General features: G+C 35.9%; 62 protein-coding genes and 2 pseudogenes (1 of these 64 running past the window's edge). 23 read left to right on the top strand and 41 right to left on the bottom strand.

The window, feature by feature from the left end; all coding sequences use genetic code 11:
• Positions 1 to 325 precede the first annotated feature (325 nt).
• Both DN389_RS05230 and DN389_RS05235 read left to right on the top strand, forming a co-directional pair.
• Complete coding sequence (locus DN389_RS05230; protein ID WP_000384160.1) at positions 326 to 1,006, top strand: MgtC/SapB family protein; 681 nt, start codon at positions 326 to 328, stop codon at positions 1,004 to 1,006.
• Positions 1,007 to 1,100: 94 nt separating this feature from the next.
• Entirely contained in the window at positions 1,101 to 2,096 is a 996-nt protein-coding gene (locus tag DN389_RS05235; protein WP_087986054.1) for a potassium channel family protein, read from the top strand.
• On the opposite strand, the gene DN389_RS05240 is transcribed toward DN389_RS05235, so the two are convergent.
• Positions 2,083 to 2,496 carry a YugN-like family protein gene (locus tag DN389_RS05240; protein WP_137014476.1) on the bottom strand — a complete coding sequence of 138 codons (414 nt, stop codon included), beginning with the start codon at positions 2,494 to 2,496 and terminating at the stop codon, positions 2,083 to 2,085. The two genes, DN389_RS05235 and DN389_RS05240, sit on opposite strands and share 14 nt — an antisense overlap.
• A gap of 141 nt (positions 2,497 to 2,637) precedes the next feature.
• A complete protein-coding gene (locus DN389_RS05245) occupies positions 2,638 to 3,990 on the bottom strand; it encodes a glucose-6-phosphate isomerase (RefSeq protein ID WP_149236879.1) in 1,353 nt (450 codons plus the stop codon).
• Positions 3,991 to 4,264: 274 nt separating this feature from the next.
• On the opposite strand from DN389_RS05245, the gene DN389_RS05255 reads away from it, so the two are divergent.
• The gene (locus DN389_RS05255) at positions 4,265 to 4,498 is read left to right on the top strand and encodes a DUF378 domain-containing protein (RefSeq protein ID WP_000105789.1); all 234 of its coding nucleotides are present in this window, start codon (positions 4,265 to 4,267) and stop codon (positions 4,496 to 4,498) included.
• Positions 4,499 to 4,610: 112 nt separating this feature from the next.
• Here DN389_RS05255 and yugI read toward each other — a convergent pair whose 3' ends face one another.
• The 3 genes from yugI to DN389_RS05270 form a co-directional block, all read right to left on the bottom strand.
• Positions 4,611 to 4,955 carry a S1 domain-containing post-transcriptional regulator GSP13 gene (gene yugI / locus DN389_RS05260; protein WP_000003761.1) on the bottom strand — a complete coding sequence of 115 codons (345 nt, stop codon included), beginning with the start codon at positions 4,953 to 4,955 and terminating at the stop codon, positions 4,611 to 4,613.
• 252 nt (positions 4,956 to 5,207) lie between these two features.
• Complete coding sequence (locus DN389_RS05265) at positions 5,208 to 6,398, bottom strand: aminotransferase (RefSeq protein WP_000808543.1); 1,191 nt, start codon at positions 6,396 to 6,398, stop codon at positions 5,208 to 5,210.
• Positions 6,395 to 6,892: an Lrp/AsnC family transcriptional regulator gene (locus DN389_RS05270; protein WP_149236880.1), complete on the bottom strand. Its 498-nt coding sequence runs from the start codon at positions 6,890 to 6,892 to the stop codon at positions 6,395 to 6,397. Before DN389_RS05270 ends, DN389_RS05265 begins: the two co-directional genes overlap by 4 nt.
• Before the next feature lie 264 nt (positions 6,893 to 7,156).
• On the opposite strand from DN389_RS05270, the gene DN389_RS05275 reads away from it, so the two are divergent.
• Together DN389_RS05275 and DN389_RS05280 are read left to right on the top strand one after the other, a co-directional pair.
• Entirely contained in the window at positions 7,157 to 8,149 is a 993-nt protein-coding gene (locus DN389_RS05275) for a 2-hydroxyacid dehydrogenase (RefSeq protein ID WP_098802120.1), read from the top strand.
• Positions 8,150 to 8,258: 109 nt separating this feature from the next.
• Positions 8,259 to 9,098, top strand: coding sequence for an alpha/beta fold hydrolase (locus DN389_RS05280; protein WP_001015207.1), 840 nt, complete (start codon positions 8,259 to 8,261; stop codon positions 9,096 to 9,098).
• A 29-nt stretch (positions 9,099 to 9,127) separates the two neighbouring features.
• On the opposite strand, the gene DN389_RS05285 is transcribed toward DN389_RS05280, so the two are convergent.
• Positions 9,128 to 9,379 carry a YugE family protein gene (locus tag DN389_RS05285; protein ID WP_000537643.1) on the bottom strand — a complete coding sequence of 84 codons (252 nt, stop codon included), beginning with the start codon at positions 9,377 to 9,379 and terminating at the stop codon, positions 9,128 to 9,130.
• A 116-nt stretch (positions 9,380 to 9,495) separates the two neighbouring features.
• Here DN389_RS05285 and DN389_RS05290 point away from each other — a divergent pair, with 116 nt between their 5' ends.
• Positions 9,496 to 10,647, top strand: coding sequence for a MalY/PatB family protein (locus DN389_RS05290; RefSeq protein ID WP_098189435.1), 1,152 nt, complete (start codon positions 9,496 to 9,498; stop codon positions 10,645 to 10,647).
• A 97-nt stretch (positions 10,648 to 10,744) separates the two neighbouring features.
• Here DN389_RS05290 and sodC read toward each other — a convergent pair whose 3' ends face one another.
• Together sodC and DN389_RS28360 are read right to left on the bottom strand one after the other, a co-directional pair.
• Positions 10,745 to 11,284, bottom strand: coding sequence for a superoxide dismutase [Cu-Zn] (gene sodC, locus DN389_RS05295; protein ID WP_000746533.1), 540 nt, complete (start codon positions 11,282 to 11,284; stop codon positions 10,745 to 10,747).
• Positions 11,285 to 11,352: 68 nt separating this feature from the next.
• Positions 11,353 to 11,529, bottom strand: a complete 177-nt coding sequence (locus tag DN389_RS28360; RefSeq protein WP_000982764.1) for a hypothetical protein — start codon at positions 11,527 to 11,529, stop codon at positions 11,353 to 11,355.
• 171 nt (positions 11,530 to 11,700) lie between these two features.
• Between DN389_RS28360 and kapB the strand changes: the two genes are divergently transcribed.
• Entirely contained in the window at positions 11,701 to 12,084 is a 384-nt protein-coding gene (kapB, locus tag DN389_RS05300) for a kinase-associated lipoprotein KapB (RefSeq protein ID WP_001209345.1), read from the top strand.
• 41 nt (positions 12,085 to 12,125) lie between these two features.
• Here the strand turns inward: kapB and kapD are convergent, their stop codons facing one another.
• Positions 12,126 to 12,749, bottom strand: coding sequence for a 3'-5' exonuclease KapD (gene kapD / locus DN389_RS05305; protein ID WP_000344317.1), 624 nt, complete (start codon positions 12,747 to 12,749; stop codon positions 12,126 to 12,128).
• A 289-nt stretch (positions 12,750 to 13,038) separates the two neighbouring features.
• On the opposite strand from kapD, the gene DN389_RS05310 reads away from it, so the two are divergent.
• Complete coding sequence (locus tag DN389_RS05310; RefSeq protein ID WP_149236881.1) at positions 13,039 to 14,364, top strand: ArsB/NhaD family transporter; 1,326 nt, start codon at positions 13,039 to 13,041, stop codon at positions 14,362 to 14,364.
• A 74-nt stretch (positions 14,365 to 14,438) separates the two neighbouring features.
• Here the strand turns inward: DN389_RS05310 and DN389_RS05315 are convergent, their stop codons facing one another.
• A complete protein-coding gene (locus DN389_RS05315; RefSeq protein WP_000390066.1) occupies positions 14,439 to 14,906 on the bottom strand; it encodes a hypothetical protein in 468 nt (155 codons plus the stop codon).
• 118 nt (positions 14,907 to 15,024) lie between these two features.
• On the opposite strand from DN389_RS05315, the gene DN389_RS05320 reads away from it, so the two are divergent.
• The gene (locus tag DN389_RS05320; RefSeq protein WP_149236882.1) at positions 15,025 to 15,738 is read left to right on the top strand and encodes a DNA alkylation repair protein; all 714 of its coding nucleotides are present in this window, start codon (positions 15,025 to 15,027) and stop codon (positions 15,736 to 15,738) included.
• A 346-nt stretch (positions 15,739 to 16,084) separates the two neighbouring features.
• The gene (locus tag DN389_RS05330; RefSeq protein ID WP_060488162.1) at positions 16,085 to 17,461 is read left to right on the top strand and encodes a glycine--tRNA ligase; all 1,377 of its coding nucleotides are present in this window, start codon (positions 16,085 to 16,087) and stop codon (positions 17,459 to 17,461) included.
• Positions 17,462 to 17,497: 36 nt separating this feature from the next.
• On the opposite strand, the gene DN389_RS05335 is transcribed toward DN389_RS05330, so the two are convergent.
• Entirely contained in the window at positions 17,498 to 17,881 is a 384-nt protein-coding gene (locus DN389_RS05335; RefSeq protein WP_000520763.1) for a hotdog fold thioesterase, read from the bottom strand.
• A gap of 95 nt (positions 17,882 to 17,976) precedes the next feature.
• Between DN389_RS05335 and DN389_RS05340 the strand changes: the two genes are divergently transcribed.
• The 5 genes from DN389_RS05340 to DN389_RS05360 all read left to right on the top strand — a co-directional run bounded on the left by DN389_RS05340 (position 17,977) and on the right by DN389_RS05360 (position 23,591).
• Positions 17,977 to 18,720 (top strand): DUF3298 and DUF4163 domain-containing protein, encoded by a 744-nt coding sequence (locus tag DN389_RS05340; RefSeq protein WP_098189431.1) that lies wholly within the window; start codon positions 17,977 to 17,979, stop codon positions 18,718 to 18,720.
• 50 nt (positions 18,721 to 18,770) lie between these two features.
• Positions 18,771 to 19,361, top strand: a complete 591-nt coding sequence (locus tag DN389_RS05345; protein WP_001252152.1) for a biotin transporter BioY — start codon at positions 18,771 to 18,773, stop codon at positions 19,359 to 19,361.
• A 220-nt stretch (positions 19,362 to 19,581) separates the two neighbouring features.
• Positions 19,582 to 21,138: a murein biosynthesis integral membrane protein MurJ gene (gene murJ / locus DN389_RS05350; protein WP_098189430.1), complete on the top strand. Its 1,557-nt coding sequence runs from the start codon at positions 19,582 to 19,584 to the stop codon at positions 21,136 to 21,138.
• Complete coding sequence (locus tag DN389_RS05355; protein ID WP_088123641.1) at positions 21,131 to 22,198, top strand: glycosyltransferase; 1,068 nt, start codon at positions 21,131 to 21,133, stop codon at positions 22,196 to 22,198. The genes murJ and DN389_RS05355 overlap by 8 nt, the downstream gene beginning before the upstream one ends.
• A gap of 16 nt (positions 22,199 to 22,214) precedes the next feature.
• Positions 22,215 to 23,591 carry an O-antigen ligase family protein gene (locus DN389_RS05360; protein WP_149236883.1) on the top strand — a complete coding sequence of 459 codons (1,377 nt, stop codon included), beginning with the start codon at positions 22,215 to 22,217 and terminating at the stop codon, positions 23,589 to 23,591.
• Positions 23,592 to 23,724: 133 nt separating this feature from the next.
• Here DN389_RS05360 and DN389_RS05365 read toward each other — a convergent pair whose 3' ends face one another.
• From DN389_RS05365 to DN389_RS05410, 10 genes are all read right to left on the bottom strand, one after another.
• Positions 23,725 to 26,403 carry a YfhO family protein gene (locus tag DN389_RS05365; RefSeq protein WP_088123643.1) on the bottom strand — a complete coding sequence of 893 codons (2,679 nt, stop codon included), beginning with the start codon at positions 26,401 to 26,403 and terminating at the stop codon, positions 23,725 to 23,727.
• Between the two features lie 90 nt (positions 26,404 to 26,493).
• Complete coding sequence (locus tag DN389_RS05370) at positions 26,494 to 26,916, bottom strand: GtrA family protein (RefSeq protein WP_001060120.1); 423 nt, start codon at positions 26,914 to 26,916, stop codon at positions 26,494 to 26,496.
• A gap of 12 nt (positions 26,917 to 26,928) precedes the next feature.
• Positions 26,929 to 27,936, bottom strand: coding sequence for a glycosyltransferase family 2 protein (locus DN389_RS05375; protein ID WP_088123644.1), 1,008 nt, complete (start codon positions 27,934 to 27,936; stop codon positions 26,929 to 26,931).
• A 140-nt stretch (positions 27,937 to 28,076) separates the two neighbouring features.
• Entirely contained in the window at positions 28,077 to 28,967 is an 891-nt protein-coding gene (gene galU, locus DN389_RS05380; RefSeq protein WP_088123645.1) for a UTP--glucose-1-phosphate uridylyltransferase GalU, read from the bottom strand.
• A 391-nt stretch (positions 28,968 to 29,358) separates the two neighbouring features.
• Positions 29,359 to 29,751, bottom strand: a complete 393-nt coding sequence (locus DN389_RS05385; protein WP_000155508.1) for a DUF2304 domain-containing protein — start codon at positions 29,749 to 29,751, stop codon at positions 29,359 to 29,361.
• A complete protein-coding gene (locus DN389_RS05390; protein WP_149236884.1) occupies positions 29,748 to 30,464 on the bottom strand; it encodes a glycosyltransferase family 2 protein in 717 nt (238 codons plus the stop codon). The genes DN389_RS05385 and DN389_RS05390 overlap by 4 nt, the downstream gene beginning before the upstream one ends.
• A 27-nt stretch (positions 30,465 to 30,491) precedes the next feature.
• On the bottom strand, positions 30,492 to 32,414 hold the full coding sequence (locus tag DN389_RS05395) for a DUF2142 domain-containing protein (protein ID WP_088123646.1): 1,923 nt from the start codon (positions 32,412 to 32,414) through the stop codon (positions 30,492 to 30,494).
• An 18-nt stretch (positions 32,415 to 32,432) separates the two neighbouring features.
• Positions 32,433 to 32,771: an EamA family transporter gene (locus DN389_RS05400; RefSeq protein WP_001032266.1), complete on the bottom strand. Its 339-nt coding sequence runs from the start codon at positions 32,769 to 32,771 to the stop codon at positions 32,433 to 32,435.
• Entirely contained in the window at positions 32,764 to 33,105 is a 342-nt protein-coding gene (locus tag DN389_RS05405) for a hypothetical protein (RefSeq protein WP_000648431.1), read from the bottom strand. The genes DN389_RS05400 and DN389_RS05405 overlap by 8 nt, the downstream gene beginning before the upstream one ends.
• A 261-nt stretch (positions 33,106 to 33,366) precedes the next feature.
• The gene (locus DN389_RS05410) at positions 33,367 to 35,094 is read right to left on the bottom strand and encodes a phospho-sugar mutase (protein WP_075312419.1); all 1,728 of its coding nucleotides are present in this window, start codon (positions 35,092 to 35,094) and stop codon (positions 33,367 to 33,369) included.
• Between the two features lie 186 nt (positions 35,095 to 35,280).
• Between DN389_RS05410 and cdaS the strand changes: the two genes are divergently transcribed.
• Together cdaS and DN389_RS05420 are read left to right on the top strand one after the other, a co-directional pair.
• Entirely contained in the window at positions 35,281 to 35,889 is a 609-nt protein-coding gene (gene cdaS / locus DN389_RS05415; RefSeq protein ID WP_001158729.1) for a sporulation-specific diadenylate cyclase CdaS, read from the top strand.
• A gap of 90 nt (positions 35,890 to 35,979) precedes the next feature.
• Positions 35,980 to 36,339, top strand: a complete 360-nt coding sequence (locus DN389_RS05420; protein ID WP_003295594.1) for a hypothetical protein — start codon at positions 35,980 to 35,982, stop codon at positions 36,337 to 36,339.
• Between the two features lie 239 nt (positions 36,340 to 36,578).
• On the opposite strand, the gene pepA is transcribed toward DN389_RS05420, so the two are convergent.
• The 5 genes from pepA to DN389_RS05445 form a co-directional block, all read right to left on the bottom strand.
• Positions 36,579 to 38,066 carry a cytosol aminopeptidase gene (pepA, locus tag DN389_RS05425; protein WP_088080743.1) on the bottom strand — a complete coding sequence of 496 codons (1,488 nt, stop codon included), beginning with the start codon at positions 38,064 to 38,066 and terminating at the stop codon, positions 36,579 to 36,581.
• Between the two features lie 307 nt (positions 38,067 to 38,373).
• On the bottom strand, positions 38,374 to 39,000 hold the full coding sequence (locus DN389_RS05430; RefSeq protein WP_149236885.1) for a 3D domain-containing protein: 627 nt from the start codon (positions 38,998 to 39,000) through the stop codon (positions 38,374 to 38,376).
• A gap of 86 nt (positions 39,001 to 39,086) precedes the next feature.
• Positions 39,087 to 39,404: a YuiB family protein gene (locus tag DN389_RS05435; RefSeq protein ID WP_000027007.1), complete on the bottom strand. Its 318-nt coding sequence runs from the start codon at positions 39,402 to 39,404 to the stop codon at positions 39,087 to 39,089.
• A complete protein-coding gene (locus tag DN389_RS05440) occupies positions 39,401 to 39,907 on the bottom strand; it encodes an NUDIX hydrolase (RefSeq protein WP_149236886.1) in 507 nt (168 codons plus the stop codon). Before DN389_RS05440 ends, DN389_RS05435 begins: the two co-directional genes overlap by 4 nt.
• A gap of 124 nt (positions 39,908 to 40,031) precedes the next feature.
• Positions 40,032 to 41,240 carry an NAD(P)/FAD-dependent oxidoreductase gene (locus tag DN389_RS05445; protein WP_000856607.1) on the bottom strand — a complete coding sequence of 403 codons (1,209 nt, stop codon included), beginning with the start codon at positions 41,238 to 41,240 and terminating at the stop codon, positions 40,032 to 40,034.
• A gap of 462 nt (positions 41,241 to 41,702) precedes the next feature.
• Here DN389_RS05445 and DN389_RS05450 point away from each other — a divergent pair, with 462 nt between their 5' ends.
• The 3 genes from DN389_RS05450 (at position 41,703) to DN389_RS05460 (ending at position 44,777) form a co-directional block, all read left to right on the top strand.
• On the top strand, positions 41,703 to 42,692 hold the full coding sequence (locus tag DN389_RS05450; protein WP_046953594.1) for an NAD(P)/FAD-dependent oxidoreductase: 990 nt from the start codon (positions 41,703 to 41,705) through the stop codon (positions 42,690 to 42,692).
• A 125-nt stretch (positions 42,693 to 42,817) separates the two neighbouring features.
• Positions 42,818 to 43,294: a GyrI-like domain-containing protein gene (locus DN389_RS05455; protein ID WP_098189427.1), complete on the top strand. Its 477-nt coding sequence runs from the start codon at positions 42,818 to 42,820 to the stop codon at positions 43,292 to 43,294.
• Between the two features lie 235 nt (positions 43,295 to 43,529).
• Positions 43,530 to 44,777 carry an MFS transporter gene (locus DN389_RS05460; RefSeq protein WP_149236887.1) on the top strand — a complete coding sequence of 416 codons (1,248 nt, stop codon included), beginning with the start codon at positions 43,530 to 43,532 and terminating at the stop codon, positions 44,775 to 44,777.
• A gap of 584 nt (positions 44,778 to 45,361) precedes the next feature.
• Here DN389_RS05460 and DN389_RS05470 read toward each other — a convergent pair.
• On the bottom strand, positions 45,362 to 46,231 hold the full coding sequence (locus tag DN389_RS05470; RefSeq protein WP_098802125.1) for a LysR family transcriptional regulator: 870 nt from the start codon (positions 46,229 to 46,231) through the stop codon (positions 45,362 to 45,364).
• Between the two features lie 91 nt (positions 46,232 to 46,322).
• On the opposite strand from DN389_RS05470, the gene DN389_RS05475 reads away from it, so the two are divergent.
• Entirely contained in the window at positions 46,323 to 47,510 is a 1,188-nt protein-coding gene (locus tag DN389_RS05475; protein WP_098802126.1) for an MFS transporter, read from the top strand.
• Between the two features lie 434 nt (positions 47,511 to 47,944).
• Here DN389_RS05475 and DN389_RS05480 read toward each other — a convergent pair.
• Positions 47,945 to 48,826: pseudogene (locus tag DN389_RS05480) on the bottom strand (helix-turn-helix domain-containing protein).
• A gap of 79 nt (positions 48,827 to 48,905) precedes the next feature.
• On the opposite strand from DN389_RS05480, the gene DN389_RS05485 reads away from it, so the two are divergent.
• Complete coding sequence (locus DN389_RS05485) at positions 48,906 to 49,367, top strand: 2-thiouracil desulfurase family protein (RefSeq protein ID WP_098802127.1); 462 nt, start codon at positions 48,906 to 48,908, stop codon at positions 49,365 to 49,367.
• 27 nt (positions 49,368 to 49,394) lie between these two features.
• Here DN389_RS05485 and DN389_RS05490 read toward each other — a convergent pair whose 3' ends face one another.
• Positions 49,395 to 49,748 carry a YxeA family protein gene (locus DN389_RS05490; protein WP_149236888.1) on the bottom strand — a complete coding sequence of 118 codons (354 nt, stop codon included), beginning with the start codon at positions 49,746 to 49,748 and terminating at the stop codon, positions 49,395 to 49,397.
• Between the two features lie 105 nt (positions 49,749 to 49,853).
• Positions 49,854 to 49,958, bottom strand: coding sequence for a methyltransferase (locus DN389_RS05495; protein ID WP_149236889.1), 105 nt, complete (start codon positions 49,956 to 49,958; stop codon positions 49,854 to 49,856).
• Between the two features lie 170 nt (positions 49,959 to 50,128).
• Between DN389_RS05495 and DN389_RS05505 the strand changes: the two genes are divergently transcribed.
• Complete coding sequence (locus DN389_RS05505) at positions 50,129 to 50,692, top strand: GNAT family N-acetyltransferase (protein WP_088123652.1); 564 nt, start codon at positions 50,129 to 50,131, stop codon at positions 50,690 to 50,692.
• A gap of 146 nt (positions 50,693 to 50,838) precedes the next feature.
• Here the strand turns inward: DN389_RS05505 and DN389_RS05510 are convergent.
• The 11 genes and pseudogenes from DN389_RS05510 to DN389_RS05565 form a co-directional block, all read right to left on the bottom strand.
• Positions 50,839 to 50,931: pseudogene (locus DN389_RS05510) on the bottom strand (iron-sulfur cluster assembly accessory protein); the annotation flags it as partial.
• 212 nt (positions 50,932 to 51,143) lie between these two features.
• Positions 51,144 to 51,416 carry a hypothetical protein gene (locus DN389_RS05515; protein ID WP_098706462.1) on the bottom strand — a complete coding sequence of 91 codons (273 nt, stop codon included), beginning with the start codon at positions 51,414 to 51,416 and terminating at the stop codon, positions 51,144 to 51,146.
• A gap of 276 nt (positions 51,417 to 51,692) precedes the next feature.
• On the bottom strand, positions 51,693 to 52,244 hold the full coding sequence (locus tag DN389_RS05520) for a CopG family transcriptional regulator (RefSeq protein ID WP_149236890.1): 552 nt from the start codon (positions 52,242 to 52,244) through the stop codon (positions 51,693 to 51,695).
• 124 nt (positions 52,245 to 52,368) lie between these two features.
• Complete coding sequence (locus DN389_RS05525; protein WP_149236891.1) at positions 52,369 to 52,806, bottom strand: hypothetical protein; 438 nt, start codon at positions 52,804 to 52,806, stop codon at positions 52,369 to 52,371.
• A 207-nt stretch (positions 52,807 to 53,013) separates the two neighbouring features.
• Positions 53,014 to 53,430: a hypothetical protein gene (locus DN389_RS05535; RefSeq protein ID WP_098706465.1), complete on the bottom strand. Its 417-nt coding sequence runs from the start codon at positions 53,428 to 53,430 to the stop codon at positions 53,014 to 53,016.
• 68 nt (positions 53,431 to 53,498) lie between these two features.
• Positions 53,499 to 54,599, bottom strand: coding sequence for an SU10 major capsid protein (locus DN389_RS05540; protein ID WP_098706466.1), 1,101 nt, complete (start codon positions 54,597 to 54,599; stop codon positions 53,499 to 53,501).
• Between the two features lie 103 nt (positions 54,600 to 54,702).
• Positions 54,703 to 55,299, bottom strand: a complete 597-nt coding sequence (locus tag DN389_RS05545) for a hypothetical protein (RefSeq protein ID WP_149236892.1) — start codon at positions 55,297 to 55,299, stop codon at positions 54,703 to 54,705.
• Positions 55,277 to 55,732: a hypothetical protein gene (locus tag DN389_RS05550; protein WP_255450657.1), complete on the bottom strand. Its 456-nt coding sequence runs from the start codon at positions 55,730 to 55,732 to the stop codon at positions 55,277 to 55,279. Before DN389_RS05550 ends, DN389_RS05545 begins: the two co-directional genes overlap by 23 nt.
• 16 nt (positions 55,733 to 55,748) lie before the next feature.
• Complete coding sequence (locus DN389_RS05555) at positions 55,749 to 56,024, bottom strand: transcriptional regulator (RefSeq protein WP_098706469.1); 276 nt, start codon at positions 56,022 to 56,024, stop codon at positions 55,749 to 55,751.
• Positions 56,025 to 56,427: 403 nt separating this feature from the next.
• Complete coding sequence (locus DN389_RS05560) at positions 56,428 to 56,649, bottom strand: DUF4148 domain-containing protein (RefSeq protein ID WP_255450658.1); 222 nt, start codon at positions 56,647 to 56,649, stop codon at positions 56,428 to 56,430.
• 74 nt (positions 56,650 to 56,723) lie between these two features.
• On the bottom strand, positions 56,724 to 57,671 hold the 3' portion of the coding sequence (locus DN389_RS05565; RefSeq protein ID WP_179955883.1) for a phage antirepressor KilAC domain-containing protein. The gene runs 174 nt beyond the window's last position; only the last 948 of its 1,122 coding nucleotides appear in the window; its start codon lies beyond the right edge, outside the window; the stop codon is at positions 56,724 to 56,726.

Here is a 57,671-nt window from a genome sequence, read left to right on the forward strand (position 1 = left end):
GGTCGCTCATTTGCGACTTCCTTATGTTAACATCTTCGTTTTTCGATGTCAACTAAGTTTTTCAATTTCTTTTTTGTCGTTTTCTGCGTTTCCGCATCAGCGACGGTTATTAATATATCATGGTGAAAATCGAAATGCAACACCTTTTATAAACTTTTTTTAGATCACCCTAATTTCTTTGTTAATATCATATACTTAAACGAAATATCTCTTTCATGTATAAATAATTCCTACATATATTCTATATAAAGTCACTCTATCAAAAGCGTTTCTTTCTATAATAAATGTTTTATTCATATACCATATCATACAAGGAGGAATATATATGGACTATGCCGATTTATTAATCAAACTAGGTCTCTCGGCTATTTTAGGGTTCGCTATCGGTTTAGAGCGCGAATTAAAACGAAAACCACTTGGTTTAAAAACTTGTTTAGTTATTTCTATCATTAGTTGCCTCCTCACGATTGTTTCTATTAAAGCGGCTTACAATTTACCACATACCGATCATATGAATATGGATCCACTTCGACTTGCCGCTCAAATTGTATCAGGAATCGGTTTTTTAGGTGCCGGTGTTATTTTACGAAGAGGAAACGATAGCATTGCAGGACTAACGACTGCTGCTATGATTTGGGGTGCTTCTGGTATTGGTATTGCTGTTGGGGCTGGATTCTATATCGAAGCGATTTTCGGAATGTGTTTCCTTATGATTAGCGTTGAACTTATACCATTAGCAATGAAATTTGTAGGACCGAGATCATTTCGTCAACGTGATATCGCAGTAAAACTTGTCGTGCGAAATATGGACAATATCCCAATTGTAATTGAAGAAATAAAAGAAATGGATATAAAAGTTAAGAATATGAAGCTCAAAACATTGGAGAATGGCTCTCACTATTTACATTTGAAATTATCTATCGATCAAAAAAGGCATACCGCTGATGTTTACTACGCCCTCCAGCATCTTGAAAGTGTCCAACAAACTGAATTAGAAAGTATGTAATGTAAAACAAACTCTCTTTTAAATTAGAGAGTTTTTCTTTTTTCTATAATGGTAACAATGAATGTAGTCCTGCAAAGTAAGGAGGAATAAGAGTTTGAAATCCCGTCCAAATTTAGTAGATACATTTCGTGATTCCATTATTTTTCGTTTAGTTTGCTTTATTGTTTTACTTACTGCTTTTTCTGGCTTCCTTATACATAGATTAGAGCCATCGCACTTCACCACATGGTTTGATGGAGTTTGGTGGTCAATCGTTACCATTTTCACCGTTGGCTATGGTGACTTTGCCCCGCATACACTAATAGGCAAACTTATCGGTATGGGTATTATTTTATTTGGAACCGGTTTTTGTTCTTATTATATGGTTCTGTTCGCCACTGATATGATTAATAAACAATATATGAAAATTAAAGGAGAAGAAGCCGCTACCTCTAACGGTCATATGATTATCGTGGGTTGGAATGAACGGGCAAAACATGTTGTAAAACAAATGCACATCTTACAACCGAACCTTGATATCGTTTTAATTGATGAAACACTTTCTTTACTTCCAAAACCATTTCATCATTTAGAATTTATAAAGGGTTGCCCGCATCACGATCAAACTTTATTAAAAGCTAATATTACAACGGCTCACACTATATTAATAACAGCTGATAAAGAAAAAAATGAAAGCTTAGCAGATACACAGTCCATTTTAAATATTTTAACTGCAAAAGGTCTCAATCCAAACATTCACTGCATCGCTGAACTTCTTACTTCTGAACAAATACAAAATGCAACTAGAGCTGGTGTATCAGAAATTATAGAAGGAAATAAATTAACGAGCTACGTATTTACCGCTTCTCTTTTATTCCCTTCCATTTCAGGCGTACTATTCTCACTTTACGATGAAATCTCTGATAACAAATTACAACTGATGGAGCTTTATCCTTCCTGCACTGGACAAACTTTTGCAAATTGTAGCTATACTCTTTTAAAGCAAAATATTCTCTTACTAGGTATAAAACGCGACGAACAATATATGATTAATCCAGTCCATTCCTTTGTTCTCATTGAAAGCGACATACTCATTGTTATTCACCATTAAGAAAATGTTTTTCTAGTTCTTGCATGAGCACTTTCCCAATATTGATATATTTTCTTTTCACATCTCCATCTGGATCTTTCGGCTCAGCAAATTGATCCATTCCACTCGTTCCAGCCGTTAAAGTATTTACGTGATCATCTAGTTCGTCTTGATATACGTGCGAAAGAATATACGGCGTTTCCAGACGGACTATTACACCAGGCACATCTAATTCGCCATTCACTGCTGTAAATGGCACTCGTAAAAATTGATAGCCATCTTCTTCATCGATTTTGTAATCAAAGCATCCTTTATCGTAATCCCAATTGCCACCAATGTTATACCCAAGTGGCTTCATTATCTCTTCTAACTTATATAACGCATATGTACGTCCTTCTAAATTTGATTGAATCGGAATCAAGCCCATCCCTCCTAGACTTTTTCTTTAGCATACCCACTCTAGTTTGAATATACCGATGGACTTTTCGATAAAATAATAAAAAGCGACCGATGGACTTTTCGATAAAATAATAAAAAGCGACCGGATTCCGGTCGCTTTTTATTATTTTAAACGCTCTTCTAATTCTGCTTTTAACTCTTCAAATCCTGGTTTACCAAGTAAAGCAAACATGTTTTTCTTGTATGCTTCTACTCCTGGTTGGTCAAATGGATTTACGCCTAATAAGTAGCCGCTCATCGCACATGCTTTTTCGAAGAAGTATACAAGGTAACCGAATGTGTACTCATTTAATTCAGAGATATTTACGATTAAGTTCGGTACGCCACCATCGCTATGCGCAAGTAATGTACCTTCATATGCTTTCGTGTTTACGAAGTCTACAGTTTCACCAGCAAGGTAGTTTAATCCATCTAAATCGTTTTCTTCTGATTCGATTGTTAGTTCATGTGTAGATTTACCTACTTTCAGAACTGTTTCGAATAAGTCACGACGACCTTCTTGAACGTATTGACCTAATGAGTGTAAGTCAGTTGAGAAGTTTGCTGAAGATGGGAAAATACCTTTTTGATCTTTTCCTTCACTTTCGCCAAATAACTGTTTCCACCATTCAGAGAAGTATTGAAGTGCTGGCTCATAGTTAACAAGCATTTCAATTGTTTTTCCTTTATTGTATAAAGCGTTACGAACTACTGCGTATTGGTAAGCTGGGTTTTCTTCTAGTTCTGATGTACCGAAGTCACCATAACCAGCAGCTGCACCTTTCATCATCTCTTCAATATTTAAGCCACTAACTGCGATTGGTAATAAACCAACTGGCGTTAATACAGAGAAACGGCCTCCAACATCATCTGGAATAACGAATGTTTCGTAACCTTCATTATCAGCTAATGTTTTTAATGCACCACGTGCTTTATCTGTCGTTGCATAAATACGTTTACGAGCTTCTTCTTTTCCATACTTTTCTTCTAATAACTTACGGAAAATACGGAATGCTAGTGCCGGCTCTGTTGTTGTACCTGATTTGGAAATAACGTTAATAGAGAAGTCTTTACCTTCTAATACGTCCATTAAATCTTTCATGTAAGTGGAGCTAATGTTTTGTCCAACAAATAGCACTTGTGGAGTTTTACGTTGTTCTTTAGATAGCGTGTTGTAGAAAGAATGGTTTAACATTTCGATTGCTGCACGTGCTCCTAGGTAAGAACCACCGATACCTACAACAAGTAAAATGTCAGAGTCATTTTTAATTTTTTCTGCGCATTTTTGAATGCGAGCAAATTCTTCTTTGTCATATTGAAGCGGAAGGTCTACCCACCCAAGAAAATCGTTCCCAGCTCCAGTTTTTTCGTGGATTGCATGATGTGTTACTTTCACTGCATCACGTAAATAAGTTATTTCATGTTCACCGATGAAGGATAACGCTTTAGAATAGTCGAACGTTACATGTGTACTCATCTTTTTCCCTCCAATAATGTATATGTATTTCTGTATTCACTTTAGCGAAACTGAAGTTGTAAATCAAGCGATTCAACCATTGTAAACGTAACCAATATATATTTTTTAGAAAAAGTTCATTTTTTGCATAAAAATTCGCATTTTTCGGTATAGATGTATATACATCCTTTTTCTTATATTTTTTATGTATAAAAACAACATAACTACGCCATTCTATAAAGGAGTTAATTAACTCATCGCTTGCTCATGCTTCACAATTAAGGGGGGCTTTTTCATGAGTACTCTGCAACGTATCGCATTAGTCTTTACTGTAATTGGCGCTGTGAACTGGGGACTAATCGGGTTCTTCCAGTTTGACTTAGTGGCAGCCATTTTCGGTGGACAAAATTCAGCTCTTTCCCGTATTATTTACGGCATCGTTGGTATTTCTGGGCTTATCAATCTTGGTTTACTCTTTAAACCATCAGAAAATCTTGGGACTCACCCAGAAACGAACGAAATTCGCTAGTCAGTATGTCCTTACTTCACCTCCGACATACGAATATGATTGCATGCAATCATATTTGCAAATATATATCATAAGATAAGGTAAAAGAGGAACGCTCATATGCGCTCCTCTTTTACTTTGTTAACTCGGACTCTTCAATCCATTCGGTTAGCTTTTCTCGCAGCGTATTAAATCCGTTCTCAGATGGATTCGGTATAAGAATCCGCCCTTGTTTTCTTCTCGCCGCTTTTAACGATAAACTCATTTTTCTGTGTTCTTCATCAATTGAAAGTACTTTTACTTCTACTGTATCGCCGATTTTTAAAAAGTCATGAATATCCTTTACATATCCATTTGTAATTTCAGATATATGCACAAGCCCTTGTGTTTCTGCATCTAACGCTACAAATGCTCCGTAATCTTGAATCCCAGTCACTTTCCCTGTTACAACCACTCCAGTTGTATATTGTTCTGACATATGAAACACTCCCATACGTTTACCATTTTCTCTACAATTGTAGATAGCAAAGCAGATGATTTATTGTTAAATATCCGATTAGTTAGTACGTACCCTAAGTAAAGCTACTCAGGATATGCATACCTTATATTAGTAAATTATACCACTATGACAGAACTCATTCAAAATTAATGAAAAATTTCCTAGAGTACGTATAATTTTCTAATATTGGGATAGAATACTAACACATGGCTTTCTAGTATTCCCCCCCTTTTATGGACAAAACGTATTATGTTTTGTCCTTTTTTTATTTTCTATAAACCGTTCCATTCTCTTCATTGCTTCCATAAGTTGTTCAAGCGATGTTGCATACGAGCAACGAATAAATCCTTCACCACTTTCGCCAAATACACTTCCAGGTACAACAGCCACCTTTTCTTCTAATAATAACTGTTCTGCAAATTCTGCCGAAGATAGTCCAGTTGAAGAAATAGAAGGAAAGACATAAAATGCTCCGCCCGGCACATGACACGTTAAACCCATTTCATTAAACGATGTCGTCATAAAATTACGGCGTTTCTTATAACTATCTCTCATCCGAATTACTTCATCATTCCCCGCGCGTAACGCTTCAAGTGCCGCGAACTGAGACATTGTCGGTGCACACATCATGGAATATTGATGAATTTTGAGCATTAATTCCGAAAATTGAACAGGAGCTGCAATCATACCGAGACGCCATCCTGTCATCGCAAACCCTTTTGAAAATCCTGAAATTAAAATTGTATGCTCGCGCATATTTTTAATACTCGCGAAACTTGTATATACTTCGTCGTATACAAGCTCTGCATAAATTTCATCAGATAATACGATTAAATTGTACTTTTCAACAATCACTGCTATTTCTTCAAGCTCGGATTTATTTAACATTGCACCTGTTGGGTTATTTGGTGAACAAAGCAAAATTGCCTTTGTTTTCGCTGTAATAGCTGCTTCAATTTGTTCTGGTTGTACTTTAAACTCGTTTTCTAAAGTCGTTGCCACAGGAACCGGGACTCCTCCAGCTAATGTCACAAGCGGTGCATAAGAAACGAAACTTGGTTCAATAATGAGTACTTCATCATCAGGATTTATAATGGCGCGCATCGCTACATCTAACGCCTGACTCGCTCCAACTGTAACAATGATTTCATCGTTCGGATCATAAGATACTACAAATTGTTTTTTTAGATACTTTGCTATTTCTTGACGCAGTTCCAATAATCCTGCATTTGCTGTATATGACGTATATCCTTGTTCTAAAGAACGGATGCATGCTTGCCTTACATTCCAAGGTGTAACAAAGTCAGGCTCTCCTACTCCAAGAGAAATAACACCTTTCATATTTGCTGCTAAATCGAAAAACTTTCGAATACCAGATGGTTGTAAAGATTCTGCCGTTCTAGATAGTTCAAATTGCTTCATGGTGTCACCACAATGCGCTTATCATCATCGTTTTTTTCGTAAATAATTCCCTCATGTTTATACTTTTTCAAAATGAAATGCGTTGTTGTAGAAACGACAGATTCAATTGTTGCTAATTTCTCAGAAACAAACATCGCTACTTCTCCCATTGTCTTTCCTTCTAATGTAATAGAAAGATCGTATGTCCCTGACATTAAATACACAGATTTCACTTCTGAATAACGATAAATTTGTTCAGCAACCGCATCGAACCCAACGCCGCGCTTTGGCGTAACTTTCACATCGATCATCGCCGTTAAACCTGTATGTTCTTTTACCTTCGTCCAATCGATATGCGTTACATAATCCACAATAATCTTTTCCGCTTCTAATTTTTCAACCATCTTCTTTACTTCTTCTACTTCTATATTTAACAGCTTCGCTAATGTATCTATAGATAATCGACTACTTTTTTCAAGACAAGCTAATAATTCTAATTCTTTTTCTGTCACCATATAAATCATCCTTCCTTTTCGGTTGTGTCTAAATTATACAAATACCCTTTCCAGTTTGAAAAGAAGATTTTTTTAGTGAATTATGTCAAAATAAAGTGAAACTTTAATCAGCGGAATGCTTCACCCCGCTGATTATTAGTTGAACCAATCGGGCTTTTACGAGCAGTTGATCTCCCACCTCACTTCTTTGCCTCAGCCGTCTTTTTAGGTGGGAGTCTTACTGCTCGTTAAAGCGGGGTAAAGTGAAACTTTAATCAGCGGAAAATGCGTGATAAAGCGAAAGGGGATGGAACCGTGAAACCAAAAGTTTATATTGCTGAACCAATTCCAACATTTGTAGAAAACTATTTATCAGAACACTGTGATTATGAAAAATGGGAGCAAAATGAGAAGGTACCTCGTGATGTCCTATTGGAGAAAATACAAAATAAAGATGGCTTATTAAATTTCGGATCTGCTATTAATGAAGAATTATTAAATGTAGCTCCTAACTTAAAAGTAGTGAGCAACATTTCTGTCGGTTACGATAATTTTGATTTACAAGCGATGGAAAAGCGAAATGTAATCGGAACGAATACACCATATGTATTAGATGATACAGTAGCAGACCTTGTTTTCGCTCTTATGTTATCTGCTGGTCGCCGCGTCTGCGAACTCGACTCCTACGTGAAAAATGGTGAATGGAACGCCGAAATCGGAAAAGAGCACTTCGGGCTGGATGTACACCATAGTACAATCGGTATTATCGGAATGGGACGAATTGGAGAAGCCGTTGCAAAACGGGCGAAATTCGGATTTGATATGAATGTTCTGTATTATAACCGTCGCCGTAAAGAACAAGCTGAACAAAAATTCGATGCTACATATTGTGATTTACAGACGTTACTCAAACAATCTGATTTTATTGTTCTTCTTACTCCATTAACAGATGAAACGTATCATCTTATCGGAGAAAAGGAATTTTCATTAATGAAAGAAACAGCAATCTTCATTAATGCCTCTCGCGGAAAAACAGTAGATGAAGAAGCGTTAATACATGCGTTAACTGAAAAGAAAATCTTTGCAGCAGGCATTGATACGTTTACACAAGAGCCGATTCAAAAAGATAATCCGCTCTTATCATTACAAAATGTCGTGACTTTACCGCATATTGGATCTGCAACGTTAAAAACTAGGCAGCAAATGGCTATGACAGCCGCTGAAAATTTAGTTGCAGTGTTACAAGGAAAAACACCTCCTAATATTGTTCGCGGGTAATGATGAATAAACGAAAGGCAAGATGACATCGTCATCTTGCCTTTTTTTGTTAACATATTTTTTTCTGCCTTGGAGATGATATGAACAAAAATCAATGGAGTGACAAAAAATGAATCACGAATATACTTGTCCTTATTTCACTTTTTCCACTCGCGGCACTACTATTCATTACGAATTGTATGAACATGACAACAAAACGGAACGTCCTACTTTCGTACTCGTTCACGGCTTTTTATCTTCCTCATTCAGTTACCGCCGCCTCATTCCTTTATTATCGAAAGCAGGAACAGTACTAGCTCTTGATTTGCCACCGTTCGGAAAAAGTGATAAGTCTCATCTCTTTAAGTATTCTTATCACAATTTAGCAACGGTTATTATCGATTTAATTGAACATTTATCTCTCTCAAATATTGTGTTAGTTGGGCATTCTATGGGTGGACAAATTTCTCTCTATGTAAACCGTATACGCCCTGAATTAATCTCAAAGACAATTTTACTATGCAGCTCTAGCTATTTAGCACGTGCAACTTTGCCTTTACTATACTCTTCTTATTTACCGTTCTTTCATTTATACGTAAAGAACTGGATTATACGGCGCGGGATTGTTCATAACTTAATGAATGTCGTTCATGATCACTCATTAATTGACGATGAAATGAAGGAAGGTTACTCCGCTCCTTTTTATGACAACCGTATATTCCCTGCTTTAACTCGTATGATAAGAGACCGTGAAGGTGATTTATCTTCAACTGAATTACAAAAAATCGAAACACCTACACTACTCATTTGGGGTGAAAAAGATCGCGTCGTCCCTGTACATGTAGGTCATCGGCTACACAAAGATTTACCAAATTCGAAATTTATTTCTTACGAAAACACAGGACATTTACTACCTGAAGAAAAGCCTGAACTTGTTTATGAAGAAATTATCGCTTTTTCTGCACAATAATACAAAAGGCTGTCGGAAATTCCGACAGCCTACAATGAACAACTTCCGCCTTCTTTTATTACAAGTAATTCCACAGCTAACTTCTCACATTTTCCAAGCGCAGGTACTTCCTCAAAAGACATAAAGTATATATGTTGAATCTTTTTTGCGATGTATTTTGGATCGTCGAACACACTTACGACGTTCACAACATCGCTCGCTTCTGTTTCATAAAACTCCGGTCCCATTTGAAACGGATCCCAATTCTTCACAACCTCTATCATCTTTTCATATGTACCCATTCGCTTCCCGCCTTTTCACTTTTTAATGCTTTTCTTTATCCTATCACATCAGCTATTCTATAAGAAGAGAGAGAACTTTCATAACTTAACGGTTTACAGAAGAAGGGGGCAAACTTATGCAACTATTTCATAAAACAGTCAATCGACGTGGAACTCATAGTACGAAATGGGATACGTATAAAAACGAAGAACTTCTCCATGCTTGGATTGCTGATATGGATTTTGAAGTACCACAACCAATTCAGACTGCTTTAAAGAAACGTATCGAGCATCCTATTTTCGGCTATACACTTCCTCCCGAAAATATTGGAGATATTATTTGTAACTGGACAAAAAAACAGTACAACTGGGATATTCAAAAAGATTGGATTGTCTTTAGCGCGGGAATCGTTCCAGCTCTTAGTGCGAGCATACAGGCCTTCACAAAGGAAAACGAATCCGTTCTCGTACAACCACCTATTTATCCCCCATTTTTCGAAATGGTCACAACAAACAATAGACAATTATGTGTGAGTCCATTACAGAAACAAAATGATACATATGCTATAGACTTCGATTATTTAGAAAAGCAATTTCAACAAGGCGTCAAACTCATGCTTCTTTGTAGTCCTCACAATCCAATCGGGCGTGTTTGGACGAAAGACGAGCTAACGAAGCTCGGAGCGTTATGTACAAAATATAATGTAATCGTTGTCGCGGATGAAATTCATGCCGATATTATTTACGGAGATCGTACTCATACACCATTTGCTTCTTTATCTGAAGAATTAGCAGCGCGCACGATTACTTGTATGGCTCCGAGTAAAACATTTAATATCGCTGGATTACAGGCATCGATTATTATCATTCCAAACGAAAAACTCCGTCAAACCTTTATATCTATCCAATATAGACAAGGTTTCCACGGATTAAATACATTTGCCTATACAGCGATGCAAAGTGCCTATACAGAATGTAACGATTGGCTAAATGAAATTCGATTATATATAGAAGATAACGCTCAATTCGCTTGTGAATATATTAAAAATCACATACCCGCTCTTTCTGTAACGAAACCAGAAGGTAGCTTTTTATTATGGATTGATTGCTCTCGCCTACAGCTTTCTCAAAACGAACGCACCACATTGCTTGAGGAAAAAGGGAAAATCATCGTTGAACCTGGTGAGAAATACGGATTAGGCGGCGAAGAACATATTCGAATTAACATCGGCTGTCCAAGATCTGTTTTAGAAGAAATTTTAAATAGACTGCGCCATACGTTTTCATAATAAGAAAGGAGGCGACCTCCAATCGTTTTGGGACAACCTCCTTTATCAATATCTTTTCAATTACGTTTCACAAAAAAGCTACCATGCACGGTAGCTTTTACTTTTTCTTCATATCCGACGCTTTTTTTACAATGACACCACAAGCAATTCGATCACCGGATTTACCTGTCGGTTGTGTCATACCATCATCAGCGTTTTCTGTAATAATAATAGAAGCTCCATCTTTTCTATGAATCGTCGTTTTCCCTTCTTCAAGCGTTATGTGCGGCGCATCGATTTCTGCTTTAATCTTTCCAGAACCGTCCGCAATTACGTTCGGTAAATCCCCGTTTTCTGCACCCTTCGGATTAAGAAGTCCATGCTTTTTATTATCAGGATTAAAATGATTACCAGATGATTCAAAACGTGGTGCTTTACACTCACCAATTTCGTGTACATGCAGTCCGTGCGCGCCTGGTGCGAAACCTTCCCCTTTAATCGTAATTTTCACTCCGCTTGTTTGCTGCACTACTTTCGCAGTCCCCACCTCATCGCCTGAAGCATTATGTAATTTCACGTCAATTTCTTTCGGCTTTCCTTGGTCACAACCTGCCATCAGAAATAATAAACAACAACTTAAAAAAAGTCGTTTTTTCATTCTATTCCCTCCAAAATATATTCTGCCCTTAGATTGTCCGAGCATAGAGGGAAACATACAAAAATGAGTTACCGTTTCTTTTCCGCTAAAAGTTTTTCTTCAACTTTCTGTAATCGCTCCGCTTCACGTTTTGATACACGAATGAACATTCGCCACGTAGCAACGGCACCAATGATAAATAGAACGCAAACAATCCCTGGAATAATATATTCTGTTTTATCTTCCGGAAAATATAAAGGCATCATATAGGATAGAACACTCCTTCATTAGAGGATTTATAAAACATCAGAATTTTCTGTTATATCACTTTAAATTATAGTGGAACCTATCCATATTCTCAAGGGGGCATTCCGAAAGCGAATGATTTCTTTGACTCCTTCGCACACTTTCCTTACTATAAACTTGAGGTGAAAAATATGAGAGAAACATTTGAAATTGGTGAAATCGTTACTGGTATTTATAAAACTGGCAAATACATCGGCGAAGTTACAAATAGCCGTCCTGGCAGTTACGTCGTAAAAGTGTTGGCTGTTTTAAAACATCCGGTGCAAGGTGACTTACATAACGTAAAACAAGCTGACGTACCATTTTTCCATGAAAGACGTGCTTTAGCTTTCCGTGAACAGACGAATATTCCGGAGCAAATGGTGAAGAAATATGAAGGAGAAATTCCAGAGTATACAGAGTCACTCAAATTAGCATTAGAAACTCAAATGAATTCATTTTCTGAAGATGATTCACCTTTTGCGGTTCGTAGTCTAGAAACATTAGAGCAGTTAAAAAAAGACTACAAACTTTAAAAAAACAAAACGACCAAATTACATACTGTGCAATTTGGTCGTTACTGTGTACTCACTTTCTTTAACACTTTTGAAAAATCAACGAGTTCTCCTAACGTTGGAGGTGCTGGTTTCACTAAATACTCTTTATCTTTTTCTACTAATTTAAAAATATTATACGTCGTCATCGCATCATCTAGTGCACAATGATGCTTACCCGTCCCTGCTTTTCCATACGCCTCAATTGCTTTCCACAATCCTGTTTGATTTCTCTCCCCAAAAAACTTCTTATACTCAAGTGATAAATCACGACACTGTCCTAAGAACGGAAAGTCTACTCTTGCCATTTCACAATTATGCTTCAACACTTTCATATCCATATTTCCCCACGTAACAATGGTTGGTTTACATCTCCTTTCATATTCTGCAAGTTTTTCAACGAGTTCTGGAAACGAAATTCCTTTATCTACGACTTCTTGTTTAATTCCTAAAAATTTCTTACATCGATCCGTTAAAGAAGGAAAAGTTTTCGGCCTAACATGAGCTGAATACGTGTCTTCTACCTTACAGCCAACAACCGAAACGAGTCCTACCTCAATGATTTCCGGGAAAAATCCTTTTGGTTTTTTTCTGTGCTGGGGCATCGTAAACTCAAAATCCAAAAATAAAAATTGTTGTTCATCCATACGATCCCTTCCTTATCATCTTTGTCATTCCTTTCTATTTGACACTCCTACACGAACAAGCTCGAATGCTAATTCCATTTTAAATATTCAGATTGGATGTATCTTATATATATGTCAAATACCCGCAAATATTTTTAAAAATAAGAAAAAGTAATAGTTGCAGAAAATATAACAAAATAAGCCCTTTCATTTACATCCGACATTTTTCTAATTTATAATGACGTTATGTGTGTTTCATCTAGTTAATTTTTGACACACTAAGAAAAGTGAATGAAAGGAGATGAGAGTTTTGCACGAAACAACGCAAGAGCTCGCAAACTGGCAGTATTATTTTGCTATCGCAGTCTTTTTAATTACATATGCCATTATTATTTCAGAAAAAATTAATCGCGCTGTCATCGCACTTCTTGGTGCAGCACTCATGGTAATTATGGGGGTCGTTGATTTACACAACGCCTTTACGAAACATATTGAATGGGGGACGATTACGCTACTCATCGGTATGATGATTTTGGTGAACATTACGAGTAAATCGGGTGTCTTCCAATACGTTGCCATTAAAGCAGCAAAAGGAGCGCAAGGAAATCCAATTAAAATTTTAATTTCACTTTCCTTACTTACTGCGCTTGGTTCCGCATTTTTAGATAACGTTACAACTGTACTTCTTGTTGTTCCAGTTACTTTATCTATTACGCGCATACTGCAAGTAAATCCTGTTCCTTATTTACTTTCTGAAATTATTTTTTCAAACATCGGAGGAACAGCAACATTAATTGGTGATCCACCTAACATTATGATCGGTTCTGCAAATAAGCATTTAGATTTCAATGCTTTCTTGCTAAACTTAGCGCCAATCGTAATTATTATTATTGCAGTTACAGCAGTAATACTTTACTTCATGTACCGTAAACAATTAATTGCTGATCCTGTACAAGTTAAAAAATTAATGAGTCTAGATGAAAAGCAATACATTAAAGATCCAGTATTAATGAAAAAATCTTTAACAGTACTTGGACTTACAATTGTAGGTTTCATGACTCATTCGATCTTCCATGTTGATGCAGCTATCATTGCCTTAACTGGTGCTACTATACTTATGCTAATCGGTGTGAAAGAACATGAAATTGAAGAAGTATTCGCAAGTGTAGAGTGGGTAACAATCTTCTTCTTCGCAGGACTATTCGTACTCGTTGGAGGACTTATCGATATCGGGCTTATCAAAACCTTAGCTCAAAAAGTAATTGGAATAACGGGCGGAGATATTTCTCAAGCATCTATCCTTATTTTATGGGTATCTGGTATCGCCTCGGCGACAATTGATAACATTCCATTCGTTGCAACAATGATTCCGCTTATTAACGATATGGCAGTTGGGCTAGGTTTATCACCTTCTGACGCACAAATCGACGTATTATGGTGGGCATTAGCATTAGGTGCTTGTCTAGGTGGAAACGGAACATTAATCGGAGCTTCTGCTAACGTAATCGTTGCAGGTATCGCAAGTCGTGAGGGCCATAAATTTAGCTACATGGAATTCCTTAAAGTCGGCTTCCCAATTATGATCGTTTCATTAATCATTTCTCATATTTATATTTATTTACGCTACCTTATGTAGTAAAAAAGGGCTGTCACATGTGACAGCCCTTTTTCTTGTTCAATACAATTATATGAATGATTTTTCAAATATCCCTACTCGTTATACCTCACCGGCTCATTTCGAATAATGAACAAATGAATCGGCAAGAAAACCGAAAATGTGATGGTATGAATAATTGTAAATAATATAGAATTCGTTCCGTACCTGTCTAAAATAGCGTAGATAAGATAAATAGATAGTACAATCGATACAGCTGTTGCTAATAAATATAGAATTGGTACGAAGTTAAAAATGAAACACGCGACATATATGCCGAATACTTTCCATCCTGCTTCTTCTTTTAAGAAATCCGGTAATTTGTCTTTTGCTAAATCACCCCATATCTTACTATTTAAAAAAGGAATAAACGCAAGAGCACCATCCGTTGCACCATCATTTTTCGCCATCGTATACAGTGCAAAAGCCGTTAATAAATACGCAATAATTGCCCAAATCAATACAACAAGAATAAACGCAAAACTAAGAGCAAAGAAACCTGCTAGTACGCCTTGATCTTCCATCTTATCCTCTCCTCTCTACTCTCAACATATTTCATTCCATTGCAAGTTATGTTTTAAAATTTATCCAAACTCTCTGTATAATAATAGGAGCGAGATAATAAGAGAGGAGAACGCACTTATGCATCCATTTGTACAAGCATTACAAGAGCATTTCACAGCCCATAAAAATCTTGAAAAAGCAGAACCGATGGCACGTTATATGAAAAATCACTTCCCATTTCTCGGTATTCAAACACCTGAAAGAAGACAACTATTGAAAGACGTCATCCAAATACATACTCTCCCAGATCAAAAAGATTTCCAAGTTATCGTACGTGAGCTTTGGGATTTACCAGAACGTGAATTTCAAGCAGCCGCACTCGATATTATGCAAAAATATAAAAAGCATATAAACGAAACTCATATCCCGTTTTTAGAAGAACTCATTGTAACAAAATCTTGGTGGGATTCTGTTGATAGCATCGTCCCTACATTTTTAGGGAATATCTTTTTAAAACATCCGGAATTAATTTCTGCCTATATTCCAAAATGGATTGCATCAGACAACGTATGGTTACAACGCGCCGCTATTTTATTCCAGCTAAAATATAAACAAAAGATGGACGAAGAACTTCTTTTCTGGATTATTGGACAACTACATTCTTCAAAAGAATTTTTCATTCAAAAAGCGATTGGCTGGGTCCTTCGCGAGTATGCAAAAACAAAGCCCGATGTCGTTTGGGAATACGTGCAAAATAACGAGCTTGCTCCCCTTAGTAAACGTGAAGCAATTAAGCACATTAAACAAAATTTCGGAATAAATAACGAAAAAATAGGCGAGACTCTATCATAGATAGACGCGCTCTTCTATTGAGATTTAAAAAAGAACGTGTTAGAATATGTTCATTATTATTAATATAAGTAGCGATGACGGACTTATAAGTACTTGCACAAAAAGCGATTCAGGGATAGTGAAAGCCTGAAGCCGCAAGGAAACGGCAGTCTCGAGCAATACGTGATAAAGTGGATGCACCTGTTGTGTATCAACTAGGGTGGAACCGCGGGCAAACGCTCGTCCCTAGGCAATTAAGCCTTGGGATGAGCGTTTTTTTATGTTTTTCAAAGCATATACTGCTCGTTTCACTAGTATCTGAGCACGTCATCGCCAATACGTTAACTTTCAAAAGGAGGATTTTATTATGTATTCAATGGAACAAGTTGTAAACTTAGCGAAACATCGCGGTTTTGTTTTCCCTGGTTCTGAAATTTACGGTGGTCTTGCAAACACTTGGGATTACGGTCCACTTGGAATCGAATTAAAAAATAACGTTAAAAAAGCTTGGTGGAAAAAATTCATTCAAGAATCTCCACATAACGTTGGTTTAGACGCAGCTATTTTAATGAACCCAAAAACTTGGATTGCTTCTGGTCACGTTGGTAACTTCAACGATCCAATGATCGACTGTAAAAAATGTAAAGCGCGTCACCGTGCTGACAAATTAATTGAAGATGCACTAGATGCAAAAGGCATCGAAATGGTTGTTGATGGTCTTACTTTCGACCAAATGGCTGATTTAATGAAAGAACATGAAGTAAAGTGTCCTGATTGTGGTAGCCAAGAATTCACTGAAATCCGTCAGTTCAACTTAATGTTCAAAACATTCCAAGGTGTTACAGAGTCTAGCACGAACGAAATCTTCCTTCGTCCTGAAACAGCACAAGGTATTTTCGTAAACTTCAAAAACGTACAACGCTCTATGCGTAAAAAACTTCCATTTGGTATTGGCCAAATTGGTAAGAGCTTCCGTAACGAAATCACGCCTGGTAACTTCACATTCCGTACACGTGAATTCGAACAAATGGAACTTGAATTCTTCTGTAAGCCTGGTGAAGATTTAGAGTGGTTCGCATTCTGGCGTGAAACTTGTAAGAACTGGTTACTTTCACTTGGTATGACTGAAGAAAGCATGCGTCTTCGTGACCATGGTGAAGAGGAATTATCTCACTACAGTAACGCAACAACTGATATTGAATTCAGATTCCCATTCGGTTGGGGCGAGCTTTGGGGCGTAGCATCTCGTACAGACTTCGATTTAAAACGTCACATGGAACACTCTAATGAAGACTTTAACTATATCGATCCACAAACGAATGAGCGTTACGTACCGTACTGCATCGAGCCATCTTTAGGTGCTGACCGTGTAACATTAGCATTCTTATGTGATGCATATGAAGAAGAGCAATTAGAAAACGATTCTCGTACAGTTCTTCGTTTCCACCCTGCTTTAGCACCATACAAAGCAGCTATCTTACCATTATCTAAAAAGCTATCTGAAGGTGCTACTGAAGTATTCGCAGAATTAGCTAAAGACTTCATGGTAGACTTTGACGAAACTGGTTCTATCGGTAAACGTTACCGTCGTCAAGACGAAATCGGTACACCATTCTGTATCACTTACGACTTCGACTCAGTTGAAGACAAAGCTGTTACAGTACGTGACCGTGACACAATGGAACAAGTTCGTATGCCAATTAGCGAGCTAAAAGGCTTCTTAGAGAAGAAAATCCAGTTCTAATTATAAAAAAGAGGCGCTCTATTGAGCCGCCTCTTTTTACTTTTCACGTTTTTCTTTAATTGCTACTGTACATCTTGATATACATAGTAAATCATCATTCTCATCAATAATACGTACATCCCAAACCATCGTTGAATGTCCTCTATGTATCGGTGTTCCGATCGCTGTTACAATTCCATCTTTCTTTGAGCGAATGTGATTTGCATTAATTTCTAGACCGAAACAAATACATTTCTCTTGATCAATTAAATTGTACGAACCGACACTTGCTACTGTTTCTGCTAATGCAAGAGATGCACCACCGTGTAAAAAACCAAATGGCTGATGCGTACGCTCATCAACAGGCATCGTAGCAACCACCTTATCTTCTGTCATCTCTAACAACTCAATTCCAAGTGAATCCATTAAAGTTTTTCCCATATCGTTTCCTCCTTCTCTTACTTTAATTGAATGTATAATTTTACCTATTTGTTTTCAAACTACTTATAACACTTATATAAGGAGGTTTCACCTAAATGAAACAGAAATTTTGTATATTACTGCTTATGTTCTCCTTGCTGACTATTGTACCAAATTGTGCACTAGCAGCCAAAGCATCCAACCTGACAATCGATGTTCAGACTGTAACACAAAAAGGTAAGAAACCTTATATAGAATATCAAATTAACAGACCTTATTTTCACAATTTTTCCGATTCTAAATTTCAAAATAAGCTCAATTTCTATTACAAAAAATCTACTGACAAATTTAAAACTAAATTAGAAAAAGACGCAAAAAAATATTATAAAGAAACGGAAGGATCTAGCACACCTTTTCATCCATACGTGGCGAATGTTGATTATAAAGTTTCCTTAAATAAACCACCCTTACTCAGCCTATATTTGAATTACTATCAATATACAGGCGGAGCACACGGTCTTTATACGTGGAAAGCAAACACATTTGATTTAAACGAAAAAAAGTTACTACGCTTAGATGATTTATTTCAAAAAGAAGATAAATATAAAGAAGTAATCCGCGCTGAGATCGTAAGACAAATTAAACAAAATGAAGGCATTTATTTTCCCGATGCAACTGAAAAGGTCATGAGCACGAAAAAGTTTCACTTCTTTTTAGAACCGGACAACCTCGTCATTTATTTCCCTTTATATGAGATTGCTCCTTATTCAAGCGGAATTCCTCAATTTCGTATTCCGTATACGTTGCTAAGAGATTATTTGAAGCCTTCTTATCAAAATATTTTGATTGACAACAAGTAAATATTTTCGCTACGATAATGTTAACCTAAAAACAACAGGAGGTTAACATTGTGAGAAGATTTCATGTTTTAGATTTAGCATTAGCTGCCATGTTCGTCGCTCTTATGGCCATTGGTGCAAATATTGTATCTTGGGCACCATTCCTGCAAGTGGCGGGCATCCCATTATCTATGCAACCATTTTTCGCAATTTTAGCAGGGCTTCTTCTTGGAAGTAGACTTGGCGCATTATCAATGACTGTGTATATGCTCGTTGGCTTAGCTGGTGCACCAATCTTCGCTAACTTCAAAGCTGGATTTGGAGCACTTTTAGATCCTACTGGTGGTTTTATTATTGCATTTATTATCGTTGCTTACGTATCCGGAAAACTAGTAGAACAAAAAGAACGACCAACATTCAGTACATTTGCAATTGCCTCTTTCACAGGAATCATTTTAACTTATATTATCGGTACTACTTATATGTACGGGGCAGTCAATTTCTTTATGGGTGGTAATATGAGTTATAAAGCTGCTTGGATGATTATGATGTGGTTCGCAGTAAAAGATATTGCATTTACAATTATCGGTGCTATTATCGCACCTCGCATATACTATGCTGTACGCCGTTCTGCTTATCGAAACAGTCACTTCGTTTCATAAGTTGTTTTTTGATATTTGCATGAGATACCGTTTCCCTTGATTATTATTCCCCTTCCCTAATCGGGTTTTTATTACGTACTAAAGAGGCTATCCTTCTATTGGAAGATAGCCTCTTTTTTCATATGGTTAGTACTTTCTATTCTTCATATATATTTGATTTTTAGATACAAATAAATTATGCTTGAAAAAGAATTAAACTAAAGTAAGGATTTGATTATAGATGGGGAGAGAATCCTCTCAAGAACATACAAAAAGATTTCTCATAGTAACACTATTTTTTACGCTTGGGACAGCTTTAGGAAAGCTACTTGGCTTTGCAAAAGAAATCACACTTGGAGCTTATTTCGGTACAAACCATGCCGTTGATGCATACGTTGTAGCTTTAAATATACCAACTATTGTTTTTACTGGTATCACAGGGGCCTTCGCCTTTTCTTTCATTCCTATCTTTATGGAGTTAAAGGGAAAAGATTCCCTTAAAGCATATCGATTTATGAATAACTTTTTAAACATTGTTCTACTTATTTTTTTCATTCCGCTTTTGCTCATTGAACTACAGCCGAACTTATTTATTTCAATATTTGCAAATGGGCTCCCAGAGCAAACAGCTTTATTATCAGCTTACCTATTACAAATCATTTTCCCAACTGTATTCTGTACATTCATGATTGATATTTTTAATGCTTATTTGAACAGTTTACATAAATTTCGCATTACAAGCATGCAATGGGTTGTATTAAATGGTATTACCCTTATTATATTTGTTTCCCTTGTTAATTGGATTGGAATTTACGCACTCGCATTAGGCGTTATTATCGGAAACATTGTACAAAATACACTTGTTTATTTTGCTTCTAAGCGCGAGGGGTATCGCTATCGATTTGTAATCGATTGGAAAGACCCTTCTTTAAAAACGATGATTAAGTTGAGTATTCCTGCTTTCATTACAAGTATATCTATTCAAATTAATCTACTTGTGGATCGTACACTAGTATCTGGATTAGAAGAAGGATCTATTGCAGCCCTTAATTATTCCCAAAAATTATACTTCATTCCTCTTGGATTAATCGCTGCTCCAGTCTTAACAGTTATGTATCCTAAATTTGTCGGTTATGTAACTGACTCAAAATGGAAAGATTTCGTAAATTTAATGGAAACGAATATAAAAGTATTATTATATTTATTTATTCCCGTTTTTATTTATTTTACCTTTTTTACAGAACAAATTGTCAAAGTTGTTTATAACTATGGTGAATTCGGGAAAGATTCTATTATGATGACAGCAACTGCATTGCAATTTTATGCGCTAGCCGCTCTCATGCAACCTTTAAAAGATTTACTTGATCGTTTACTATTTTCTTTAAAATTGAATCGATATATTATGTACGCATCAATTTTTTCCATGATTATAAATGTTATATTATGTATTATACTCGTTAACAAAATGGGCTTAGCTGGTGCAGCTCTATCTACGTCAATAGCATCGGCTAGTACAGTAATCATACTATTGTGGATGTTCCAAAAATTCATGAAAGAGAAAGAAGCAGTAAACTTGTACTACGGTGGCTTTTTATTCAAATGCATTGTGGCATCCTTTATCAGCTTGTTTACTTCCAAGCTGATGCTTCATTTTACACATGATACAAAGTTGCTTATTTTATTAGCAATAGCGATTGGCGCCATCGTTTACTTATTAGTCACTTACATGTTAAAGATTAAAGAACTACAACAATTGCTATCGCTATTTTTAGGTAAAAGGAATGATATAAATGAATAAAATTATGTACCTTTTGAATTATGTTGGGGATGGTGGATCAGAAAAATACGTCCTAGATTTAATTCAATCTATGGATCCAGAATGTTGTATTCTTGTATATTCTACTCCTGGTCCTTTCTTACATAAGTTTGAAGCATTAAATATACCCATATATCAAATAGAAATGAAACACCCTTTTGATATAAAAACTGCATGGAAACTAAAAGAAATAATTGCAAAAGAGCAAGTAGATATTGTTCACGCACAATTTTTACGTGAAAATTATATTGCAATTTTAGCAAAGTTATTAGGGGCATCCATCCGTGTCATTTGGACATACCATGTGGATGTCCCCATGTCACTTCCTTTAAAATGGTGCAATAATATATTCACTCGTTATAATGACACCATCATTTGTATTTCACAGTTTATGAAACAGCAACTCCTTCAAAAAGGAGTTCAGAAAGATAAATTAAAAATAATTTATAATGGCTTACAGGATCCTTATTTAAACAATTTACCATCTGTTCATAAACCGATGAAAATCGCTGTAATTGGGAGGTTAAGTGAAGAAAAAGGACAACCATTTTTAATACACGGCTTACAAAAACTAAAAACAAAATACCCTTCTTTACAATGGCACTGTAACATTATTGGAGATGGTCCATTAAAAAGTCAATTAGAAGACTTAGTGACTTCTTTACAATTAAATAATTCCGTTTCTTTATTAGGTTTTCGAGATGACATTATTAAAGAATATAGTGCACACGATATCATCGTAATTCCTTCTAAAAATGAGGGGCTATCCTATGTAGCAATTGAAGCGATTGCTATGAAAAAGCCTGTGATTGCGACAAATATTGGCGGATTACCAGAAGTTATTGTTCCAAATCAATCTGGTATTTCTATACCATATGGAGATGTCGAACAATTGGCAATTGCACTGGCAACATTATTACAAGATGACAAACTCTACTATTCTTTAGCAGAATGCGGACGCGAATATTATTTACAAAATTTCACCTTCTCTAAAATGATAGAAGAGGTGAAACATATTTACCGCATACCATCATCATGTTAAAGGAGCAACATATATTATGATACAACTAAATCGGTTTCAATATATAGTTTTAGGTATTTTCTTAGTTATATTAGGATTATTATTTTCAGCAACTTATACCGGGCTATTCATTTCGGCATTATTAGCAATAACTGCATTTCGAGATGAAAAGCTCGGTATTGCTTATTTACTATTATTTATTCCAATGCGCCCCTTTTTATCTGCTTACAATACAGGGTTTAAATTTATTGGGATTTTCATTATTCTCGCTCTATTATGCAAAATCATTTTTCAATATCGAAATACAGTTTCAAAACTTTTTACATTTCATTACTTTGAAATCGCATATTTCCTATTTTGCTTATTCGGAGCGATTGTAGGATTAATTAACAATGTATCTTTAGTAGCAATAATCATGCAGTTACATACCCTTTTACTATACTATTTTGTATTCTATATCGTCTCTCGATTGTCGTTCACCCGAGATGATTTCATATTGTTTGCAAAAGTAACTTTCGTGGCTGCAATTATCATTTCGATTCAAGGCTTAATTGAAAAAATTTCTCTTCGTAGTATGTTACTACCGGAGGTATGGAAAAATCTCGATCTAGCTCCTACTAATAAAATTCGTATATATGGTATGGCTGGTGGCCCAAATGAACTTGCACTTTATTTAATGATTGCATTTCTTATTTCTTTATATTTGTTAAAAGATGCTTCCATACGAATGAAGTACACACTCTATGTAGGATTAACAATTATCGCGACAACTTTATGGTTAACCTATTCACGCGGAGCATTTTTAACGTTAATAACTTTTGGAGTGCTTTATATCATTATCCATCGTAATATACCGTATTGGAAAGCATTAATCCCTATAATACTCATCTCATTTATGTGCACTACTGGAATCTCTCTCATGACAAACTATTTAGAAGGAGATTCTCTAGGTGCAAAACGCTTTTCAGAAGCACTCTCAGAGGACACATTAGAATTAAGTAAGCAAGATGGTCGAATATATTATGTACAGAAAGCATTAGAAATCTTCCGTGACAAACCAATTACCGGCTATGGTTTCGGTACATTTGGTGACGCAGCTACTCAAACATACTCGTCACCAATTTATAAATCGTACAATATTACATGGAATTTTTATTCTGACAACCAATACATCCAAATTCTAGCAGAAACAGGACTTATTGGAGTCATTTTATGTTCGATATTTGCATATGGAATTTTAAGTACTTTCTGGAAACTAAGAAGAAATTCAATATTTAGTCCCATTCTCTTATGTTTAGTTGCTGGTGCTATTGTAGGAAGTGCCTTTTATAACATATTAGAGAATGCCGTCTTCATGATGTATTTCTTCCTCATTACGGGATGTATATATAATAAAAAAGGACTACATCAGTAGTCCTTTTTTATTATATTTTTTTCTGTTTCCTTGACATATTAGAGAATGCCGTCTTCATGATGTATTTCTTCCTCATTACGGGATGTATATATAATAAAAAAGGACTACTGAAATAATCAGTAGTCCTTTTTTATTATATTTTTTTCTGTTTCCTTGATACAATAAAAGCGCCTAGTAATGTGATAACAAAAGTAATAAACGAAACAACTGCTCCCATTACAAATCCTGGGGAAGTATACTTTAATTCGATTGTATGCGTTCCTTTTTCTAAATCTAATCCAAGGAATGCATCATTTAATTTAAGTAACTTAGCTTCTTTACCATCAACTGTTGCCTTCCAGCCTTTATCATATGGAATAGATAGGAATAAATAGTTATCTTCCTTCACATCAATTTTTCCTGATACCGTGCGACTTGTGTAATTCTTTACATCAAATGACTGTTGTTTCAGTACATTTATTCGCTTATCAAATGCTTCTACATCAAGTCCATAAAATAGTTGTTGTTCAATCTCTATAGAATGACGATTTACCTGAACTTCAACTTCTACCTTTTCATTTTCAAAATAACCTAAATCTAGAATACCATTGTTCCAATAGTAACGAGGATATTCTGTGAATTTTTTACCAAGTGATTTTCCATTCACATATACTTTCGTAACATCCGTTGGTTCTACACGTAATTTTGTATATAATTGTTGCTTACCTTTTACGTCAAATGTATATTTAATGCTCGCCTTTTGCCCTTCTTGATTTTTTATCAATGTAATAGGCTTTTGCTTTGTCTGGGCAATTTTTTTCTTTTCAATAGCAATTTCTTCTTTTGTTTTTTCACTCTCTACAACTGATAAATTATTATATTCTACAGAAGACGGTTCCAACGATGCATAATAATTTGTTTGTTTCCCATTTAGAGTTCCGATAAATTCATTTTGCTTCTCAAAGGAATTTATATAGTTGATTCTTTGTACTTTCAACTTATCTTTTCCTTTAACATCAAATTCATCTTTATTTACCATGTATCCGAACGAAAGCGCATTTTTATTCTCATATACATAATTGCTTCCAACATGATCGATTTCAGACCAGCCGTATTTATTTAAAGGTTGATTAGAAACCATATATTTTACACCAAACAAAGCATCTGTCGAGAGAATCCCTTTACCATTTTGTAAAATTAATGCCTCTAGATACCCATAACCTAAATCTTGCATGTATAAATTCAAGTGACCATTTGCCACAGAATTAAAGTGTGTTAAGCCCTTATATCCAAAACGTAGCGCATCATTCCATGTAACACCTCTTGTCGTTTCCATGCGATAAAGCCCCTTGTCCTGTTCGGCTACTTTCTGAATGGTCTCTTCATATTTTGGATACGGCGAAGCATATTCTTGACGATTAATATATCCGTATTCATAACCCATTAACTTAACCATGTATACTGTATTAGCTGCTACATCTAGCCCCACTATAGCGAATAAAGCCAAAGAGATAATCGCTTTATTTTTTCGCAAGCGAACTTTTCCAAATAACAATAATGCATACATAATGATTAAAAAGGCATTAATTACAATCTTATTTGACTGCATATAACTTGGTGCAACTTTTCCTAATAATAGCAGCATAAATATATTAAACAATACAACCTTTTTTAAAGCTGGTATTAATTCTTCTTCGAATACCATAAACGTTCGAACTGCTACATAAATGAGTACAAAGGAGAATGTAAATGAATAACGATACGGGAAATTCGTTGGTGGCTCAAAACCATGCCAAGCGATATTTAAAAACGGAATTTCAAAAGAAAGGATTAGGAATAACAGTACGCTTCCATATACAATCTTTTCTTTCAATGAAATTCTTTTTGTAATAAAGAATAATGGAATGAGTAATACAGTTAAAACACCTGCATAAACGTTTGGCATTCCATTTACTGTCGTATCAATTACGCCATTAAAGAATCGTGCATAAAAATCAAACGGATCAAAATTAAATGCTGTAGAGAATGGAATCTTAGTACGTTCAACAAAGTTGCTCTTTAAATCCATGTATGTTGGTAGCGTAATAAATGCAGACATTCCACCTGCCAATCCTGTTCCAAGACAGAACCATACGAACCTTTGCATTAATAATTTTATATTTCGAATATCGTAAAGCACACAATAACGTGCTACAAAGTAGATAAATGTAAAAATCCCTACCATAAAGGAAATATAAAAATTCGTAATAAATGTAAGTGCTAAACTAAATGTGAATAACACCCATTTTTTTTCTGTAACTAGCTTTTCAATACCTAACATAATAAGGGGTAGTAAATAAATGGCATCTAACCACATTACACAGAAAGAATATACTGTTACAAATGACATTAAGGCATAAAAAGTTGAGAATAGCGTAATAGCAATTTCACGACGCTTCATCATATTGCTTAAATAATATGTCATTGTAAAACCAGCTAATCCTGTTTTTAATAAAGTCATTAACATAATCGCTTCTGGAATATGCGAACGATCAAACAGGAGAATGAGTAGTGAAAAAGGGCTAGCTAAATAATAAGCAAATACTCCAATGAAGTTTAATCCCATTCCACCTTCCCAGCTATAAAATATACTTTTCCCATTTTTAAACACATCATATAAATACGTGTAAAACTGCACATATTGTGTGTGTAAGTCAGTTACAAGGATTGATTTTGCTCCAAACGGTGCAACACCCAGTAAAATAAAAACTACACCATAAATAGAAAAAGGAAGTAAAAAAGCAAAAGTATATAAAAACTTCTTTTTCTTAAATAAATCTAACAGAGCTTGCATTATACTCCTCCATATCATTCTTCATTAATCATTTATTACCAAATTCTATGTATAAAAAACAATAGCCGGCATATAGCCAAGCCATTGTTTTTATGCGTTTTGACCGTTTTCTATATCGGTCTTCTTTTTAAAAATAATATATTTACTCGCAAAATAATTTACGACCACAACAATAACGTTTGCAATAATTTTTGCTACTAAATCATTCATACCTAGCCATTCAATTAAAACAATCATAGATGCGATATCAATGAAATAAGATACAATACGGAATCCCATAAAGTAGACAAACTCTTTTACTACGTGAGCAAAACTTGTTTGTTGACTGTTAAATACATACTTCTTATTTGTAATATACGCAAACAGTACCGATACAATCCAAGCAATTGTTGTTGCTATTTTGTAATCCATTCCAACTAACGTTGCACAAATAAAATACGTCACAATGTTGATTAACGTCGTTAAACCACCGAAAAGTAAATAGTTAAAGAATTCTTTCGCTTTATTATTCACGCTTCTAATCCCCTAGTGATTTGATTTTACTTTACGATCTTCTACGCTGTATAATTTCGCCATTTTTTGATCGCCATCGATATTCATTACTTTATCATCATTATATTCATCTACAAAATATAGCGGACGTTGTTTTGTTTCATTGAAGATACGTCCTAAATATTCCCCAATAATACCGATAGAAATTAACTGTACACCACCGATGAATAGAATAGCTGTCATCATGGATGGATATCCATTTACTGACTCACCATACATTAGCGTCTTAATAATAATCCAAATCATATAGATAAAAGCTAAGAATGAAACAGTAAATCCCATGAAAGATGCAAGGCGCAATGGCGCTGTTGTAAAGGATGTAATTCCTTCAATAGCAAGATCCATTAGTTTGAAATAGTTCCACTTTGTTTCACCTGCAGCACGAGGATCACGATCGAATAAAATTTCTTTCTTATTATAACCAATCCAGCTAAACATCCCTTTTGTATAACGCTGCGTTTCACGAATTTTCTTTAATGCCTCAACACAACGACGGTCTAGTAAACGAAAATCACCTGTATTTTCTTGGATCGGAATTCTTGTTGTTTTCTTTAGCAAGCTGTAAAATTTACCAGCCGTCCATTTCTTCGCCCATGATTCACCAGAACGAGAGCGTCGTTTTGCATAAATATCATCATACCCTTGTTCCCAGTACTTAATCATTTCAGGGATTAATTCTGGTGGATCTTGTAAATCGGCATCAATAATAATTACTGCATCTCCAATTGCATGATCAAGACCCGCAATCATTGCTGTTTCTTTCCCAAAATTCCGTGATAAGTCTACATACGAAATACGCTTATCATTCACTCTAAATTCCTTAATAATATCTAACGTTCGATCTTTACTTCCGTCGTTAACAAACAAAATTTCAAAGTTATAATTTGGAATGCCTTGAAATACCCCCGTTAAACGACTATATAATTGATCTAATACCTCTTCTTCATTATACGCCGGTACCAATATAGTAATAGTCTTCAAAAAAGGCGCTCCTTTCTTTTTCAAGCCTGCTCATAAAGAACATCTTATAAGCACAGATTAGACATAGTAAACTGGATGTTTATCTTAGAATACCTCTTTCTCCAATTCACTATGTCTAACCTCACATATTTATAAATAAGTTAATTTTTCACAGTATTTTTTTGTTCATTTACAATTTCTTCCATGATTGCTAATAAATCATCTTTTAACTCTTCATGTTGTAAAGCCATTTCGATTGTTGTTTGAATAAAGCCTAGCTTCTCTCCAACATCATAACGCTTTCCTTCAAAATCGTATGCAAACACACGCTGAATTTCGTTTAGCTTTTGGATTGCATCTGTTAATTGAATTTCGCCGCCAGCACCAATATGCTGTTCTTCTAAGAAGCGGAATATTTCTGGTGTTAACACATAGCGTCCCATAATTGCTAAGTTTGAAGGTGCTTCACCTGGAGCTGGTTTTTCAACAAATTGCTTCACTTGATAACGGCGTCCCTCTTTTTCTAATGGGTCAATAATACCATAGCGATGCGTTTCATTTTCTTGAACAGTTTGCACACCAATTACAGATGAAAGTGTATGCTCATACTCATCGATAAGCTGTTTTAAACAAGGTTTTTCAGCTTGTACAATATCATCACCAAGAAGAACAGCAAATGGCTCATCGCCAATGAACTTACGAGCACACCATACTGCATGTCCTAAACCTTGTGGTTCTTTTTGACGAATATAGTGAATATCTACCATTTTCGAAGATGCTTGTACTTTTTCAAGTAACTCATATTTTTTCTTCTCTAGTAAGTTTTGCTCTAATTCAAATGCATTATCGAAATGATCTTCAATCGCACGTTTTCCTTTTCCTGTAACGATAATGATATCTTCAATACCAGCCGCTACAGCTTCTTCAACGATATATTGGATTGTTGGTTTATCAACAATTGGTAACATTTCTTTAGGCTGTGCCTTTGTAGCTGGTAAAAAACGTGTTCCAAGACCAGCTGCTGGAATAATAGCTTTTCTTACTTTTTTCATGCTTATAACCTCTTTCTTGGTTTATATTTGCATTCATTTAAACAGGACTTATTTTGTTATTTTTCCCTGCTAAACCATATTTATTGGCTACATTTATTTTACCCTTATCTTATATATAAAGTTTTCCACAATATATATGTCTATTAATCTCTTTTTTACACTAAGACTTTTACATGTTAATTTCCCCTTAGTTGTAAAAAACGCTCCGTACAAATTCTACATGATTGTCTCTTTATTCGTCAAGGTTACTTCATAACATCTATTTTACATTTGATACTTTATACCTGTTATTATTAGTCACCATTTGACAAACAATTATAAAACTAACTTCCACTATTAATAAAAAAAGCCATTGATATTTATCATACTAACGGCTTTTTTCATTTATTTATTATTCAATAGTTACTTTTTGTTTTTTATAGTTCATTGTTTCAAGCTTTTTTTTCATATTTTCATTTTCATGCTGGTAAATTGCAACAATTTGTGTCAATTCTTTAATCCGAATAGAAGACCTTGATACAACTACAGTCAAAAAGAATAATACACATGTAACAAATATAAATCCTACGAAGAACAATGCGTTAATTGGTGTAGCAACACCTAAAGCACTTGAAATACCATCAATGGCCTTAGGGAAAATACCGATAATCAAAATACCAATCAATACGCCATACCATGTTAACACATATTTCAACTCTAGTTTTTCTTTACGAACCAAGTTCGTAAAAATAACCAACCCCACTATCACACCTAATATAATTAATATTTGAAGGCGAATTGTCACGAAACATTCTCCTTTCTTTTAGGTTTCAATCGATCAATCGAAATCGCAAGTGTTACCTTAATCATGTAATAAATTGCTTTATAATTTACAATAGATGATGTGCCACCAATTCTTTCTCGCATAAGCACAGGAACTTCTTTTACTTGATAATTATTTCTGAGTACAGCCACAATACTTTCAGGTTCTGGATAATCTTTCGGGTAGTACTCACAAAACTCATTAATAATTTTGTTATTTACCATCCTAAATCCAGAAGTTGCATCAGTAATTCTTTTTCCCGATACAATTCTTATTAATTTTTCAAAGAAACGAATTCCAAGTCTTCTTGTAAATGAAGATTGGAATCCTTCTTTGTTAATGAAACGTGAACCAATAACCATATCCGCTCCTGTCTCCTCCATTTCCTGAAGAAGAGCACCTAAGTATGCCGCGTCATGTTGTCCATCACCATCAAATTGCACCGCAACATCATATCCCTGACGCTGAGCATATTTATAACCAGTTTGCATTCCTCCGCCAATTCCTAAGTTGATTGGTAAGCTTACATAATTAAAATTATTATCTTTACATATTTGCTCTGTATCATCTTTTGAACAGTCATTAATGATAACATAGTCAAAATCCGGAGCATTTTTTTCTATATCCTCTACAACATGTATTAAATTTGTTGATTCATTGTAAGCAGGAATAATGATGAGCTTTTTTTTAGACAAATGAAATTCCTCTCCTTGTGTTTTGAATTAAAATATCTTCACAAACCAAAATACAAACGCATATGTCAAAAATAAGGTTGCCGCCTTACTTGCAAATATATCTATATTTGGTTTCTCAACCTTAATTTTAAAATGCTGCTGAATTAATAATAATATAAGTGGAATAATCGGAATAAAGTATCGCCCTTGAATTCCAACAACATATGGGAAACCTACTGTTGTCCACGTCATATATATACTTAACATAACAAGTAGAATTACACTAATACTACAAAATCTTAATCCCCATTTCTTCATCCAATCTAACTTAGGGATTCCTTCTTTTTGATCCATTATTGCAATTAGAACAAATACAATCGGATATAAATATAGAATACCTTTTAGTGGTGTAGATAAGAAACCAAAAGTATTATACATCTCAAACCACTCATCTAATCCATGATCAAAAGAACGAATAAATACTTTAAGTGCTTCAAGGGGATGATTCAACATATAAGAAATTTGACCTGTCGCCGATACATTTCCACTGTTTAAACCATCGCCTACATATTTCATCACAAATATGTTCCAGCCCGCAACAAGTAATCCTGCGGCCCCTGTTATACCAATATTAAATAACCAATAGTTCTTCTTCATTCCGTATTTTGATACCCTTGTACACAACATTAGTAATAAAAGTGGCCAATACGTAAATTTACAAAGCGTCATTACAATCCCCGATACTGCCATTGCAACAAACTCTGACTTTTTAAAATCTTCATTGAACCACAAACGCATTACCAATGCAATGAATATAAAGCTAGAACCCATTAATACTGCATCAGCAGATAAACTTGCTGCATGGAACATAATAATTGGTGCTAACATAAAGAACATAAATGTCCGTCTCATTATAGGCATTTTATAAAGCGCATATGCAGACATCATAACAAATGCTAATAGATTTACTAAACGTCCCAATATATTTGCCGTCCAAATATTTGTATCAGCTATCATGGCAAGTTTAATTCCTATCGCTTGTGGTATGTACGGAATGACTGTATATACCGCGGTCGTAGCTTGGGGTTCAAATAATTGTTGATTTTTCATGTCAGGTCGAATACTAAATTGTTTTACATAATCAACTACATCCGGATTTATTTTTTCATTTCTTGGCACAGGATGTAAATAAGTATCTAAGATTTTTTGTGAAACAAAATATCCTACATTTCCCTCATGCTTTGGTGTAATAAAGTTCCCTTGGGCAACATCTTGGCTTTTTAAGAAGTGAACCCACTCATCCGAAGTTTGATGAATAGGTGTATAGACAGCAAAAAAGCTTCCAAAAATCGTTGCAATTAAAACATACTCAACAACAATTTTTTTCCCTGCCCAAACTAATAATAGTGCCACTAGTCCTGATAATACTAAGAGCACTCCCAACTTCCAATAAGGTAAAGATGATAAATGATAATCAACAGCAACTACTTTGTTTTCTTTCATCTCACCATTGACATCTATCATTTTATCTTCTATAGGAAAAGCTGTAGTAATATAAATCCCTTTATTTTCATCAAATTTAATGTTTTCTATTACTATTTTTAAATCTGTTGATTTTTTTTGAATTTTTTTCGAAAGCGGTATATATAGTTCCCCATCTTCTTTAAACATATCTGAAGTAAGATTAATGTTCTCAGTTTCACCTTTAGTAATTAACTTCAATTCTCCAGAGAAATGAGCTTGTTTTACTTCAGAATTAAAATGTAACGATATAGCTGCTATATTTTTATGACTATTAGATAACTGTTGTGTAATCTTATCTTGTTGCTTTAGCTGGAATCCTTCTTTAGTATTTTTGAAATTGCCACCTTCAGATTTCAAGAGGCTAGATTTAGAACTAGCATACAATAACAATACTGCAAATATGATTAAAAAGCTAATTAACCATTTTGTTCCTTTTTTCATGGACATCTTTAAAACTCCCTATATTTATTGAATGCAAAAAATTGTAATCCCTACAATAATTATAGCATTCCCTATTACTTTTCTTTTGGTAATTTTCTCTCCAAGGAAATACCAACTGAATATTAAAATAAAAATATAACTAAGTGATTCAATAACAGGCGCTTGTTTTAATGGAACACCTTTCAAGGCAATTACGTTTAATCCAGCGTTAATTACAAATAAAGAATATCCTACAATTACGTAGCGATTTACATATTCTTTCCACTTTGTATCATAATTCGATAATGTTGCCTTCTTTAATAAAATTTGCGAATAGTTTGCTAAAACAACTCCAAAAATGTAAAGTAACACAAATTTATTCATCTTTTACCACCACGACAATCCCTATAATAATAATGACTGCACCTACTAAGTTATTCCATTTTATTGTGTCACCGAAGAAAACAACTGACCATAATAGTCCCCATAAAATAATGACTCCCCGATGCGAGTACGCTTTAGATATTTCAAATGGTTTAATAACTTGCTGCCAAATTATTGCGTATCCAAATAAAAGAATTACAAGAATCATGTAGGCAATAAAAAAAGAAATTGATCCAACTGAAAAGTTTGCCGCCCATTTCATATACACCATTATGATAGAGTATAAAAAAAAGGCAACATGTAAAAATATATAATGCTTCATTGTTGCTTTCATACACTCAACTCTCTTTTTTTTAAATTAATAGTTATATCATCACTTTTTCACAAATTGCCATTTTAAATTTATATACACACGAAACAAATTTTAACATAATTGATCCAAAATTTCATTCTGAACTTAATTAAATGCATTTACCGTTTGTGTCCAATTTGTGACAACAAAAAAACAAATTTTGATAAAAATTCGATCAAGAAACATTTATTCCAAGTTTCCCCAAAAAAAGCATGAGCACCTAATGCTCATGCTTTTTATATATTATTGAACTCGATTCATAATATCATTCTTTATACTTTCAAGCTTTTCTTCACTATGTTGTAGTGTACTTCCCTGCACCCCAAAATAAAATTTAATTTTAGGTTCTGTCCCAGACGGACGTAAGCAGAACCAAGAACCATCCTCAAGGTAATACTTTAACACATTTGATTGTGGCAAATGTATTTCCTCTGTTCCATCCCCTATAATTTTTGTTCTCAAGCTTGCTTTATAATCTTCAGCAATTGTAACTTTTAAACCAGCTACTTCTACAGGACAATTTTCACGGAATGTTGTCATCAAGTTTTGAATTTGTTCTGCGCCATCTTTTCCTTTTAAGGTCAATGACACAAGCCCCTCACGGAAATAACCATGTTTTTCAAACACTTCAAGCAATCCATCATACAATGTCTTTCCTTGCGCCTTATAATATGCAGCAACCTCACATGCGAATAAAACAGATTGAACAGCATCTTTATCACGACAGAATGGCTTAATTAAATAACCATAACTTTCCTCATAACCAAATTGGAAATTATACTGTCCACTTTCTTCATATTGCTTAATTTTTTCTCCAATAAATTTAAATCCAGTTAATGTATCAATCGTATCAAGTCCATAAGAATTTGCCACCGTACGTCCTAATTCTGAGGTAACGATAGTCTTTAAGACAACTCCATTCTCTGGCAAGATTCCTTTTTCTTTCTTTTGAGATAACATGTAATCTAACATTAAAGCACCTGTTTGATTTCCTGTTAACACTTGATATTCTCCATCATGATTACGAACAGCCACACCAAGACGATCAGCGTCTGGATCTGTTGCAATTAGAACATCTGCTTTAATCTCTGTACCATAACGAATTGCTAACTCAAAAGCTGCATGTTCTTCTGGGTTTGGTGATTTTACTGTAGAAAAATTAGGATCTGGTTGTTCTTGTTCTTTTACAATCGTTACATTTTTAAAACCTACTGCTTCTAATCCACGACGAACAGGGAGATTTGCAGTACCATGAAGTGGTGTGAAAACAATCTTTAATTCTTCCCCTTGGCTTTCTACCAAGCCTTTATTAATAATAATTGTTTTTAATTGTTCCAAGTATGCATCATCTACATCTTGTCCAATAATTTGTAACAAACCATTTTGCTTCAGCTGTTCAACATTAGCAACTTCTACTAATAATTCATCACTTACACCATCCACATAAGAAATTAATTCATCTGCTTCTTTTGGCGGTAATTGACCTCCATCTTCTCCATATACTTTATATCCATTATATTCTGGCGGGTTATGACTCGCAGTAAGAACGATTCCACTATATGTATGTAAATAACGCACTGCAAATGAAAGCTCCGGTGTTGGGCGTAAGCTTTCAAACACGTATGTTTTAATACCATGTGCACCAAGTGTTGCAGCTACTTCCATTGCAAACTCTGGAGATTTATGACGAGAATCATACGCAACAACAACACCACGTGCTTTTGCTTCCTCTCCTTGTTTCTCAATAAATTGAGCTAAACCTTCTGTCGCCTTACGTACTGTATATACGTTCAAACGGTTTGTTCCAGCACCAAGTTCACCACGCATACCGCCTGTACCAAATTCTAAATTTTTGTAGAAACTGTCTTCAATTTTCTTTACATCTTGTTTCATTTCCTCTAACTCTTGTTTTAACTCTATATCCAAACTAGCAAATGTATTCCAGCGTTCATATTCTTTTTTCCATTCCATTTTAAATTCTCTCCTCTCAATCAAACACAATTTAATTATATGGTGAAAATGATATTTTCCTCAATACTATATTTAATACTCACAAAAACTTTTACATTAAATGTATAAAACAGCACCCCTTATGAATACTTTTTGTATAAATTGAAAAGCTATACATAAATATATTCTCGAATAAGGTGAGGTACAATGCAAGAATGGGCGCTTAAACCAGAAATACAACAACATATCCAAGAGATTATCAAAGATATTTCCCTTGCACTTCAAGATATGCAAAACACATTAGAGAACAATGATAAATGCCTTTTATGTAAAGTCGAAGATATACATAAATTACTATTACAAATTCAATCAACAACCGCTTCTTACTATCTCAAAACATATTTATCACCATATACAGATTGCTATATCCAACTATTAACTGCAATCAGGCAATTATCTCAAAAACGCCATGGAGCTCTTATTATTATAGAAAGAGAAAAATCATTAGAAGCATATATCCAATCTGGTATAGAAATTCAGGCTCATTTAACAGTTCCGTTACTAGAATCTATTTTTTACCCTGGAAACTCACTTCATGACGGTGCTGTTCTTGTAAAAAATAACCATATTATATCAGCAGCAAATATACTACCCTTATCGCAACAAGCTTTGACATCCAATCGAAAGTTAGGAACACGTCACCGCGCAGCAATTGGACTCTCTGAAGTCAGTGATGCACTTATTTTTGTTGTATCTGAGGAAACTGGTATAACGTCATTTGCCTTAGATGGAACCTTATATACATTTTCATTATGAAACATATAATACACTTATATTTCCTCGCATAGCAGGAATTTTCTTTCTGCTAATTGAAGTGTATGGGAACAGGGAGGCGATATGCTAGCCATGAAGAACATATTACAGCAATTTATTACAATACTCTTCGTATGCTTCACTTTTACAGGTTGCATCGATACGAATAATTCGAAAGACATTTCCTATCAAAATCAAGAAACAGAAAAAGGCATAAAAAAGGCAGTTTGGAATCAACTATCCAATCAAGAAAAGCAATATATTATCGGTGATTGGGAAAATGCAACAATGATCAAAACAATATTGCATAAACATAATAGCCGTCAATTTAATGAAGAATATGAAGGGAGAAGTGTCTACCTCGTGCATTTCCCATCTGATACGTCCTATCCCAAAAACGTTGAAGTGTACGTCGATATCGATACAAATAAAATTGTCGGATATAATCAATAAACTATTAAAAAATGACCTTCGAACGAATCTACGATTCATTTGGAGGTCATTTTCTTTGGATCAAACTACAGGATAAATGTTTAAAACAAAATAATAATTTATATGGAAAATCTTCATAAAAATATTCAGTTATCAAAAACTTACTTCTCATAGTAATAACAATGCAATTATCTTCTTTGCTATTATTTCATTTATGATTGCTTATAAATTGTAACAACCATTCACCTTTATCTTTTTGCTTATTCTCCATCACTAAACCTTTCAACAAACGTTGCAAGTGTACGTACCATTGCACCTGTTGCCCCGGCCGGCCCTAAATCATGCGCTCCTGACGTTTCAGATGTTCCAGCGATATCTAAGTGTACCCACGGTGTATCTTCAGCAAATTCACCTAGGAATGTACCTGCCATAACCGCATGTCCTTCACGGCCTGGTGAGTTATTTAAATCAGCAAACTTACTGTTTCGAACGCGTTCTTTATCACGATCAAAAATCGGTAATTGCCAAATTGATTCATCCGTTTCCATAGAAGCTTCTAGCACTTGCTCAAACAACTCTTCATTGTTTGTCATTGCGCCTGTCGTATGATTTCCAAGTGCAACAATTACACCGCCTGTTAATGTCGCAACATCAATAAGGTAGTTTGCACCTAGTTTTTTCGCATACGTAATACCGTCCGCTAACGCAAGGCGACCTTCTGCATCTGTATTTAATACTTCAATTGTTTTTCCGCTCATAGATGTAATTACATCGTCTGGCTTAAATGCTGTACCACTTACAACGTTATCAGTTGATGGAATAACAGCGATCACATTTTGCTCTGGGCGAAGTTCACCGATAATTTCCATCGCACCTAATACAGCAGCAGCACCGCCCATATCACCTTTCATACCGACCATGCCTTCACGTGGTTTTAAAGAATAACCACCTGTATCGTATGTGATTCCTTTTCCAACAAATCCAATGACATCTGTCCACTCTTCTTTTCCTTTATAAATAAGAGCAATCATTTTTGGCGGCTCTGTACTACCTTGGTTTACTGCAAGTAACGCACCCATACCAAGATCTTCCATCTCTTCTTTCTCAAGAACTTTATAATCCATATCATACTTTTCCGCTAACTCAACAGCATACTCAGCAAGCTTCGTCGCTGTTAATACGTTTGGTGGCATATTTACAAGTGTACGAGCCGAATTTGTTGCGCGTCCATGCACGTAGCCAACTGTTAATGCAGCTTCAATTTCCTGTGCATCTTCCGCTGTAATAGCCGTGAACTTCTCTAACTCTACACGATCCTTTTTATCTGATTTATACGTTTGTAATTCATATGTACCAAGACCTTGTACTTCTGCCGCTATATGAGCTACATCAATCACATCTAATTTCTCTGTTACGAAAGAATCAAGTAAGATTGCTGCATCTTGTACTTTTGCTGCCTGTAACGTTTTAAACGCCTTACCAAGAGCCGCACGTAACGTTTCTGTCGTATAAGATTCTTTCTTTCCTAAACCGACGAAATAATAGCGTTTTACATTTGTTTTTCCTAAACTATGTACTTTTGAAATAGCTTTCTTCTTAGTAGAAAGTTCTTTCTCTTCTAATAAAACTTGTAATTGCCCTTCAAACGCTTTGTCCAGTTCTTGTACAAAACTACTCGTTTTCTCTTCTTCAAATAAGGCAACAATTACCGCTTCATGACCTGCTAATTCTTTTTGTACTTGAAACATGTTCAGACCCCCTAAATTTCTCTATTCTGCCTTTATTATAACTTTATTTTCGATAAAATGCGACAATTCTAACTTCTGTTACATCCTATATAAAGTGAACCTTTAATCAGTGGTGTTTTTCTTCATCCCCCACTGATTATTAGCCTTCACCAACCGGACTTTTACGGGTAGCCCGCCCCCCGCCTAATTTCTTTGCTTTCGCTGAATTTTGAGGTGGGGTTTTACTGCCCACAAATAGCGGGGTAATCCATCTTTCTTCCATTTCTTCTATTATCAAATAAAAAAGTCTAGCGTAATTACCACTAGACTATCTTTGTTTTAAATATTGACCACGAAACACTTGCATCGTTTCGTCTTGATTTAACATCGTTAACTCTTCTTCTGAAAACTTACCATTTCCAACTTTCACTACATACACATTCACTTTTTTCTTACCCCATTGGCTATAAACATCTTTCACCGTATCATAATACAGATCAAGACGGTTTCCTTTTATTGCACCGCCCTTATCAGCTACTACACCGTACCCATAACCTGGTACGAATAGAATCGTTCCAATTGGGAATACGCGTAAGTCCGCAGCGATTGTGGAATATAAATCCCTTTTCACCTTAACTCCTGAATATGTAATACCATACTCCGGATGTCCCGGTCTCTTACCAGTTGACTCAATTCCCGACGTATAACCTGTTGCAGTCATTTCAATTGAACGATATTTAGACCAGTCGTTTGCCTGCTCTAAAGCATTTATCACTTCTTTACTCGGAGCAACATTTCTCTTAACTTCTGCTGCATGTACTTCTTTTGCACTCGTTCCCTCATATTTCTTTACAATCTCTAATAAAGAAACTCCTGTGAAAGCATTCCATGTTACGCATAATGAGGATACAAGTAAACAAGTCATCATAATGCGAATACAATATCGTTTTAACATTTTTATATTCCACACTCCTTCATCGTTAATCATTCCCTATACGATGAAGGAATATGCAAAAAAATAATCCCCAAATGAATTGGAGATTAAAACATTTGATATCCGCTTTTCCGAAGTTTCTTAATGACAATTCCGGCTAAAGCAGCACCTACTAATCCAGTAGATAGAATAAACACATCTGCCTGCCCTAAATGCGATACACTTGTCCCAAATGAAGAGAATGTTTCTTTCGGCTTTGAAAAATAATCCCACACACTCGCCTTATTAATAATAAGTATACAAACAATCGGATATACAATAACCATTACCCATGTCGCTCGCAATATCATGTTGAGTAAAAATCCAATTCCAAAAAACAAAATGAAAAATAACATCATTGAAATAAGTAGTACTGGTATACTCACTCTTTCTCCCTCTCCTTCGCATGCGCCGTAAATACATGATAGGCTGTATAACCAAATTGCTCTCCTGGATCTAATGTTTTGTTCATCTCAAGATGTAGTTCTGATCTTCCTTCAAACAAATATTTGATAAGTAGAGACGTATTTGGATCGTCCGCAATCTTATCTGGATGTAAAAATGCTACTTCAGACAATTCCTTCTCCTGTACAATAATGTTTTCTCTTTCAGGCTCCAAAAGGAAAATAATCATATTATCACTAATCTCATTGCGAATCACGCCCGATCGAACACCAATGATCCCCTTCACATGAGCGACGATACCTGTCTCTTCTAACACTTCACGTTTCACAGCTTCATCAACCGTCTCACCTTCATTTACAAAACCAGCCGGCAAAGACCATTTCCCCTTTAATCCACTGTATTTTTTCTTAACGAACAGCCACCTGCCATCTTTTGTAGCTACTAAGCCACCAACAGCTAGCCATACTTTCCCTCGCTTCTCCATGATGTAATACCCTCCTCTACTAGAACGGACAGAATATTCTTTCTTTTTTTATATATTATACTATATTTTTAAAATGAAAAAAGCAGAAACAGCTCTTAGCCGTTTCTGCTTTTTCTATTATATATTAAAAGAACTTTAATTTACCTTTTTTAAGAACTAATAAAGGTCCACCTAATAAGAATAGGTAACGGTTATCGATAACTTTCTTCATGAAGGAAGCTTTCCAACCTGTTAACTTTTTGCCCATAACAACGCCCATTGCATCGTCATGACCTAAAGAACATACAGATCCTTTATTGTCGAATGCGAATTTTTTCATTTCGCCTTTACCACGAACTAACACAGTTAAGTTGTGTGCAATGTTGTAACCTTCTTGAATTGCGATTTGTGCCGTTGGTGGGTATGGACGATTAATTTCTTCGTTAATGATTAACGCTGCGTCACCAACCATAAATACATCTTCGTATCCTGGAGCGTGCATGTACTCATCAACTTTTACACGTCCGCGCATTGCTTCAAAGCCAGACTCTTCTACAATACCGTTACCACGAACACCCGCAGCCCAAACTACTGTTTCAGACTTAATTAATTCAGTATCATCGCCGTTTGCAACGATAATACCTTCTTCAGTTGCTTCTTTAATTGCTGTACCGATGCGGAATTCTACACCTTTTTTCTCAAGTTGTTTTACAGCGTATTCTACTAATGCCGGATCGAAACCTGGAAGTGCTGTTGGAGCAGCTTCTACACAGATAATACGTGCTTTTTCACGTGGTACATTGTACTCTTTGCAAAGTTCAGGAACACGGTTTGCAAGCTCACCTACGTACTCGATACCAGTAAATCCAGCACCACCAACAACGATTGTTACTAACTCATCGCGTTGTTCAGTTGCATATTTAGCGAAACTAGCTTCCATATGCTCACGAATTTCACGAGTTGCATTAATGTTAGCGATTGAGAATGCATGCTCTTTTAACCCTGTAATTCCGAATGTTTCTGATTCGAAACCAAGACCGATTACTAAGTAGTCATACTCTAACTCGCCGTCTTTTAAGATAATGCGTTTTTCAGCAGCTTTAATTTCTACTACTGTATCTTGTACAAAGTTCACTTTATTTGTATCAATAACGTCTTGAATATCTAGACAGATTTTTTCATCTTGTAATGTACCAGCTGCGCTCTCGTGTAACCAAGTCGCTTGGTAGTGATAGCTGTTGTTGTTTACTAACGTAATTTCAGCTTCATTTACAGATAATGCTTTTTGCAGACGAACAGTCGTAATCATCCCGCCATAACCTGCACCTAAAACTACGATTTTTGGAGTCTTCACCAAATCACAACCCTTTTCTTTATATAATAGTAATGAAAAATAATACCAAGTACTAAAAACTCTATTTGTCAAGAATGTGGAATTTATCACATTCTATATCATAACAAAACGCAGTCAAAAAATCGTACGAATTTTGTCATAGAAATTTAACATAATACTTCCCTATATTAGTCGGTTTTATTCCAGAATTCAAGCGTCTGGCGAATTATCAATATTTTAAAATAACATAGCGTTTTCAAGGGTTTTTCAACCTTTTTTTCATGTATTTTCCTTTCACCATATTTTATACAATTAAAAAAGCATCTATGCGAAAACTTACACACAATTCAGTCGTTTTCAGAAGTATTATGAACTCAAGTATGCTATCATTTATTTGAAAGTGTCATCATTTGCAGGATTTTCATGTACATATGAACAATATATGAAATCAATATCAAAATTCCATCTATAGGGGGAATGAAAGTGGCAGAAAATCAAAAAGTTTATGACATAACAATTATTGGTGGTGGTCCAACAGGACTGTTCACAGCATTTTATGGCGGCATGAGACAAGCAAGTGTAAAAATAATTGAAAGCTTACCTCAACTTGGAGGACAATTATCCGCACTCTACCCTGAAAAATACATTTATGATGTAGCTGGATTCCCGAAAGTGCGTGCACAAGAGTTAGTCGATAACTTAAAAGAGCAAATGAAGAAATTTGACCCAACCGTTTGTTTAGAAGAAGCTGTTGATACGCTTGAGAAACAAGCTGACGGTATATTTAAACTTGTTACGAATAAGCAAACTCACTATTCTAAATCAGTTATTATTACTGCTGGCAATGGTGCTTTCCAACCACGCCGCTTAGAATTAGAAGGTACAACAAAGTACGAAAAGAAAAACTTACATTATTTCGTTGATGATATGAATAAATTTGCTGGTAAGCGCGTCGTAGTATTTGGCGGCGGCGACTCAGCTGTTGATTGGACAATGATGTTAGAGCCGATCGCTGAAAAAGTTACAATCGTTCATCGCCGTGATAAATTCCGTGCACATGAACATAGCGTAGAAAGCTTAATGAATTCTCGTGCAGAAGTAAGCACACCGTACATACCAGTAGAACTCATTGGTGATGACAACATTGAACAAGTCGTTCTTCAGCATGTAAAAACAGAAGAAAAAATTATCATCGATGTGGATGATGTCATCGTAAACTACGGCTTCGTTTCCTCTCTTGGCCCAATCAAAAACTGGGGCTTAGATATACAAAAAAACAGCATTCTCGTGAATTCGAAAATGGAAACAAATATTCCTGGCATTTACGCTGCTGGTGACATTTGTACATATGAAGGAAAAGTAAAACTCATTGCTTGCGGCTTCGGTGAAGCACCAACAGCAGTAAACAATGCAAAAGCTTACTTCGATCCAAACGCAAAACTTCAACCGATGCACAGCTCTAGTATGTTTTAATATAGAAATGAAAAGAACTCCTTTTACGTGAAGGAGTTCTTTTGTTATTGTGCTACCGTATCCTTCCAAAATATGTTACAATAAATAAGAACAAACGTTCTATTTGATGAGGGGGATATTTTAAAATGAAAGAACCTATTATAGTAAAAAAAGAAGCTTTCCAAGCAATCGGCGTTTCGATTACGACGACAAATGAAAAAGAGGCATCTACTGAAGGAAAAATTCCAGGGCTCTGGAACCAATACTTCCAAGAACAAATGATGCATCACATCCCAAATCAACAAACGAAAGAAACATTCGCTTTCTACTCAAATTACGAATCAGATGAAACTGGTACATATCAATTTACAATCGGTATGCCCGTTTCTTCATTAGAAGACGTTCCTGAAAATATGACAATTTTAACAATACCTGCCGCTACGTATGCGGTATTTACAACGAGAAAGGGACCAGTTGCTGAAGTCGTTTGTGAGGCTTGGGAATATATTTGGAAATGGTCAAAAGAAAACAAACGTGCTTTTACAACAGACTTTGAGCTTTATGATGAAAAAGCAACAGATCCAAACAACGTACAATTAGATATTTATATTGCATTAGCCTGAACGACAAAAAAGAAGATACTATCTTCTTTTTTGTTATTTAATTATAATGCATTAGCCTGAACGACAAAAAAGAAGATACCCTTTGGTATCTTCTTTTTTGTCGTTAAATAGCCACTGTGCAAACCCAACATTATTGTCTACAATGAGAAAGTGCAGTATAGAAATATTAGAAACTGTATAAAACGATTGTTAATAGGTTTTTTAGTTTAAATTTGTCACATAGAAAGGAAGCAATATGGAGGAACTACAACAAAATAAATCTGCTTTAAAAGAAAATGCGAAACCATTATTAAAAAATACGAATTTCCTTTTCCTTTGGGCAGCTACTCTTTTTTCAAGTTTTGCTTTAGCCTTTTTTACTTTTTCACAAACGTGGTACATAGCAAAAACATTAAACCTTGAGGCTTCACTCGGTGTTGTTTTCGTAGCTCTTAGTGTTCCAAGGCTTATTTTTATGATTATCGGCGGTGCTGTAGCTGATAAATTCCCGAAAAAAAACATTATGTTTTATTCTAATATTATTCGTGCTATTCTTGTCGCAACCATTCTTACATGGTTCATCGTAGGTGATGTAACACTATATACATTTGCTTTATTCGCTTTATTCTTTGGGCTTGCTGATGCTTTTTTCTGGTCAGCTGATGGATCTATCTTACCTGAACTTGTAGAAAAAAGCCGTTTAACACAAGCAAATTCACTTACACAAATGTCAAACCAAGCATCGGTCATCTTAGGTCCTGTACTTGGCGGAATTCTTATCAAATTTACGAACTATGAAACGATCTTTTCGATCACGATTTTATTACTGATCGTCGCAGCCATACTCGTTCAAAAAATACAATTTACGATGCCAGAACAGCAAAATACAGACAAAGGCATGTTCACTTCTATTAAAGAAGGCATCTTATATGTAAAGGAATCACCATTCCTTTCAACCTTCCTTATTTGTAGTGCCTTTTTAAACTTATTTTTAATCGGTCCGATGCAAGTCGGTTTCCCGCTTTTCGTTAAAAATGTTCTGCACGGTGACTCGCTTCAGTTTAGTTACTTAGAAGCATCTGTAGGAGGCGGAATGGCGATAGGCGCTGTCATTGTCGGTTTAAAAAATATTAATCGCAGACGCGGTCTATTTTGCATTATCATGATGCTACTGTCTGGTGTATTCTTCTTATCCATCAACTTTAGCACCGTACTTTGGCAAGCATTATTAGCTGGCATGTTTTACGGTATTACAATTGCAATGGCTATCGTTCCGCTTATGGCGATGATTCAATCGACAGTAAAAGAAGAAATGATGGGACGCGTAATGAGTTTACTTATGCTCTCATCAATGGGCTTTATCCCGCTTTCTTATGCATTCACATCAATCGCACTTGCAATAGGAATTCCAATCGTAACCGTTATGCAAAGCGGTGCAATCGCCGTTATCGTCTTCGTACTCTTTGTAGCGGTTCGTGTTCCAGTTGTAAGAAAATTTGATTAACTACTTGGTGTAGCTTTTGAAAAAAGTCTGATTATTTATAATAAAGATCGATAATTTATAATAAAGTTTGATTAAAAATCCTGTGTTGATATGCAGGATTTTTTCTTGTTCCACAAACGGGCCATTTTCTTGAGTAACATTTTAATGAAAATAATTATGGAGCAAAAAAATTGTGAAGATTTTCCCTTAAACTAAAGGGTTGTAAAGGGGGAAATCTAAATGGTTGTAAATGCTCAAACAAACAGTAATTCGGTAATTTCTTTAAACCTTGGTATTATTTAGATCCTAATACCATTTATCGGTTTTTTTGGTGGTTTAGGAGTTGTAGTTGCTAGAAAAGCGACAAAAGAAATTGTAGAAAAAAACCAAAGTGTTAGTGGATTAGCTACTTCCGGTTTAATTTGTAGTGTGGTGGGAATTATCATTCAAATCTTTTTAGTACTCAGTATTCTCGTTTTCTATTCTTTAAGAATTGTAGGATATCTTATTAAACTAAAGGGCCAGTCCTGCCATGGTTTGGGCGTTCAAAGCGTCGCAAACCATGAATAGGATTGGCTTACTATGGGGAGTAGTTTAGTGTTTTATTAATAATTTCTATTTTTTGCCACATGAAGAAATTCCTTAACCGCAGGAGAAGCATTTGCAATTGATTGACAGGCAAGTGCTACTTCACGGCTGTTCTCAATATTTAGTGTGCTGATTTTTATGTTTTGCTGTGTCTTTAAAAATAATTCTGGACCTATCGTAACGCCAAGTCCTTCCTGTACCATATTAGCAATCGTTGTACAGTCGTGTACTTCAAAAAGAATAGATGGTTTAATTTGCGCTTCTGCAAATAATTCCTCAACATGTGATTGGTACATCCCTGTTGGCATAATCAAGGATTCATACATTAAATCATTCATTTCTACTATTTCTTTAGAATGAAATTGATGATCAGGGTGATAAGCGACTACCATCTTGTCTTTAATCAAAGGAACCAAATCGAAATTTGGGTTTGATTTTCCTTTTACTACAAATCCAATGTCAATAATGCCTGAACCTAACCATTCCGTAATCTCTTCATAGGTTCCTTCGTAAAATTTAAATTCTATTTTAGGATGCTTTTTCCGGAATTTTGCAAGTAATTTAGGCAATAAGCAGGCAGAAGCACTTGCAAAAGTGCCGATACGAATAATACCTGTTTCCAAGCTTGTCATAAGCGCAATTTCTTGATTAATGACTTCCACTCTTTTCAATATTTCTCTAATATGCGGCAGAATTTTTTGTCCTATATCTGTAAGTGTTATTCCTTTTTTTCGATCACGAATTAATAAAGAAACTCCCCATTCAGATTCTAAACTCGCAACTGCATGACTCACGGCAGATTGGGTCATATTTAATGTTTCAGCAGTTTCTGTAAAGCTTCCTAGCTCAACCACTTTTGCAATGATTTCGTAGCGCACAATAGTCATGAGTAATTACTCATCTCCTTTATTAAAAACATCAATTTTACTTATGTTAACATGGAACATAAAATAAAAACAGTAGTTCAAATATAAGGAGATGTACAAATTGAAAAATAATATGAATCAACTAATCATCATACTTTTAGCTTTAGGGGCTTTTGTAACAGGAACAGCAGAGTTTGTTGTTTCTGGAATTTTAGAACTGATTTCTTTTGAATTAGATATTTCAATTTCAATGGCTGGTCAGTTGATTACGATTTATTCTTTATCTTATGCTATTGGAGCTTTGATCTTGGTCATGCTAACGTCTAAATTGAATCGTAAAAAAGTACTTTTATATGCTATCTCTATATTTATTCTAGGGAATCTAGTTGCATTTTTTAGCTATAATTTTGTCTTTCTTATGTTATCCAGAGTCATTATGGCGATGAGTGGAGGGTTATACATTGTTGTTGCCACCAATTATGCTGCGCAAATTGCAGTTCCAGAAAAAAGAGGTAGTGCTATGGCAACAGTCATTACAGGTTTCACTGTTTCATTAGTACTTGGAGTACCTATCGGAACATTTTTAGCTGGACATTTTGATTGGCACTATATTTTCTTAATCATTGCGCTTGGCACAGTTTTTTTAATAATAGGACTTTACAAATTATTACCATCAATAAAAGGAAACCAACCGCTGCCATTTACACAACAGCTACAAATTATGAAAGATAAACGAGTCCTTACTGGTTTAATGACAACGATCTTTTGGATTTTAGGATATACGATGGTGTTCGCCTACATTGCTCCATTATTAAGTCATACTGCTGGTTTTTCTATAGAAATGACAAGTATCGCTTTATTTGTTTTAGGCACTTTTGCTTTTATTGGCTCACGCTTTGGAGGATATGCGGTAGACAGATGGGGACCTAATCGAACGATTTCATTAAGTTTATGTGTTCATATCATCTCTTTATTTGTACTAACATTTACACAGTATAGGGCAGTCGGTGTATTTATCACACTAGCTTGTTGGGGAGTAGCAACTTGGACAACGACACCAGCAAAGCAGTTTTATCTGATTTCACTAAAACCACAATCCTCTGAAACAGTACTCAGTTTTAATACCGCCTTAATGAATGTTGGAATGATGCTAGGTTCTGCATTAGGAGGAATCATTATTCAGTATACAAATATAGTGAATTTAAGCTGGATTGGAGGATTATTCGGTATACTTGCACTTATTTTTATCAGATATTCTTTCTATTTAAATGGGAATTTTATGAACAATCACCAATTTTAAGGATAAAAATACTCTCCAATACCAGCATTTCAAAAACTTGTTGAAGGTTTTGAAATGGGAAATCATCACCCACCTTTGCAGTTGTGAAGGGAGAGGAAATGTATATTAGAACGAACGTACCGAATATCAAGTTCGCTTTGCATTTAACGCCTTTTGTATTGAAGAAGAGAACTAGGAAACTTTCATTAGAGTATGACTAATGAGTATAGGATTTGATAAATATTTTAGTTATTCCATTAAAGTGCGCGATTGTGGAAGATCACAGGCATAAAATAATCAAACTTTTTTATAAAAGATCTATACTAATTCACAAGAGAAGAATCCGTTTTGATCAATCTTTTTTCAAAACGGATTCCTTTTATTTAACGTAAAATACGAGTTTGAAAGGTAATTTTGATCAAACACTATTTTAAAGCCACACTTGGAGTCATGTGTTATACGCATGGCTCTTTTTTAAACGGATCAAATAACGGTATCCCCTTACTTCTTCTCACAGCTGCTCCCCATTCTAATCCAACCTCTAAAAATAGATCCCGCACTGTACTGTATAAAAGAGCCTTAACATTTTTACGGATTTCCCCGTATTTATACGCTCTCACAACACTCTTTACTCACCAAATGAAATTTCCATACACTTCTTCATCAGCTAATATTTGCTCCAGTAACACACCTTGCTCTAGTAACCCGCTCTTTTTATATGCAAGTTCCACCTTACTCCAAAATATATTAATCTTCTTCGGATTACTCGTCATCGGTACAAGTGCGTATATAAAAGGCTTCGGTATATCGTGGCGGCAATACGTCTCATCAAGTTCGTACGTTTCTTTTCTATTCTCTTTTATTTGTGGAATGTTTTTAGAAAGAATTGTTTCCCCCTTATTTTTTTGCACATTTTTACTACAGCCAGCTGCACGATCCTCACTTTCACATGCGGACATTTTCATACGGTCATCCATGCGGTCAATTGCAGATATAAGAAATACATATAAGTTCGCACTATACCCGCCGCGTTTATGTCTTTCTTTTGTCGCAACACGCTTTATAATTCCTAGTTCCTCTAACTTTGCAATTGAGCGGCGTACTGTACGAATACTCTTTCCAACATTTGTAGCAATCGTCTCCATTAACGGACAAGCAACGCCCACTGTTTTCTGTTTCTCATTCACTGCATACTTTCCTAAAAAATGAATAATGGTAGCATCCGTTTTATTTAATTCAAATCGATAGTACTTTAAAACTTCTTTTTGATATGTATTAAACTCTTCTTTACTTCGAAATTCACTGTATGGTTTCATTAGATTATATAAGCTTCCCATTTTTATCACCTCATTTATAGGTAAGAAGCGGGAAGAGAAATTGGCGTGATATTTAATATTTTTTAGTGGAGATGAAAATATGATTGTAATTAGCGCTTGTTTAGGTGGTATCGCTTGTCGGTATGATGGAAACGACAATCTCGTTTCAAAAATAGAGGAGCTACTCCAACAAGAAGATACAGTCCTCATTTGTCCTGAAGTATTAGGAGGATTACCAACGCCTCGTCCTTCAGCTGAAATTATTGGTGGGAATGGCGATGATGTTTTAGATGGAAAAGCGAAAGTGATGACAAAAGACGGTGAAGATGTTACAGACGCTTTCGTGAGCGGTGCTTATAAAGCTCTAGAAAAAATGAAAGATTTACATCCAGAATATATTATTTTAAAGGAACGCAGTCCATCTTGTGGTAGCTCTACAATTTACACTGGAGAATTTAACGGGAATAAACAAACTGGTTACGGGGTAACAACTGCTTTATTCAAAAGACACGGATTTAAAGTCATTTCAGAAGAGGATTTTGAGAAAGAGAAAAGGAATTGACCCTGTTCGTCAATTCCTTTTTCTTTCTTATTTCGCATCTAATTTTTCTTTCACTTTCGTAGGAAGCTCGTCTTTCTTCACTTCTTCCCAAGCTGTTACACCTTTTTTATCTGAGTGATATACACGTAAGAATGCATCTTTACGTAAGTTTTTTTGTGCAGTAAATTCTAATTCTTTCTCTTTACCTTCTTTATCAAATCCAGTTAACTTATATTCGTAATTTTTATACGGCTCACCATTATCAGATTTACCATTATACTCTTTTCCATCTACTGTAATTTGAACATAATACTCATCTTTACCCATACGATTTAAATCACAACCAACTAATAGGCTTGCAAATACAACTAAAATACTAAAAAGTGCAATATATCTTTTCATTTCCTTCACCTCATGTGTTTTTCTTATATTGTTATCTTAAAGCCTAAGCTTTAAAGAAGAAATTCAAAAACATGACATGAACATTACACTTTTGTAAGATAATAATTATTTCTTCACTTTAGAAACCGTCATCCCATCACCAATTGGAATAAGTACGGACTCTAAACTTGGATGAGTTGCTACTACTTCATTAAAATTCTTCATACACATAAACCAACCTCTAATTATGCAAAAGACAACAATCGTAAGAAAATAGATGAAAAATAATAATTCCTTACTCAACCAACTAGCGGTTTCGTTTTCAATATGTGAAAAGGGATTTCTAAATGATGAATTGAATATATATTTATTGTTTTCTAGCTTTTGAGGGGAGAAATAATATGAATCCTATTTTATTGGATGTTCCGTTACAAATAGAAACAGACAGACTCATTCTTCGAGCTCCACTTCAAGCTGGTGAAGGGGATATAGTACACGAAGCTATTAAAGATTCCATTAGTGAATTAAAGCAATGGCTGCTTTTATTCCAGTCAATTCCTACTGTTGAAGAAACGGAAATTCTCCTGAGAAATGCACATATAGATTTTTTGAAAAGAGAAAGCTTTCGCTATCTTATCTACCATAAGGAGACGAATGCTTTTATCGGAACTGCCAGCCTTCACGCAATTGATTGGAAAGTTTCTAAATGTGAAGTTGGATACTGGATTAACACGCAATTTAGTGGTCATGGATATATGACAGAAACAGTAAGTGCGTTAATAAACCTTGGATTTCAGTTATTCAAATTTAGAAGGATTGAAATACGATGTGAATGTAATAACAAGAAAAGTCGTGCGATTCCTGAAAAACTAGGTTTTGAGCTTGAAGGGACATTACGTAACGAAGATCTTTCAGCTGACGGCAAACAACTAACTGATACTTGCATCTATGCAAAGATAAATTAGATTTTAAAATTCGTTATGCAACATATCTTGAGAGTGGTTTTTAAATTTGGAAGGCGACGTTTTTAATTTTTGGCAACAAAAGAAAAGACCTCCTTAACGATTTTATTTCATCGCTAAAAAGGTCTTTTTCTATTTCTGCTAAAAGCTTAGCACTCTTCCGGCTTACCAGCATTCGTCGCCGTACGGAAAGATGATCCACATCCGCATGATGCGATTGCGTTTGGATTGTCGATTGTAAATTATACGGTCAGTTTATGTTAGACTAATACGCAGTAATATCAATACTCGTACCGATTTACTATGATTGTTTTCGTTCAATAAGGTTGTGTACATCACGCATTCTTAACGATGTACCTCGTTATCTACATTCTACCCAAACTTTTATGCAGATACAAGAGATATCTAATAAATGTGTATCAAATATCCATAAAAATGACAAACAAAATATAATTTATTCCACTTCTCTTTCTGCATTTTTATTAAGCCTCTCCATAAATCTACGATCAGCTTTTTCTAGAATCTTCTTTTCTATAGTAGACATCTTTTCAGGTGATTTCTTCTTTAATGCTAGGTACTCTGACAGTGAAATATGCCCTCTATAATATCTAATCTTTTTCTTTAATTTCACAATAGAATTTTTTCCAAGCTTAAATACTAAACCTGCTACTTTAGGTATAAGGTATACGACTAAACCGCTAACAATACCGCCGATGATTGCGACCATTAACGTGTCAAGTAACGTAATTTCTCGACTTTTTGATAAATATTCAATTAAATTATGTATTATAGTTTGCCCCTTTCTGTTAGTAAATCTACTAGTATTATTTTACCAAAATCCTCCCTATCAGAAAAAACAAATGACTTAAATATCCTCGCAATTAATTAACTTATCCCCCGTAAAACTATTTCTAATCGTCTTAAATTGCGAATCTCGGCGTACCCTTCCGCACTTATAGCCAAAAAAAGACGCAGATAATAAAATCCACGCCCCCTCTCGTAACTATTGCGCCTTATATTTCTCGAAGAACTCACGAAGCGCAATCTCTATAATGTCATCACGATTGATTCGAACCACATCTTCGAAGGTACCTAATTGCGAACATGTCCCCTTGTCGAGATTCACCGTCCTACTAACCTTTTCTTTCGATCCACCTTCCCTAACGCGCATATATAACGAATGAATTGGCTTTGTATTCTTCTGCGAATCACTAGGTTTCGAAATCTTTTCTTTTTGTTGTGAGATTGCATTAACGACATTTTGAGTCGTATCCCATCCGTTAATTATCTCCCGCAGCATGTTCACTTCATTTTTCGTTAAACCATCGTTTGGCATTTCCGATCGCGAATTATCAGTATCTACTATAAACTCTCTAATATCCGCATCCAAAGGTTGTTCACCTTTAGACGTAAAGTGCCAACCTAAACCGCGGTTATATTCGTAACCTGCTGCTTTCAGTGCCTTCGATAACTTCTTATGACTTATCCCAATTTCTTTTGCTACTATTAATACTCTCTTTTCTTTCAACATCTGTAATAACTCTTTTATATTCATAGTTGTTTCCCCCTTTTATGCCTCTCTTTCTATTATAATGTTTCGCAAATTGCGAAATAAATATAAATGCATAATTTCATATGAAATAAAAGAAAGACGGGGAATATCCCGTCAATCTTCGTTACTATATACCCCTTGCCCGAGCTTTTGATCGCTCCATTTGTTTTAATTCTGCCGCAATCCTTTCGATATCGTGATCGTCGCGTACGTTCATCTCTGCAATATGGAAATGATTCGTCACCGTCTTGTTATTCGAAGGCTTCGATTGATTTGATTGTCCATATGCCGCTGCCGTAGTCGGTCGATTCGCAGTACGAAGTAAGTTGAATAACCCCGCCTGTTGCGCTTGTGTTAGAACCATTTCATTTTTGAGTAGACGTACATCTACTTCGTCGAATTTCGGTCGATGTCCCGCAGCTAGTCCACGTGGATTACCGCCGTTATGATACTTCGGACGTTTCGTTACTTGCGATAGTGTACCGCCGTTGTGTCGCTTTTCAGCTCGTGAGAATGTTTCCGATACTGTGCACTGTGCGTGAGATAGATTCGAAGATACGAACATAGACGGGCTTTTCTTCGGGCTGATTCGCCTTGCTCTACGTATTTAGAGTTTGGCATTACTTTGCCCAGTCGCTTTAAGTCGTGCAATGCGAACGGTACAGTCGTTTCTGCTTTACGACCTTTCATGATCGATTTTACAGGCGTTTCACCGAACTGGTCGACCGTAACTTCCTGTACTGACGTAGATACGCCGAATGAAATACCTCCCTTAGTGATATCGAACTTTGCCACATCCGCGCCCTGATACGTGTAGATCTTCGTTAACTTCTTCGATTAATTCGAGTACACTATCGGGGATTAAACCCTCTAGCGATTGACCTACCGCACTTTTGACATTGTTTTCTTTAAACGTGAAAGAACCTACGCCCGTAACACTAAACGATGCGATCCCTTGCTGCTGCATTTTGTTCGTATCGTTATATACAATCGCTAAATATGCGCTGAATTCGTATATCGCATTATCGGGAATGACGCAGCCATCGAATTGCTTATGTAACGATCTACCTGCCGCATTCATAAGACGAACTTTCTTATCGTCGTCTGCGTCGTGCCAATCCTCACTCGAAATTACGAAGGTGTCGATATGTTCGTTTGCTGCTTCGATTCTATCCGTATATTTCGTCATTCTATCGCCATCCTTATACGAAAAAAACGACTAGAGCCGAAGCCCTAGCCGATCTATTTCGATTACTTTTATTTCTTAATTGCAAGTCCTACGATTTTAGCGTGTGCCGCTTCTTGTAGGAATTCTAACGTATATTCGCCGACTAACATCCCTTTCATGTAATCGCCTTTCTTACCTAAGTACTCATGACCGAATTCACGACCTACTAATGGGCGGATAGATAGGCGATTCGCATCTACTACGAAGATCTCGTCGCTTCGTAAGTTGTTGTTTAGAACGATTTCCGCGTTACCGAAGTCAGATACGAAGTGATCCACTACGTTTCCACGACCGTTATCTAAACGATCTAAGCGAACTAGCGCATTTTGGAAAGCTGAGATAGCGATTTTCTGATCCGCACCCACGATAATTTTGTAGTTACCGCCCGTATTAGATCCGCCTTTTTCGAAGATTAAGCGGAACGCTTCGGTTAGATGCTCGTCTGCAATTTCTGCGCCCTCCGCTTTGATAACGTTTGTTTGGATAAACGCACGTATGCCGCGCATCATACGTGTATTGCCTCTCTCATAGCGAATACCGTTAATAACCGCCTTTTCTAGTTGTAGCGCTAATTCTAGTTGTTTCTTTTGCTTCTCATATTCGAACGCATTATCTACGCCATATTGCGCGATCGCCTGCGCCGTACCTGTTAACTCGACTGTCTCGTCGAAAATCTGTGTTAAGTTAGAAACGCGCTTACGTGGTTTGTAACGGGTGTCACGAGCATCTGCGCCTTCATGACCTTCTACGAACATGAACTCTACTGTTTCCTCTGCTTCGTGTGCTTCCGCTTCCGTTTCCGCATATCCACGAACTACTGTTAACTTTTTAGCACCTGCATCGACCTTCGTTACTAAGATCAATTCGTCATCTATGCGAATAACCGCACCGAATCGGAACGCCTCGACGCTAGCGACTTTGATTTCTGTAGCTGATGCATCTAATGCCGCATTAAGTTTCGTTTCTTGCTCGAACATTTCATCTTCGAACCAAACGTGTTCGACGTTCGTAACTGCTTGTCCGAAGCCTACTAGATCTAGCATTGGCGTTTGTAGTGGATTAAGTAACAACATCTCATCCGTTACGCTTTCTTTGACGCCGATTAGTTCATTAGAATATGTTTTTACCATTTTTTATTTCCCCCTTAGAATTAGAAAAAAGTCACCTGATTAAACAGATGACTTTCCTTTTTGTTTTATTTATATTAATAGGCGATTTGCCTTTAAATATCGCTTATCCCTTGAATCTCGCAGGTATTTGTTTGTACTTCAAGATATTATTCCAATCGTTATCGTTCGGCGGTACGGGAATATCTCCGATACCTGCCACATTCTGCATAAGAGGACGAGCACCCTTTCGACTTCTAAAACGTTCGTTCATGAAGTCTACTGCCCACTTATTCTCGCTTTCGATTTGTAGGATTCCTACGACTGCTTCGAAATAATCTCGTAACCCTTGCTCCGCCTTCTGACGCAGTGGATCGACCTGCTCTTGCCGTAAGGCTGGTACGAAGCTATTCCGCCAATCACGAGCAAGGTCGTCGAGTGTGATCGTACCTGCTAAATTCGCCATCGCATAATCATTCGCCTTACTGTACTCGCCTTCGGTGACTTTCAACGCAGCCTGAGCCTTTTCGATATCGGCGAGCGCTGCCTTCTTTTGCGTCGCTACTTTTTCACCTGCGAATTCCTTTTGGAGAATCACTTCATACGCCTTTGTAGCAGACGTTACGGCATCTTTCGCAGTTTGTACCTTTTCTCGATAATTTGCGACAAACCCCTTCGCTTTATCGTTTTGTACTACGAATTCATCGTATAGTTTCCATTCCATCTTTGATCTCCCCTTTCGTATTTCCCTCTAGTAGTTCGATACACTTTCGCAGCAGCGAGATTAGTTTCATACGCCACTTCGGTATTGGATTTGTTTGTGTTATTTCATTCGGATCTTTCAGCTCGTATACATCGATTAAAGCGATTTGTGTACGCTCATCTTCGAAACATCTAAGCGTTTCGCTTGTATCTTCCTGTGTTCTATAGTGTCCCATGATATCGGGTGCATCTAAACACGCAAGATATATATCTTCTGTGCTTGTCCACATAGCAAAACTTGGAAAGTCTTCGCAGTTTAGGTACACGATCTCTCGTAATTTCTCGGCTAGTGGCTTCTCCTCTAAAGGTGATATGACTTGAGTCAGTAATGCGCCATCTCTATAAAGGCAAGCAACTAAGAAGGATTTACCCCGCAGCTCATGCAAGTTAGCCACAATTAACGGCTTCATATCAGTCGCCTTCTTTCGTTTTCATTCGTTTTTCCAAATCGTTTCCTATGGCGATCATGCTGCCGTCGAACGTTTGTAATAAAAATAGATTATGTTCGCCGATGATCTGCGTAAGAAGTTCAGCTTTCTCTGATGGTAACTTTTGATCGCCTGATATATAGCGTGATACGCTCGCCTGTGTCGTTCCTAATAGATTCGCTAGTTCGAATTGCGTAATCTGTGCGAGCTTTAGAATTAATACAAGTAATGACGCAGTATATGACGGTTGGTTGTGCATTGCATTTCGCCTCCTTGTTTCGTGTATTTTATACATGTGAGATTAAAAAAAGAGCGGGTAGGTAACCCCGCCAGTGTAATCGAGCTTATAAGAAGAGGTTAACGATTATTTACGCGCGTCAGGTCGTTATTTTTAATAAGACGTTTCCGCGCCAAGTGCGATATATTTGTTAATTTATCAATGTGCCATTACCGCAGATTGGGAATAATCTACGGCTGACACTACGAAAAGAGTAACTAAGGGGATGACAAGGAAGTCTTCTTCCTACTATATATGTAGTCCTGTTTAATATTTAATTGTATATTCTATACAAACTTTTTGTATTTCTTTTTATTGCCTCCAATTATTCTTTCTTATATTTTTTTCGTTCGTTTCGTAATCCTAGTTAAAGAGATCTTGTCCTTTATTTAGCGGGATTTCGATACCGCGAAGGATCGAATATATCAGGCGTTTTTATGCCCGCCGATCCTTTCAGCTTTCTAGGTACTGCAACCCAGTTCGGGCGCGCTTCCGTCTCTTTATTTACGATAATGTGATGCTCACCGTATTTTTGACGACCCTCGGCGATAACCTTAGATAATTCGCTTGTTCGTTGTGCTCTTGATTTATTTTTGATGTGTGTCATTTTCATTTCTCCCTTTTATTTGAAGTATTTTAGTTTTGTGTACATATTTATATCGATCAGTTGTCTAAGGCGATTTAAAATTCGCGGCACAATTTCGACGCCTGTCCCGCTCCTGCATTTCCTTCGCCCTCATTTCCGTGCTTCTCGTATAGATCCTTAATGAATAGCGCACCCTCTAGCGTAGCCTTTACGTGTCTATGCCCTTCCGCATATGTAACGATCTTGAAGTATTTCTCGTAACCTTTTTTATATAATCGAACACCGTCCGTCACACGCTTGTACAACACGTTTTGATCGATTAAGAATTGCGTGATTACCTTCGCTGATACGCCATTTAAATACGTCTTCCCTACGTTGCCATACGTTAACAGTCCCGATTGATCCGTTACGTAATCGAATTTATTCGCCTTTTCTTCGTACTTCGCCGCTGCTGCTTCCGCCTCTTTAATTCGTGAACTTTGAAACTCTGTATATTCTGCGATTGCTGCTGCACTCGATACGGGATCTTTTGCTTTTATCATCGCGAGTAGTAGCGCATCTTCTTGATCGATTGCCGACGTACGTTGTTGGTCTGTCGCAGCCTCTTCGATATCTAGTAACGTAGTACGAATCTTCTGTGCAATATCGCTATCTCTCAGTAACATTCCGATACGTAGAACAGATCTCTTAGGGAATAATAAGACTTGTGGTGTTTTTGGTGATAGGTCTTTATTTATGTTTGGTTCATCTTGAACTAGACATCTAATTTCATCTAAATCCTTTCTTTTATACAGGGTCATCCCATCGCTCTCTAATTCCGATCGGTGACGCTTAATGATAGTTCGAATAGCTTCGATTCCAGTTTCATAGTATTCCGCGATTTGTCGAGCCGTAGCTAGTTCCGTACCCTCTAATAGTAGTAATCCTTTAACCTTCGATAATACTTCGGTCTTTTTAATATATTCGTCACGCTGCACGACGTTTTTCGGATCTGTTAGATCGATAGATTCCGTGATTACTTCCGTATTTGACGGCGTTTTATC

Source organism: Bacillus sp. AY3-1 (assembly GCF_008368785.1).
Classification (GTDB): Bacteria; Bacillota; Bacilli; order Bacillales; family Bacillaceae_G; genus Bacillus_A; species Bacillus_A wiedmannii.

What these genes read in the sequence shown, in the direction of transcription:
- DN389_RS05230 (WP_000384160.1), top strand. Translation starts at nt 326, where the DNA reads ATGGACTATGCCGATTTATTAATCAAACTAGGTCTCTCGGCTATTTTA.
- DN389_RS05245 (WP_149236879.1), bottom strand. Translation starts at nt 3,990, where the DNA reads ATGAGTACACATGTAACGTTCGACTATTCTAAAGCGTTATCCTTCATC.
- DN389_RS05255 (WP_000105789.1), top strand. Translation starts at nt 4,265, where the DNA reads ATGAGTACTCTGCAACGTATCGCATTAGTCTTTACTGTAATTGGCGCT.
- yugI (WP_000003761.1), bottom strand. Translation starts at nt 4,955, where the DNA reads ATGTCAGAACAATATACAACTGGAGTGGTTGTAACAGGGAAAGTGACT.
- DN389_RS05265 (WP_000808543.1), bottom strand. Translation starts at nt 6,398, where the DNA reads ATGAAGCAATTTGAACTATCTAGAACGGCAGAATCTTTACAACCATCT.
- DN389_RS05270 (WP_149236880.1), bottom strand. Translation starts at nt 6,892, where the DNA reads ATGGTGACAGAAAAAGAATTAGAATTATTAGCTTGTCTTGAAAAAAGT.
- DN389_RS05275 (WP_098802120.1), top strand. Translation starts at nt 7,157, where the DNA reads ATGCGTGATAAAGCGAAAGGGGATGGAACCGTGAAACCAAAAGTTTAT.
- DN389_RS05280 (WP_001015207.1), top strand. Translation starts at nt 8,259, where the DNA reads ATGAATCACGAATATACTTGTCCTTATTTCACTTTTTCCACTCGCGGC.
- DN389_RS05285 (WP_000537643.1), bottom strand. Translation starts at nt 9,379, where the DNA reads ATGGGTACATATGAAAAGATGATAGAGGTTGTGAAGAATTGGGATCCG.
- DN389_RS05290 (WP_098189435.1), top strand. Translation starts at nt 9,496, where the DNA reads ATGCAACTATTTCATAAAACAGTCAATCGACGTGGAACTCATAGTACG.
- sodC (WP_000746533.1), bottom strand. Translation starts at nt 11,284, where the DNA reads ATGAAAAAACGACTTTTTTTAAGTTGTTGTTTATTATTTCTGATGGCA.
- DN389_RS28360 (WP_000982764.1), bottom strand. Translation starts at nt 11,529, where the DNA reads ATGATGCCTTTATATTTTCCGGAAGATAAAACAGAATATATTATTCCA.
- kapB (WP_001209345.1), top strand. Translation starts at nt 11,701, where the DNA reads ATGAGAGAAACATTTGAAATTGGTGAAATCGTTACTGGTATTTATAAA.
- kapD (WP_000344317.1), bottom strand. Translation starts at nt 12,749, where the DNA reads ATGGATGAACAACAATTTTTATTTTTGGATTTTGAGTTTACGATGCCC.
- DN389_RS05315 (WP_000390066.1), bottom strand. Translation starts at nt 14,906, where the DNA reads ATGGAAGATCAAGGCGTACTAGCAGGTTTCTTTGCTCTTAGTTTTGCG.
- DN389_RS05320 (WP_149236882.1), top strand. Translation starts at nt 15,025, where the DNA reads ATGCATCCATTTGTACAAGCATTACAAGAGCATTTCACAGCCCATAAA.
- DN389_RS05330 (WP_060488162.1), top strand. Translation starts at nt 16,085, where the DNA reads ATGTATTCAATGGAACAAGTTGTAAACTTAGCGAAACATCGCGGTTTT.
- DN389_RS05335 (WP_000520763.1), bottom strand. Translation starts at nt 17,881, where the DNA reads ATGGGAAAAACTTTAATGGATTCACTTGGAATTGAGTTGTTAGAGATG.
- DN389_RS05340 (WP_098189431.1), top strand. Translation starts at nt 17,977, where the DNA reads ATGAAACAGAAATTTTGTATATTACTGCTTATGTTCTCCTTGCTGACT.
- murJ (WP_098189430.1), top strand. Translation starts at nt 19,582, where the DNA reads ATGGGGAGAGAATCCTCTCAAGAACATACAAAAAGATTTCTCATAGTA.
- DN389_RS05355 (WP_088123641.1), top strand. Translation starts at nt 21,131, where the DNA reads ATGAATAAAATTATGTACCTTTTGAATTATGTTGGGGATGGTGGATCA.
- DN389_RS05360 (WP_149236883.1), top strand. Translation starts at nt 22,215, where the DNA reads ATGATACAACTAAATCGGTTTCAATATATAGTTTTAGGTATTTTCTTA.
- DN389_RS05365 (WP_088123643.1), bottom strand. Translation starts at nt 26,403, where the DNA reads ATGCAAGCTCTGTTAGATTTATTTAAGAAAAAGAAGTTTTTATATACT.
- galU (WP_088123645.1), bottom strand. Translation starts at nt 28,967, where the DNA reads ATGAAAAAAGTAAGAAAAGCTATTATTCCAGCAGCTGGTCTTGGAACA.
- DN389_RS05395 (WP_088123646.1), bottom strand. Translation starts at nt 32,414, where the DNA reads ATGTCCATGAAAAAAGGAACAAAATGGTTAATTAGCTTTTTAATCATA.
- DN389_RS05400 (WP_001032266.1), bottom strand. Translation starts at nt 32,771, where the DNA reads ATGAATAAATTTGTGTTACTTTACATTTTTGGAGTTGTTTTAGCAAAC.
- DN389_RS05405 (WP_000648431.1), bottom strand. Translation starts at nt 33,105, where the DNA reads ATGAAAGCAACAATGAAGCATTATATATTTTTACATGTTGCCTTTTTT.
- DN389_RS05410 (WP_075312419.1), bottom strand. Translation starts at nt 35,094, where the DNA reads ATGGAATGGAAAAAAGAATATGAACGCTGGAATACATTTGCTAGTTTG.
- cdaS (WP_001158729.1), top strand. Translation starts at nt 35,281, where the DNA reads ATGCAAGAATGGGCGCTTAAACCAGAAATACAACAACATATCCAAGAG.
- DN389_RS05420 (WP_003295594.1), top strand. Translation starts at nt 35,980, where the DNA reads ATGAAGAACATATTACAGCAATTTATTACAATACTCTTCGTATGCTTC.
- pepA (WP_088080743.1), bottom strand. Translation starts at nt 38,066, where the DNA reads ATGTTTCAAGTACAAAAAGAATTAGCAGGTCATGAAGCGGTAATTGTT.
- DN389_RS05430 (WP_149236885.1), bottom strand. Translation starts at nt 39,000, where the DNA reads ATGTTAAAACGATATTGTATTCGCATTATGATGACTTGTTTACTTGTA.
- DN389_RS05440 (WP_149236886.1), bottom strand. Translation starts at nt 39,907, where the DNA reads ATGGAGAAGCGAGGGAAAGTATGGCTAGCTGTTGGTGGCTTAGTAGCT.
- DN389_RS05455 (WP_098189427.1), top strand. Translation starts at nt 42,818, where the DNA reads ATGAAAGAACCTATTATAGTAAAAAAAGAAGCTTTCCAAGCAATCGGC.
- DN389_RS05460 (WP_149236887.1), top strand. Translation starts at nt 43,530, where the DNA reads ATGGAGGAACTACAACAAAATAAATCTGCTTTAAAAGAAAATGCGAAA.
- DN389_RS05470 (WP_098802125.1), bottom strand. Translation starts at nt 46,231, where the DNA reads ATGACTATTGTGCGCTACGAAATCATTGCAAAAGTGGTTGAGCTAGGA.
- DN389_RS05475 (WP_098802126.1), top strand. Translation starts at nt 46,323, where the DNA reads ATGTACAAATTGAAAAATAATATGAATCAACTAATCATCATACTTTTA.
- DN389_RS05485 (WP_098802127.1), top strand. Translation starts at nt 48,906, where the DNA reads ATGATTGTAATTAGCGCTTGTTTAGGTGGTATCGCTTGTCGGTATGAT.
- DN389_RS05490 (WP_149236888.1), bottom strand. Translation starts at nt 49,748, where the DNA reads ATGAAAAGATATATTGCACTTTTTAGTATTTTAGTTGTATTTGCAAGC.
- DN389_RS05495 (WP_149236889.1), bottom strand. Translation starts at nt 49,958, where the DNA reads ATGTGTATGAAGAATTTTAATGAAGTAGTAGCAACTCATCCAAGTTTA.
- DN389_RS05505 (WP_088123652.1), top strand. Translation starts at nt 50,129, where the DNA reads ATGAATCCTATTTTATTGGATGTTCCGTTACAAATAGAAACAGACAGA.
- DN389_RS05515 (WP_098706462.1), bottom strand. Translation starts at nt 51,416, where the DNA reads ATGGTCGCAATCATCGGCGGTATTGTTAGCGGTTTAGTCGTATACCTT.
- DN389_RS05520 (WP_149236890.1), bottom strand. Translation starts at nt 52,244, where the DNA reads ATGAATATAAAAGAGTTATTACAGATGTTGAAAGAAAAGAGAGTATTA.
- DN389_RS05525 (WP_149236891.1), bottom strand. Translation starts at nt 52,806, where the DNA reads ATGTTCGTATCTTCGAATCTATCTCACGCACAGTGCACAGTATCGGAA.
- DN389_RS05535 (WP_098706465.1), bottom strand. Translation starts at nt 53,430, where the DNA reads ATGACGAAATATACGGATAGAATCGAAGCAGCAAACGAACATATCGAC.
- DN389_RS05540 (WP_098706466.1), bottom strand. Translation starts at nt 54,599, where the DNA reads ATGGTAAAAACATATTCTAATGAACTAATCGGCGTCAAAGAAAGCGTA.
- DN389_RS05545 (WP_149236892.1), bottom strand. Translation starts at nt 55,299, where the DNA reads ATGGAATGGAAACTATACGATGAATTCGTAGTACAAAACGATAAAGCG.
- DN389_RS05555 (WP_098706469.1), bottom strand. Translation starts at nt 56,024, where the DNA reads ATGCACAACCAACCGTCATATACTGCGTCATTACTTGTATTAATTCTA.
- DN389_RS05560 (WP_255450658.1), bottom strand. Translation starts at nt 56,649, where the DNA reads ATGACACACATCAAAAATAAATCAAGAGCACAACGAACAAGCGAATTA.